Raw genomic sequence first — 53,080 nt, 5'->3', positions numbered from 1 at the left:
ATCAATAGCCTCCTGTATATTTGAAGACCAGTCCGCCACAGCCGATCTTCGACGCCTTGCTGCTTTTGCAGCATTATAGTGTCCCTTTTGGGACGGTTATTTTATTGACGGCCGAACCTGGTCTGCCGCGCACCCCCGCTTGTGAGCGGGGTTTCTAACTTTGAATCCAAGGCAATCCCGCAGCCTTCCATCCGGCCTGCGTTCCGCGGTGCCCCGCCTGATCGAGGGGGCCTTCAAAACCGTCGGAAATATTGAAGCACTGCGTGTGTCCGGCCTGCGTCAGGGCTGTTGCTGCCGCCTGACTCCGTGCGCCGGAGCGGCACAAGAAATAGATTGGCGCGCTGAGGTCAAGTTCTTTTTTGACCAAGAGGTCGGAAACCGTTTTTGGAAAATCGGGATTGGGTCCCGTCGGCGGAAAACTCTGCCATTCCGCCAGCACGGGTTCCTTGCCGATGGGGCGCAGATCCGGAAGGCCGACAAAGGACCATTCCGCCTGCGTCCTCACGTCGACGAGAACAGCGTCAGGCTGTTCCGAGAGCCGGCTGTAGGCCTCCTGCGCGGTCACATTTCCCGCATATTCAACTTTTGATTGCAAAAACGCCCCCTTCAACAGCGAAGCGCCATTGACTAATAGAAACTAACAAGATGTACGGAAAGAAGTTTTGGTCAGGAGCGCGGCTAAGCGCCCCAAGCATTGAATACATTGACGTATTCAATCCACACTATAGAGAATGAGTGCTCAGCAGTATTTTTATGGGACTTATGCATTGTTGATCCAAGCACCGTTTTAGATTGTCTGCTGGTCTTTTCCGCCAGCCGTGTTGTTAATATACAGACAGCGACCCGAGGAGCAACCGCGTGTTTTCGCCAACGGCGGAAAGTGCCGGTTTTCGCGTCCTGATCCGGGCGAGGCGGGCGCCTTGGGGCCACGGAACAAATGCTTTTTGCCGCAATGACTTTTCGCTTTCAGGGGCCCTGTAACAATTCAAAAACAACAATTTCAAAAAAAATATTGCCACACATGCCTTGACTCTCAACGAATCCGGTTTGGCGGGGTTTGCCCATTGTTACATGTATGTAACCAATTGAAATCATTAATATTTCTCTGGCATCGCCAAACTCGGTAGAAATCGCGATATTGGCCCTGCCTGAGGGTGTTCCGCGTCATCCACAAAATTGCACGGCTAAAAAAAACCCGGCACGATGGCCGGGTCTTTTTAACGGTGATGTGACGGAAGCGTTACGCGCCGAGTGCCTTGATACGGGCATTGAGACGGGAAACCTTCCGAGAAGCCGTGTTCGTGTGCATCACGCCCTTGGACGCTGCGCGCATGATTTCGGGCTGCGCTGCCTTGAAGGCTTCGTTGGCGACCGTCTGGTCGCCAGAAGCGATCGCTTCTTCAACCTTGCGCAGATAGGTGCGCACGCGGCTGCGGCGATCTTTGTTCGTGGCCGTCCGGCGGGCAATCTTACGGGCCGCCTTCTTGGCCGATGGTGTGTTGGCCATGGGCTCAATCCTGATCGGTAAATGGGACAAATGTCCGGTGGCGATCGGGACCAAGGCGCGATGGCAGCAAGACCCGATCAAAAAGCAACGGCGGCAGAAGACCGCCACCGATTGGGCGCCGCTTATAATCTTGCTGGCGCCAACCGTCAACGCTTTATCGGTGTTTGGCCGAGATTATTTGTTGCGGAAATCCGGTGAGCGTTTCTCCGTGAACGCGCTCATTCCTTCCTTCTGGTCTTCCAGGGCGAACATTGCCTGGAACACCCGCCGCTCGAACCGGACCCCTTCGGCAAGGGTGGTCTCGTAGGACCGGTCGACGCTTTCCTTGGCCATCATGACCACGGGCAGCGAGAATTCCGCGATTTTCTCTGCGGCCTTGAGCGCTTCCTCAAGAAGGTCGTCCGCCGGCACGATGCGGCTGACAAGACCGCTGCGCTCGGCTTCGTCCGCATCCATCATCCGGCCGGTCAGCACCATTTCCATGGCCTTGGACTTGCCCACGAACCGGGTCAGCCGCTGGGTGCCGCCCGCGCCGGGAATGACCCCGAGCGTGATTTCCGGCTGGCCGAACTTGGCCGTGTCGGCGGCAATGATGAAGTCGCACAGCATGGCGAGTTCGCAGCCGCCGCCAAGCGCGTAGCCGGCGACCGCCGCGATGATCGGCTTCCGGTTGCGCGAAACCCGGTCGAAAGGCGTGATCAGGTCGCCCTGATAGGCGGACGAGAAATTGTGCGGCTGCATTTCCTTGATGTCTGCGCCCGCGGCAAAGGCCTTTTCAGATCCGGTGATGACGATGCAGCCGATCCGTTCGTCCGCGTCATAGCCGTCCAGGGCGGTGCCAAGTTCGGCGATCAGCGCCGAATTCAGCGCATTCAAGGCTTTCGGCCGGTCGAGGGTGATCAGTCCGACTTTGCCGCGTTTTTCAACGCGGATGTTTTCATATCCCATAACGCCGCTCCCTAAGGCGGGCCTTGCCGCAATCCCGGACCCGCCGCGGTGTCGAAGCGGACCGGATCCCCGCAGAGCCCGGAACATCCAAAATCAACGCGCAATGCCTAACCGACCCGGGGCGGGTCTGCAAGCTTGACTGAAGGGACAGGTCACTTCTGGCAGACAGGGCAATGAAAGGTCGACCGGTTCGACTGGACCAGCCGCGCGACGGTGCCCGCGCAGCCGGGCGTGCGGCAGGTTTGACCCTCCCGGTCGTAGACCGCGAAACTGTGCTGGAAATAACCCAGAGACCCGTCCGCCTGGGTGTGATCGCGCAAGGACGATCCGCCGGCCCGGATGGCGTCTTCCAGGGTTGCCCGGATATGGCCTGCGAGCGCCACGGCCTTTGCGCGCGGGCGCCCGGTCCGGGTGACCAGAGATCCGGCGGACCGCTCCGGGCTGAGGCCGGTGCGCCAGAGCGCCTCGCAGACATAGATGTTGCCCAGACCCGCGATCAGTTTCTGATTGAGCAGGGCGGCCTTGAGGCTGGTCTTGCGCCCCGCGAACAGGCGCGCAAGCGTTTCGCCGCTCAGATCGTTGCCGAGAGGTTCGAGGCCGAGATCGCGGAAGTAGGGATGCTCGGACAGGGCAGGTCTGGCGACAAGATCCATGAAGCCGAAGCGCCGCGGGTCGTTGTAGACGATACGCGCCGGCGACCCGTCCGCGGCCTCCAGGTGAAAGACCACGTGATCGTGTTTCGGGTTCTTGCCGCGTGCATGGGCGAAGCTTCCCGGTTCCAGCCCCGTGCCGTCGCTCTCGATACGGAACGATCCGGACATGCCCAGATGCATGATCAGCACGTCGCCGCTGTCGATATCGCCGAGCAGGTATTTCGACCGCCGCGACAGGGCCGTCAGCCGCCGGCCCGTCAGCCGTTCGGCAAAGCCGTCCGGAAACGGAAAGCGCAGATCGGCCCGGTTCTGGTCGACACGCCGGATCAGCGCGCCCTCGAATGTCGGGGCCAGGCCGCGCCTGACGGTTTCAACTTCCGGCAGTTCGGGCATCGCGGGTCTGGTCTCCGTTTGAAATGCGCGCTATAGGCCTGCGGCATATGATGTGCCGTGGCCGGCAGAGATAGCGAATGACAGTCACTTGTACTATGGTCCGGCGCGATTTGAAGAGCATTCGTGACGACCATCCTGAAGCGGCGATCCCGCACGGGATGCCCACACACGTTAGCAACGATCAGTTGATCTGCTCCGGAACGGGCAGGCTGATCCTGGAGGCATATTCATGAGCCAGCAGGCACAGGGGAAAGCCGGTAGCGACGGCCGGCAACCGGAAGACATGCCGACGAGCTTCGGTTTCACCAGGGTCGCCGAGGGCCGCAAGCAGGCATTGGTGGACGATGTCTTTCACAAGGTCGCCGAGCGCTATGACCTGATGAACGACATGATGTCCGGCGGATTCCACAGGGTCTGGAAAGATGCGATGGTCTCTTTCCTGTCGCCGCCCCGTGCACCGGCTTCCGGCTGGCGCCTTCTGGATGTCGCCGGCGGGACCGGGGACATCGCGACCCGCGTGGTGAGACGATCCGGGGACACCGCCACGGCGGTGGTCTGCGACATCAACGAGTCCATGCTTCAGGTCGGCCGCGACCGCGCCGGCAAGGCGGGTCTGAGCGATCACATCACCTTTTCCCAGGGCAACGCCGAAGAGCTTCCCTTCCCGGACAAGAGCTTCGATGCCTATACGATCGCCTTCGGCATTCGCAACGTGCCGGACATTCCCAAGGCCCTGCGCGAGGCGCACCGGGTTCTCAAGCGCGGCGGGCGCTTCCTGTGCCTGGAGTTTTCCGAAGTCGATGTGCCGGTCCTGGACAAGGTCTACGACACGTTCTCGTTCAACGCGATCCCGGTCATCGGCCGCTGGGTGACCGGCGACGGCGATCCCTACCAGTACCTGGTGGAATCGATCCGGAAGTTTCCGAACCAGGAGCGCTTCGCCGACATGATCCGCGAGGCCGGTTTCGAACGGGTCGGCTACAGAAATTATTCCGGTGGCATCGCCGCGCTTCACTACGGCTGGAAATTCTGATCAATGGCGCTTGCGGTAATGCCTTTCCTCCGCCTCGTGCGGGCCGGTTTCGTGATGGCGCGCGAGGGCGTCTTCGGGCTTGTCAATCTGCCGGACCTGCCGGCCGGACCCCGGTTTGCCCTGGCGATGGCGCGCCTGCTGGAACGGCGCGCGGTCCGTGCCAAAAGCGCCGATCTGCGTCTCTCGGACGCGCTCAACAAGCTGGGTCCGTCCTATGTGAAGCTGGGCCAGTTTCTGGCGACGCGCGCGGATGTGGTCGGCAAGGACGCCGCGCGCGAACTGTCCGCGTTGCAGGACCGCCTGCCGCCCTTCGATGACGACGCCGCCAGAGCCGCGGTCGCCGAACAGCTGGGCCGACCGGTGGAGGAGGTCTTCGTGGACTTCGGCCCCGCGGTTGCCGCGGCCTCGATCGCCCAGGTGCATCGCGCCCTGGTCCGCGACAAGGACGGCAGTGAGCGCGACGTGGCCGTCAAGATTTTGCGGCCCGGGGTCGCGCGCCGGTTCCAGCGCGATCTGGAAAGCTACTATCTGGTCGCCCGTCTTGCCGAGCGGTTTCATCCGCCGTCCAGGCGCCTGCGGCCGGTCGCCGTCGTCGACACGCTGGCTCAATCTGTTGCCATGGAAATGGATTTCAGGCTCGAGGCGGCGGCCCTGTCGGAAATGGCGGAAAACATCGCCGAAGACCCCGGCTTCCGGGTGCCGCAGGTCGACTGGCTGCGCACCGCCAAGGGCGTCTTGACCATGGAATGGGTCGACGGCCGCAAGATGTCCGATGTCGACGGGTTAGCTGAAGACGGCCACGATCTGGAAGCGCTCGGCGCAGCCGTCATTCAAAGTTTCCTGCGGCACACCCTCCGTGACGGCTTCTTCCACGCCGACATGCATCAGGGCAACCTGTTCGTGGAGGCCGACGGCACCCTGGTGGCCGTCGATTTCGGTATCACCGGCCGCCTCAACACACGCGAGCGCCGGTTCCTGGCCGAAATCCTGTTCGGCTTCATCACCCGCAACTACCGCCGCGTCGCCGAGGTGCATTTCGAGGCCGGTTATGTGCCGGCCCATCAGGATGTCGACATGTTCGCCCAGGCGATCCGGGCGATCGGCGAGCCGATCCACGGCCACGATGCCAGCGAGATCTCCATGGCGCGGCTGCTGACACAGCTTTTCGAGGTCACGGAACTCTTCGAGATGCGCACGCAGACCCAGTTGATCATGCTGCAGAAAACCATGGTCGTGGTCGAGGGCGTGGCCCGCTCGCTCAATCCGAACCTCGACATGTGGAAAACGTCGGAGCCGGTGGTGGCGAGCTGGATCAAGGACAATCTGGGGCCTGTCGGCAAGCTGCGCGATGCCGGCGATGCGTTGAGTGCCCTGGCCCGGATCGCCAACGACCTGCCGTTCTTCGCCGACCGGATCGGTCGCATGTCGGAAGAGCTGGAGAAGATGACGATGACCGGCCTGAGGTTCGACGATGCCACCGCCGAAGCGATAGGCAAGGCGGAGGCCCGTCACGGCCGCTCTGGCAGGATCGCGCTCTGGGCGATCGCCCTTTCGGCCGGCGCGATTGCGGTGCATCTCATTTTCTGACCGGTCTTGCGTCCGGCCTTTCATCCGATCTGGCGGCGGAGGGGATCAGGAGATCATGCAGCCGCGCGGGCATCGGCAAAGGCATGAATGCGCCGCATCGCCTCGCGCAGCGTTTCGTCCGGGACGGTCAGCGCCACCCGGATCAGGGAATGCGCGTTCTGGCCGAACGAGGGCCCGGGCATGACCGCGACGCCTTTCGTCTCAAGAAGGCTCCAGGCGAATTGTTCCCCGTCCAGGCCGGTTCCGGAAACGTCGATCATGATGAACATGCCGCCGGACACCTTGCCGGTCTTGAGAGACGCGCAGCCTGCAAGCTCGCGGGATATCAGGTCGGCCCGCGCGGCATAGCTCTTGCGCATGCGCGCCGCCGTATCGAAGTCGCCGCGCAGGGCGGCTTCCGTCATGTCCGCGATGAAGGGCTGATTGCCGAACAGAATGGTCTCGGAAATCGGCAGGAGCTTTGTGCAGAATTCTTCCGGTCCGACCGCCCAGCCGCTGCGAAAGCCCGTCGCCGCGAATGTCTTGGAGATGGAAGAGGTGACGATTGTCCTCTCCCGGAGCGCCTCGATCTCGAGCGGCGAGGCGAATTCGCCCTCGAATATGAGATTCTCGTAAACCTCGTCGCAGACGATCCACAGGTCGTGCTTGCAGGCAAGACGCCCAAGCTCGACCAGCGTGTCGCGATCGAGCAGGGACCCGGTCGGATTGTGCGGCGTGTTCAGCAACAGCACACGGCTCGCCGGCGTGATGGCGCGTTCAAGGTCCGCCGGGCGCATGATGAACCCATCCTCGATGTTCAGCGGGACGGGCTGCAGGATCGCGCCGGGTGCGCGAACGACCCCTTCATAGGTCGCGTAATAGGGATCGCCGACCAGGACGCCGTCACCGGCGCCCGCCAGTGCCGTGATGACGGCATAGAGCGCGGTCTGGGTTCCCGGAAAGCACAGGATGTTGGCGCTGGTGATCCCGGGAAACCGCGGCGCATATTTCTCGACCAGCGCGTCCAGCAGGCCTTCCTCGCCGCGGCCGTTGGAATAATGGGTCCGGCCCCGGCGCATGGAGGCCGTGCAGACATCGACAAGGTGCGGGTCGACGGCAATGTCCGGTTCGCCGATGGTCAGTTCGATCACGTCCTCACCGGCGGCCGTCTTTTCCCGGGCGGCGTTGTGAACGGCCCATTTTTCTCCACCGAGGTCGGCGAGGCGATCTGTGATACCTGCGTAGCGCATCTGGGCGTTCCTGTTTTACGTGTGTTGCTGGCCGCCCGAGAGGCTGCCTTGCGGCAACCCGAGCAGGCGTTCGCAGGCCTCGGTGACAAGATCCGGCAATAGGGTGCGGCTGTAGAGGCCCGCGTTGAGGGAACCTTCCATCCACAGGCCGTCGATCAGCCCGTTCACCGCAATGGCATGACGCCGGCAGTCGGCGGACCCGTGCGGCAGGCCCTGCGCGGCAAGGACGGGCTCGATCAGGCTCTCAAGCAGTGCCAGATAGTCCCGGTAACCTTCCCGGTGGATGTCGGCGAAATCGGTCTCGTAGCGGACGCGGCCGACGAAGGTCGCCCACAGGGACACTTTTTCTTCCGACAGATTGGGCGTGGTCATGTTGGCAATCAGGAAATCGCGCAACTGGTCGTTCGCGTCGCCCACGGACCGACGCGCCCTTGTTTCCGCGTCGGCGGTCAACTGGCCGATCAGATAGGCATAGGCGCTGGTGACAAGATCGTTCTTGCTGCCGAAATAATGGCGCAGGAGGCCTGCGGTGACGCCGGCTTCTTCCGCGATCCTGCGCACCGTCGCTCCCTTCAGCCCATGTTGCGCGACACAGCTCAGCGTCGCCTCCAGAAGGCTGCGCTTGCGCTCGTCAAGGGTCAGTCGGCGGAATGCTTTTCGGCTCATCGCGGCGTGGCTGGTCTGGAGGTCTGTTTCGCTTGTTATACATTTGTATAAAATTATGGAAAGCGCAACTGGCAATCGTGTTGCCGGCTCAGTATCCCTGACGCCGGTCGATTGCCAGTTGCGGCCGCTGGCCCTGAAGAAGCTCGACGGCTGAGGCATGGATCTGCTGGGCCACCACACTCGGTGTGGAGTCGCTTGCGATATGGGGCGTGATCCTCAACCGGTCGTCGCGCCAGAACGCATGATCTGCCGGCAGGGGTTCTTCGCGGAAGACATCGAGGCTGGCCCCGGCCAGCCGGCCATCGTCCAGGGCGGCGGCGAAATCGGCCTCGTGCAGGTGCTCGCCCCGGCCGATCTGGATCAGCCAGGCCCCGGTTTCGAGCTGGTCGAAGAGCCGGCTGTTCAGGATGTTTTCCGTTTCGTCTGTCAGCGGCAGGACGTTGATCGCGATCCGGCTGCCCTTGCAGGCCATGGCCAGGGCGCCGGCGCCTGAATGGTAGCTGACCCCGGCCAGTGGATCCTCTGGATCGGAACGGCAGGCAACGGCCACGGAAAAGCCCATGGCGGCCAGGGCCCGGGCAACGGCAGCGCCCATCGTGCCGTTGCCGAGCACCGCGATCCGGGTCTCGACCGGCGGAGACATGGGCAGCGGGTTCCAGATGCGCGCGCTCTGCTGGTCTTTCATCCGGGCAAACGAGCGCAGAAAATGGAGCACTTCGTGACACGCGTAACCGGCCATCAGATCCGCCTGATGGGGATCGCGTACCCGGCAGACCAGCGTTTCCTCGTCAAGACCTCGATTGGCGAGCAGGGCGTCGACACCCGCTCCGACGGACATGGCCATCTGAAGGTTCGGATAACGGGCAAAGGAGTCGCTGTCCGGCTGCCAGCAGACCGCGAACCGGATGGACGCGGGGTCGGAGACTTCTTCCGGATTGAACAGCCGCACCTGCCTGCTGCTGTCCGTGAAGTCGAGGCCGTAGAAGCTTTTCAGATCCATCGTGCTGCTCAAGAGCACGCCGTCGATCGTCTCTGCCTGTTCCAAGTGATGTCTCCTGCGTGGCTTGAGCGAGTTTTTCCTTGCTCCCGGCGTATAGTTATACAAATGTATATTTACGAGTAAAGCGTTTGGAAGCTTCGCATGCGCAAGTGTCTTGCGGGGCAGTCACCTGAAGGGGAAAGCAGATGTTGCAGACCAGCCGGTCCGCCGATGTGAGCAAGGCCGAGTATGAAACCCGCGTCGAACTCGCAGCCTGTTACCGGCTCGCGGCGCATTTCAGGATGTCCGACCTGATCTATACCCACATTACCGCGAAGGTGCCCGGAGAGCCGGGACGCTTCCTGATCAATCCCTATGGCTACATGTGGGAGGAGATCACGGCATCGTCGCTGGTGAAGATCGACGTGGACGGCAACAAGGTCTGCGACAGCCCGAACCGGGTCAATCCTGCGGGATTCACGATACACAGCGCGGTTCACATGGCCCGCAGCGACGCAGCCTGGGTGATGCACACGCATACACGGGCAGGGGTCGCTGTTGCGTCCCTGAAGGACGGACTGCTGCCCTTGAACCAGATCGCCCTGCAGTTCCACGGCCGTATCGGCTACCATGACTACGAAGGCATTGCGCTCGACCTGGAAGAGCGCGACCGGATTGTCGAAAGCCTGGGATCCTATCCCGCCCTGATCCTGCGCAACCACGGTCTGCTGACCGTCGGACAAAGCGCCGGGCAGATGTTCTCCAACATGTTCTACCTCGACCGGGCCTGCGAGATTCAGCAATCCACCCTTTCGATGGGCTTGCCGCTGGCAGGGATCGGGGACTCGCTGGCAGAACACGTCACCCGGCAATACGACAAGATGGCCTTCGACGACGGCGACCTGCTGCTTGAATGGGATGCAATGATGCGCCTCGCGGATCGCCTCGATAAGGGTTTTCGCGAATAGACTAATTTAGTAGATTTTTCAGTCCTTTGTAATGTTGGTGTCGTATTTTCATGAAACTGTTCAGCAACATGTAAATTGTTGCTTCATTTTTGCACTTGCTCACAAAATAGTCAGGTCGGTCCTTGACTTGATGGATCTGCGTGTTAGCCTCTGCAGCATCCTGATTTGCCGGACATTCGGCATTCACGGGCAATGAAATGTTTGATCTGGTCTGTGTCGCCCGGGAATGGGCGATTGCAAAGACTGCCGAACGTTCGTCCGTGAAACACGGCAGAGGTTTGAAACGTCGCCGGCTTCCCGGTGATGTTGGGCCAAGAAACGATGAGAGCCCGAACCGCCTGGTTGCGTCTTCTGTAGCTGACCAGTCTGCCAGACAAGCACACTATCTCCGGTGCGCTTTCCAGATATCTGGAAAGCTGTTCACCGGGCCACAGGGCAACTGGCCGACGAGAGTCCGGCTTCGGGAAACCGTGACCTTGCAGAAAGGCCGGAGCCCGTCGACGGCCTCGGGTCGCGGTGAATGCTGCCGGGTCTGTGGCAAACAGTCAGCAAGCGGTTAAAGCAAGCCAAGGAACTGGATTGATGAACGTTACGAACGCTATAGATTGCAACGGGTTGTCCGCGGCACCGACCCTTTTGCGGATCAAGCAGGCGCTGGTGGGACTGGTCGACAACGCCCTGCCGCTCGAGATCCTGGTGGACGCCGGTTGCGACCGTGACCGATTGCGCCGTTCGCTCGGGCGCCAGGTCGATGCCGTCCGGCTGGTGTCCCGGCCGCAATAACGGTCTTTCCGGGTCCGGACCCGGGCTTTTCAAGCGTGATCTGACGGATCTGTCCCCCGGGCCGCGATGCGTCGACAGCTTTGTCCGGTGCGTCTTTCGCACCGGGAGATTTCTCCAGATGCATCGATATCCGGACCGGCAGGATATGTGCCGGCCGGGGCACGGCTGCCGGTTTGGTGCGGCCGGCGAACAAGGCCGGTGAAGAAGGCCGGCGAACAAGGAATGTTTTTTTGCCTGATCTGAATGTTGACGACAAGTCGTCCGGAACGTCCGCTCCGGTTTCCGCCGATGGGGTCAGTCCGGAAGTGCCGGATTTCGCTTTCGATCCGACAGACCCCTGGACGGAGACCTTCCAGAAAGGTCTGGAGCGGGCCGGGCTGTCCGGCAAGCGGATTTACGAAGTGGGCATCGGTACCGGGACCAATGTGGCCTTTCTCCTGCGCATGTGCGGTGCATCGCACGTGTCGGGCAGCGATCTCGACCCGCGGCTGGTCAATCTTGCCGAACGCAACGTCAGAAGCCTGGCTCCGCAGGAAGCGGACCTGTTTCATCCGGTCAGGGGGGCGGTGAGCCTGATCGATACCGACGAAGCCCGGGCCATGATCGCGGGGACCGATGTCATCATCGCCTGTCTGCCGCAGGTCGGCGATCCCGGCGACAGGCGGCTGACGGCCTTCCGGGAGGCCCAGGCGGTCGCATTGCCGGAGAGCGCGGAAGGGCAGGCAGACGATCATATTGCGCATTATTATCCGTGGGCGGCTTTCGACGAATATCCGTTCAATTCAGTCGGTCTGGGTTTGAACGAGGCACTGCTGCGCCGCATCCGGGACCACGCGCCGGCCGCGCAGGTGATCATGAATTTCGGTTGCCGGATCGGAACCGGCATCATTTTCGAAATGTTCGAGGCCAATGGGTTCCGGCCGGAAAAGCTGTATTCCCAGATCGTCCGCCAGGATGCGGGGACCGATATCTCGTTTTTTGTCATGCTTGAAAAGGCGTTGAAGGGGACCGGGCTGGAAAAGGACCTGGTCTGCGCGTTCTTCGCGGATGAAAAGGCCGACAGGCCCCTGTCCGCCAGCCAGGCGCAGGACCTGCTGGACCGGGACCCCGACGCAGCGCTCTTTCATGAAGTCTGTGTGATCCGCGCTGTCCCGCGCGCGGCGTGAGAACGGCCCTGAATTCAAAGCGGCTGCGTCACCCGCCTGAGCGTGAGATTGATCTGGCCGCCGTTTTCAAGCAGCGTCGAGGTCCCGGCCAGGGCCCTGTTGATGCCGTGGAACGCGAGTCTCGCCTCGCCGACGACACGGAAGGGGGCCGTGTCGCCGAAGGAAGCCGGTATGACCGGGGCCTCAATAGTCTCCTCATAAAGCCCCGAATGGACAACCTGTTGAAAGCTCACATCTAGACCGTGCCGCCCAGGCTGCCTTCGAGCGCGACCAGTTCCTGACCACCCGCCATCAGATCCTGCAACTCTTCAGGTTCGATCTGGCCTCGTTGGGCGGTGCCCAGGGTCTTGCCCCGGTTCAGGACGGTGAAACGATCACCGACAGCCATTGCGTGGCGCACATTATGGGTGATGAACACCACGGCGATGCCTTGTTTGCGCACCTTGTCGATGGTCGCCAGAACATTCGCGGTCTGCCGCACCCCGAGAGCCGACGTTGGTTCATCGAGGATCAGCACCTTTGCCCCGAAGTGCACCGCGCGAGCGATGGCGACGGTCTGACGTTCGCCGCCGGACAACGTGCCGACCGCCTGGTCCGGGCCGCGCAGGTTGATGCCCATCTGGCTCATTTCCTCCATCGTCACCCGATCGGCATGCTTGCGGTTGAAGAACGATATGCCGGCAATCTTTTTGGTCGGTTCGTTCCCCATGAAGAAATTCCGCGCCACCGACATCAGCGGGATCATGGCCAGATCCTGATAGACGGTTGCGATACCGGCGGTGATTGCGTCGCGCGGATCCTCGAAGTGCATTTCATGACCTTCGAAGAGGATTTCGCCCTTCGTCGGTTTGTGGACGCCGCTCATGGTCTTGATGAAGGTGGATTTGCCTGCGCCGTTGTCGCCCAGAAGACAGTGGCATTCACCGGGGAAGATATCGACGGACACGCCGGCCAGGGCGATGACGGAACCGAAATGCTTTTCGATCCCTTTCATCTGGATGATGGGTGCATGGGTGGTTCGGGAATTCATGTTACCGCTCCCCTGTGATGATGCGCCGAATATAGGTGTTCAGGATCACGGCGAGCAAAAGGATCACGCCGAGGAACACCCGGAACAGGGAGCTTTCGACTCCGGCGAAGAACAGTCCCTGCTGAACGACACCGAAGATCAGCGCGCCCAGAGCAGCCCCCAGAACGGATCCATAGCCACCGGTCAGCAGGGCGCCGCCGATAACGACCGCAATGATGGCCTCGAATTCCTTCAGCAGACCCCGGTCCGCTCCTGCAGAACCGAACTCCATGACCTGGCAGGTGGCGAAAACCGTTGCGCAGAATGCAGTGAAGGTGAACATGAGGATCTTTACCCTGTTCACCGGCACGCCGACGTAGCGCGCGGCCTGTGCGTCGCCGCCAGAGGCGAAGATCCAGTTGCCGAACTTGGTTTTGGTCAGCAGCACATGGCCGAAGATGATCAGCAGGATCGCCCAGACGATCAGCATCGGGATCCCGTCGACGACCGGTTCGCCCTGCCTTGAGCCACGCTCGAACGTGGCGATGAGGTCATGTTCGCCGAGAAACCGGAAAAAGCCGGTCAGGACCTTGCCGCCGAAAAGCGGAGCCAGCCAATCGCCCTCGGCTTGTTCCCGGATACCGCCGATGATGGTCTTGTTCTCGAGAAGTTGAGGGAAATAGATGGTGAAACCGCGCAGGATGAAAAGTGTCGCCAGCGTCACGATGAAGCTGGGCAGCCCGGTCCGCACCACGATCACGCCGTTGAGCGCCCCGATGGCGAGGCAAAGGACGAAAGCCACCAGGATGGCCAGCCAGACAGGCCATCCGAGGGTCACAGAAAAAATTGCGATCATCATTCCGGCAAAGCCGATCATAGAGCCGACCGACAGATCGAATTCGCCCGCGATCATCAGGAGGCAGGCACCCACGGCGATGATCATGAACTGCGCCGATACAGTCGACCAGTTCAGCACACCCTGGCTGTTGAACATGCCGCTATCGTGGGCAAACAGCAGAAAAAAGGTGAATACGGCGATCGTACCGCAAATCCCACCAAGTTCCGGCCGGATCAGGGCTCGCCGAAGCGACGACATTTCCTTGACTCGTTCATCGGCAACAGGCTTTGGCTGCGTTGTCTCTGACATCGCTCGCGCTCCGTTTCTCGATTGGAAGAATAAAAAAAACGGAGGCTCCCGCAATCGGGCGCCTCCTTAGAATTCAGCGGTATTCGCCGGCGAACTCTTCAACTTTGGTCAGCCCGTCAGCAGTGACGAAGCCGGGGCCAGAATTGATGTTGTTGCCCGGCAAAACGCCGTAGCGGTGGTAGTTGGTCAGGATGACAACCGGCATATAGGCCTGCAGGAAGGGCTGCTGATCGATGCCCCACTGGATGACACCGGACTTGATGCCTTTGACGATTTCATCGCCCAGGTCGAAAGTGCCGAAATAGATGTCGCCGGCCATGCCGTTTTCGTTCAGCGCCTGCATGGTCGGGCCTGCGGAGACCGGACCCAGCGTCAGGATGCCGTCGGTTTCAGGGTGAGCCGACAGATAGGCCAGGACCTTGTTCTTGATTTCTGCCGGGTCGGTGCCGCTGTCCAGCATGGAGTCGCCCAGCTCGACGCCGAGACCATCGGCAAAGCCGCGGCAGCGTTCGCCGACCGTGGGCTGCTGAATGGCGTGGTTGACACACAGGAACGCGGTCACGCCGTCGCCCTTGGCGCGCGTACCGGCTGCAAGGCCGGCGTCATACTCGGGCTGACCGACATACATCAGGGCGCCGACGTTACGGGCCTGTTGGGGCGTGCCGGTGTTCATGATGATCACGTCGATGCCGGATGCGACGGCATCCTTGATCGGCCCCTGAAGCACGTCGTAGTCGGCAAGAGTGGTGATGAGACCGTTCGGTCCCGATGCGACAACCTGTTCGATGATCCGGGCCATGTCAGCCACGTCACCGGTCGGCGGGTTGCGGTATTCGACCTCGACATCCATCTGATCGCCGGCAAGCGCGATGCCGTTCTTGATGGTGTTCCACCAGCTGTCACTGTCGGGCGCGTGGCTCACCAGGACATATTTCTCCCCCTCGGCGGAGGCCGCGGTCGCCGCCATCAGCGGCACCGCCGCGACAGCTATCGCAAGTGCGGCTTTCTTAATCATTGAAGTCATGTAGTCCTCCCAGTTTTGACCAGAACTCTGGTCCGAAAACGGCGTTTGTCCGCCCTTCGTATTCCAGACAATCACATTCGGAAAATAATTGCAACCGGTTGCAAAAGACTTCGATGAGTGCCACCATGCGTTTTGATGAGCCAGATGATAAAAGGAGCCAGTCACGGGCGGGGAATTGTGAGCATGCCGAAGACTTTAAAGGATGTTGCTATTCGGGCGGGCGTTTCACGGTCCGCAGTTTCGCGCACCTTCACCGATGGAGCTTCAGTTTCCGACAAGATGCGTCGCCGCGTCCTGAAGGCCGCCGCCGAACTTGGATACAGCCCGAACGCGCTTGCCTCGAGCCTGACAACAGGGCGGACAAAGCTGATCGGTCTTGTCTCCAACAACTTTCACAACCCGATCTTTCTGGAGGTTTTCGACCGGTTCACCCGTGCGCTGCAGGAAAAGGACCTGCGGCCGCTGCTGGTCAATCTGACCGACGAAACCGATCCGGCAAGTTCCGTGCGCATGCTGCGGCAATATTCGGTCGACGGTGTCATCGTGGCCTCGTCGACATTGCCGCCGGGGTTTTCCAAGGCGTTTCGCGACGCAGGCATGCCGGTCGTGCACGCCTTTGGCCGCCCGACCAGCTCACCCGAGGTCCATGTCGTCGGCATCGACAATATCGAAAGCGGACGGATGGCCGCGCGCACGCTGATCGCGCGCGGATACAGTGACATCGGATTTCTTGGCGGTCCGGAGACGGCAACCTCCACGCAGGACAGGTTGCATGGATTTCTGGCGGAATTGGCGAATTGCCCGGACATTCGCGTCAGACATTCCTTTGCCGAGGCCTATTCGTTCGAGGCTGGCCGGCGCGAGATGTTGCGGTTGTTGGCGGACGATCCCGCGCAGGCTTATTTCGGCGGTGACGACGTGCTGTCCATCGGTGCGCTGTCCGCGATCGGCGAACGCAATCTGACAGTGCCGGGCGACATCGGCATCATCGGTTTGAACGACATGGAAATGGCAGCCTGGCAGAACATCAATCTGACCACCATCCGTCAGCCGATCCGTCACATCGTCGCCTCGTCCATCGAGTTGATGGCCGAAATGCTGAAGGAGCCGGACCGACTGCCCGAGTCCCGGATCTTTGCCTGCGAGATTGTCGAACGCGGCACCTTGCGTCCCCTGAAGGTCTAGAACTTTCCCCGGTCAGAGCTCCCGAAAGCCGGGCAAACCCGGCTTTCGGCTGTTTTCAGCGGAACATCGGCGGCCGGGCGTCCATCCACGCACCCTGGTTTTTCGCCGAAGCCACGGCCGTGTGCACTGCCGCCATCGACCGCACGCCAGCGGCAGCGTCCGGCAAGCCCTCGCGGACCTCGCCCCGGACCGCATCGGCCAGATCGCAATAGATGTTGGCCACCGCCAGCGGGAACCCTTCGGGATGCGCGATGGAAACGCGCGACAAACGTTGCGCGTCTGCGTGCAAGCCGCTCTCGCCCTTCTCGATGATCTGGGTGCGGCCGCCAACCGGTGTGTAGATCAGCTGGTTGGGCTGCTCGGACTGCCAACGCAGGCCGCCGGTTTCGCCAAACACCTGGATATCGAAGCCATGCTGGCGGCCAATCGCGACCGATGACGTCCACAGTCGCCCGACCGTTCCGCCCGACAGGCGGAAATTGACCATCGCGTCATCCTCCAGCACGCGGCTGGGGATCGTCGATGCGAAATCGGCGGACAGCGTGGCGACTTCGTCGTTGCAGATGAAGCTGGCCATGTGAAGCGCATGAATGCCGCAATCAGCGAACTGACCGGAAACACCGGCCATGGCCGGGTCATAGCGCCAGCGGACTCTGGGATTGTCCGCATCTGCCGCATCGCCGTGATGGCCGTGGCTGAAATTGGTGACCACAAGGCGCACCTTGCCGATTTCACCCGCCTGCACCATTGCCCGCGCCTGACGCACCATCGGATAGGCCGAGTAGCAGTAGTTCACCGCGCAGATCTTTCCCGTGGCCTTGGCCACCTTGACGATCTCCTCGCCCTCGTCGACCTGCATGGTCATCGGCTTTTCGCACAAAACGTTGAACCCGGCCTCAAGGAAGGCTTTGGTGATTTCGAAATGCGTGGAGTTCGGTGTAGCCACCGTAACCAGATCCACCTTGTCGGGGCGATCCCGTTCCCCGGCCAGCATTTCCTGCCAGTCGCCATAGGCACGGTCCGCCGCCACACCAAGCCTGCGGGCATAGTCTCGGCCAATGTCCGCACGGTGATCCAGCGCGCCGGCGGCAAATTCGAAAAGCCCGTCGGCCTGCGCTCCCAGCCGATGCGCCGGTCCGATCTGGCTGCCCTCACCGCCACCAATCATGCCCCATTTCAATTTTGCCATGTCTTGCCTTTCCTGGCATTTCTATGTTCGACACTCGCCAACCGGATCACGGCCGACAGTCAGAATCCGATGGATTGAAGGTATTCGCGGTTGGCCCGTGCGTCTTCAAGCGGGGTGCCCGGCATGGAGGGATCGCAGTCCTGTTCGACCGTGCACCAGCCTTCGAAACCGGCATCCAGAAGACGTTGGCGGACGGCTGGAAAATCCACGTCACCCTGACCGAGGTTGCAGAAGATGCCTTGGCCGCAGGCCTTGTAGAAATCGGTGCGCCTGGCGACCACGTCGGCTTTGACTGCAGGATTTATGTCCTTGAAGTGCATGTAGGAAATGCGATCCATGTGACGATCCATGAAAGCCACCGGGTCAAACCCGGCATAGCTGTGATGGCCGGTGTCGAAACAGATCTTCAGGATGGTTTCGTCGACCTCGTCCAGCAGACGCTCAAGCTCCGGCTCGAAGTCCATGAAGCCGGCGGCATGGGCGTGAATGCCGACGGTCAGGCCGAACTCCTCGGTGCCCATCCTGGCAATCGTCTCGATACGCTCGCGGAACGCGGTCCAATCCGCCGCGCCCATCTGTTCGGCCTCATCCGCACGGCCGGCCGTCGGGGCGCGGCGGGGCGAGATGCTGTCGATCAGCACCAGATGTTTTGCCCCATGCGCCACCAGCGCCTTGCAGGTCCGCCGACTTGCGTCGAGGACTTCGTCCCATTTCGCGGGATCATGGAAGGGGCGGAACACGACGCCGCCGATGATTTCCAGATCGCGTTCCGCCAGCGCGGGCGCAAGAATGGCGGGATCCTCGGGCATGTAGCCGATGGGGCCGAGTTCGATCCCCTTGTATCCCGCGCCTGCGCACTGGTCGAGGACCGACTGCCATGCGGGGTAGGAAGGATCGCTTGGGAATTCGATGCCCCATGAACACGGGGCATTGCCAATGCGAATAGTCATTTTGCGTAGCCTTTCAGATACTCAGAACGCCGCCACGTCCTGCCAGGTTTTCGATTCGGAAGATGCGAGGGCGGTGGCAACGATGCGGTTGACCTCCATCCCGTCGCGAAAGGTCGGCCAGACCGGCTTGCCGGTGTCGATGGCCGTCAGGAAATCCTTGGCCTCGATGATGATCTGGTCCTGGTAGCCGGTGCCGTGGCCCGGCCCCTGACAGAAGGGTTCGTAATCCGGATGCGCGGGGCCGGTCAGGATCTTGGTGAACCCGCGCGTCGAAGCGGGGCCTTCCATACGATACAGCCACAGGGCGTTCTGATCTTCCTGGTCGAAGCGGATCGCTCCCTTTGTGCCGGAGATCTCGTAGGCATAGCCCATCTTGCGTCCGCTCGAGATCCGGCTGAAATACATCTGCCCCATGGCGCCGTTTTCGAAGCGGCACATCATCTGGGCGTGATCGTCGTTGGTGACGCTGCCGCCGGGCCGTTCAGCATGCACGGTTTCGACCTCGGCGATCAGGCGGGTGATCGGGCCGATCAGGGCCAGCGCACCATTGATCATGTGCGGCGCCAGGTCCCCCATGGTACCGTTTGACATGCCCGTCGTGCGCCAGGTCGCGGGGGTCTGCGGGTCGGCCAGAAAATCTTCGGTGTGCTCGCCGCGAAACCATGTGACGTCGCCGATTTCGCCGTCTGCCACAAGTTGGCGCGCGAAGTGACTGGCGGGGGTGCGGATATAATTGAAACCCACCATGTTGATGGCGCCGCCTGCCGTCGCCGCAGCCACCATCGCGCGGCTGTCGTCCAGCGAGGCGCCAAGCGGCTTTTCACAGAACACCGGCTTGCCGAGGGCGAATGCGGCTTCGGCGGCAGCGCGATGCGTGTCTTGCGGTGACGCGATGATCACGGCTTCGACACCCGGATCCCGGACGAGGTCGAGCCAGGAATCCGTGCACCGGGCGAAGCCGTAGGCACGCCTGTATCGCTCGGCGCTTTCCATGCTGGTGGCGCAGATCATTTCCAGCCGGGGGCGGAGCGCGGTGTTGAACACGGCAGCAACGCTGGCCATGGCAACGGCGTGAGCCTTGCCCATATAGCCACCGCCGATGATTCCGATGCCGATGTCTTTCATTCCCTTAGCCTCCCGCGGAAATATAGTTTGCAACCGGTTGCAAACTTTGTATCTTGAGATTAGAAACCACGCAAGTTGCAATCGATCCGTGACCGGAAATTCCCAGGAGGACCTGCCAAGATGAGCAAGGTAAGTGAAAAACTCCGCCTGACGACCTCGCAGGCCATCATTCGCTGGCTGTCCAATCAGTTCATCGAAGTCGACGGAGAGGAACTGCGCATCTGCGGCGGCGGCTTCGGCATTTTCGGTCATGGCAACGTGACCTGTCTGGGGGAGGCGCTGAATTCGGTTCGCGAGGAACTGCCTCTCTATCGCGGTCAAAACGAGCAGAGCATGGGATTTGCCGCTGCGGGCTATGCGAAGCAATGGCTGCGCCAGCGGTTCATGTTCTGCACCGCGAGTGCAGGTCCGGGCACGTCGAACCTTTTGACCAGCGCGGCGCTGGCCCATGCAAACCGGCTGCCGATGCTGCTGTTGTGCGGCGATACCTATGCCACCCGGCTGCCTGACCCGGTGCTGCAACAGATGGAGAACTTCGGAGACCCGACCTTCGGGGTGAACGACGCCTTCAAGCCGGTGGTGCGCTATTGGGACCGGATCAGTCATCCGGCGCAGATCCTGTCCTCGCTTCCGAACGCGCTTGCAACCCTGCTGGACCCGGCGGATTGCGGACCTGCCTTCATCGGACTGCCGCAGGACGTTCAGGGCTGGGCATATGACTATCCTGCCATCTGGTTCGAGAAAAAGGTGCATCGCATTCGTCGCCAGGCCCCCGACATGGCGGAAATTGCCGATGCGGTGGCGTTGCTGAAAACCGCGCGCAGGCCGATGATCATCGCCGGCGGCGGCGTGCAGTATTCCCGTGCTGTGGAAGAGCTGACCAGCTTTGCCGAGGCTCACCGGATACCTGTTGTCGAAACCATCGCGGGCCGCGCGAACATGTTGGCAACCCATCCGCTCAACATCGGCCCCATAGGGGTAACCGGATCGAATTCGTCCAATGCCATAGCAGAGCAAGCCGATGTGATCCTCGCCGTGGGCACGCGCTTGCAGGACTTCACCACCGGGTCGTGGACCGCCTTTTCCCGGGAGGCGCGCTTTATCTCGATCAACGCGGCGCGCCATGACGCGGTCAAGCACATGTCCCTGCCGGTTGTCGGCGATGCCAAACTGTCGCTTGAGGCTCTTGCGGCGCGTGCCGGGGGATATTCGGCGCCGGAAGCATGGACCGCTGAAGCCAGGGGCCATCGTGCTGACTGGGATGCCTATGTGGCGAAAAACGTTGCGCCGGGAAACAGGCCCAATTCCTACGCGATGGCAATCGGCGTGGTGAACGATCTGTGCGATCCGCGCGATCGTGTGGTCGCCGCCGCCGGCGGGCTGCCGGCAGAGGTCACCGCCAACTGGCGCACGCTTGCACCGGGCACGGTGGATGTGGAATTCGGGTTCTCCTGCATGGGATACGAGATTGCCGGCGCCTGGGGCGCCCGGATCGCCCAGGCCCAGCGCGAGCCCGGTCAGGACACCATCGTTTTCATCGGTGACGGCTCATACATGATGCTGAATTCGGACGTTTATTCCTCCGTGCTCAGCCAGAAGAAACTCATCATTCTGGTGCTCGACAACGGCGGTTTTGCGGTGATCAACAAGCTGCAGAACAACTCCGGCAATGAAAGTTTCAACAATCTGATTGCCGATTGCCCGACGATCCCCGAGCCGTTCGGCGTGGATTTCGAAGCCCATGCGCGCGCGCAAGGGGCAATTGCCGAAACCGTGGCAAATCCGGCAGAACTGGGCGAGGCCTTCAAGCGCGCCAAGGCGGCGGAGAAAACCACTGTCATCTGCATGAAAGTGGACGCCTACGAAGGCTGGACCAAGGAAGGGCATACCTGGTGGGAATGCGGTACCCAGCAGGTCTCTGACGATCCGAAAGTCCGGGCAGCCCATGAAGACTGGGAATCCGCCCGTCCCAGGCAAAGGCAGGGCGTCTGATGGCCGATCTGGAGCGCATCAAGGGCAACAGCTTTGTCATTCTCGGGCGCGCCGGGATGGACCTGTACGCCGATCCGCCCGGCACCAGAACCGAGGACGCAACACACTTCTTTACCTGCCTCGGAGGATCGTCTGCCAACATCGCTGCGGCCATCACCCGGCATGGCGGTCAGGCTGCGTTGGTCACCACGGTGTCGGACGACGCGATCGGGCGTTTTGCGCTCAAGCAGCTCGATCGCTACGGCATTGAGCGAACCCATGTGAGATCCGTCGGCGGCGAGGCGCGGAACTCCCTTGCCGTGGTGGAAAGCCGGGTCGAGGACCACCAGTCGGTGATTTATCGCAACGGAGCCGCCGATTTCGAAATGACCGTCGACGATGTGGCGGCGGTAGACTACGACAGCTATTCGGCGCTGATCACCACCGGCACGGTGTTTGCCGCCGAACCGTCGCGCAGCGCCACCTTCCACGCCTTCGAGGCAGCCCGCGCGGCCGGCCTTCCGCTGATCTTCGATGTGGATTACCGGCCCTACTCCTGGCCTTCCGCAGAGGTTGCCGCGGACGTCTATTCCCGCGCCGCCGCAATGTGCGACATCATTGTCGGCAACGATGTCGAGTTCGGGTTCATGGCGGGGGACTATGACAAAGGCCTGGACAAGGCCCGCGAACTGGTCGCCGCCACCGCCCGGATCGTTGTCTACAAGATGGGTGAGGAGGGCGCGATCACGCTGACCCCCGAAGGGGAATTCCGCACCGGCATTTACCCCGTGACGGCCCTGAAACCCACCGGCGCAGGTGACAGTTTCATGGGTGGGTTCATCGCAGGCCTCGCCGACGGACGTGACTTGCGTGATGCGGTTCTGCGTGGCTCTGCCTGCGCCTCGATCGTCGTCAGCCGCGTCGGCTGCGCACCAGCCATGCCCACACCCGCCGAGCTTGAGGATTTCCTGTCCTCGCACCCCGGCCCCACAACACCCTAAAAGGGAAGAAGACATGCATATCGCGCCCCATGACAACCACAACAAGCCGATTGTCAACGTCGACAACCCCCTGGTCCCTCTGAACTATTTCAACATCGTCAAGCTGAGGAAGGGGGATGCGTTCGAATATTGCGTCCCCGGCTATGAGACCTGCATCGTGCCGGCGACGGGCACCGTGGATGTCGAGATCGAAGGCGTTCGCTTCAAGTCTCTCGGCAACCGCACGGTGGATGTCTGGGACGGTGAGCCCGAGGGCGTCTATGTGCCGGTCGGCGCCAGGGTGACAATCGTCTGCACCTCCGATGAAACCGAAACGTTCATTGCGGGCGCGAAATACGACAAGGTTCTGGAGCCGTTCGATGTGCGCGGCGACGGCATCGACCGTGTGCAATATGGTTCCGATGACACCAAGACCCACCGCAAGATCAAGCACATCCTCGGCGCCAACCATCACGACAAGGTCGGGCGGCTGCTGGTCAGCGAATTGTTCACCGTCGGTCAGGGTGGATGGTCCGGGTTCCCCAGCCACAAACACGACACCGATCGCCTCCCGGTCGAGACCCGTCATGACGAAACCTACAACTTCAGGTTCAGGCCCAACTACGGCTCCGGCGTGCAGATGCTCCAGCGCGAGGACAACAAGCCCGGCGACGCCTATCACATCATGGACGGCTCGACGATCTGCCTCGACAAGGGCTATCATCCCTGCGCGGTTCTGCCTGGATACGAGATGTATTATTTCACCATCCTCGGCGGCCTGAGCCAGCGCTCCCTTGTGCAGTATTTCCAGCCGACTCATGCCGCGCAGCTGGAAACCATCCCGGGTATCAAGGACATGATCGCAAAGTTCAAATGACCCTTGTCACCCTGTCGGATGTGCTTCAGCCCGCCCTGAAAGGCCACTTTGCCGTGGCCGGACTTGTCACGTTGGGCTGGGAGGACATGCGCGCCTATGTGGCCGCGGCCGAGGCCGAGAACGTACCGGTCATTCTGCAGGCCGGACCGGGGTGCCGTGAACACACGCCATTGCCTGTGCTGGGCAAGATGTTCCGGCATCTGGCCGGGAACGCTTCCGTTCCGGTCGTGGCCCATCTGGACCACGGGTACACATTGGACGAATGCAGGCAAGCGCTGGACGCCGGGTTCACGTCGCTCATGTTCGACGGCTCACGTCATCCCCTGCAACAGAATATCGACGAAACCGCCGCCATCGCCGAAATGGCGCATGCCGCCGGCATTTCCTGCGAAGGTGAGATCGGCTTTGTCGGCTATTCCGGCGGCAAAGCGTCTGCCGGAACCGATCCCGAGGAGGCCGCAAAGTTTGCCCGGGAAACCGCGGTCGACGCGATGGCGATCTCGGTCGGCAACGTGCACCTGCAGCAGGACAAGCAAGGCGGGCTCGACGAGCCCCGCATCCGCGCGATCGAAGCCGTAACCACCGTACCGCTGGTCATTCACGGAGGCTCGGGCGTGCCGGTGGAACAACGCACGGCGCTGGCCCGGGGGTCGGCCATCTGCAAATTCAATATCGGCACCGAATTGCGCATGGCGTTCGGTCATGCACTGCGCGAGGCGGTCAACAGCGACCCGTCCCGCTTCGACCGTAATTCAATCCTGAAGGACACGCACGACCCGATGGTCGCCGCCACGCGGCGGGTTCTGGGCGCATTCAAGGCCAATTGATACCAGCCGGCGACTGACAGGTAGAGGCCTTGTCGATCGAGCGGCTGAACAATGCTCGCGGCCGCGCGGCCCGCCACCTTGAAATCGTCGCTGAAACCGTCGGTGCCCAAGATGACTTCCCCGCCTCAAATTCAGGCGGGAAGGTGTCTGCAAGTCCAGGGGCCGGTCGCCGGAAGGGCACGCCGTGATTTGTATTGGCGGGACCAGGGACGCTTAAGCTGCCGTGACCCGTCTGAGGGTCAGATTGATGCGGCCGCCGTTTTTCAGCAGTGTCGAGGTGCCGGAGAGCACCCTGTCGATGCCGTGAAAGGCAAGCCGCGCCGCGCCGCCCAGCACGACCACGTCGCCCGATTGCAGGCGAAAGGATGTTGTCGGATCCTTGCGGGTCAGGCCGCCGATGCGAAATGTCGCAGTGTCGCCCAGGGACACGGAGATCACCGGTGCTTCGAACATCTGTTCGTCGCTGTCCTGGTGCAGGCCCATGCGCGCGCGCGCCTCATAAAAATTGACGAGGCAGGCTTCCGGCGCCGGCACGCCGGGAGCAAGCCCCGCCCACAGATCCGTCAGAATCGCGGGCATGGGTGGCCAGGGGCGGTCGGTGCGCGGGTGAAAGGGCTGATACCGGTAGCCATCGATGTCGGCGACCCAGCCGAGCGGGCCGCAATTGCTCATCTTCACGGAGAACGGCTTGCCCGTGCGCGGCATCGCGGGCTGGAACAGAGGCGCCTCGGCAACGATGGACCGGACGGTCTCCACAAGTTCTTCCTGCGCCGCCCGGTCGAAATGGCCGGGCAGATAGGACAGGCCGCCTGGGCCGGTTATCGGGTGATCCTGCATGACTGTCTTTTAGCAAATCGGGCACGGAGTGGAAATTGCCGGTGAACAGATGTCTTGCAGGCAAAGTTTCATCCACCTATATAGCGTTCAAGCTTCGCGTCTAATTTCGGGTTCTGAACCCACGGCGCGATGTCCGGGTCCATCCCGGAACCCAAGTGAAGAGGAGCCGGACAGACGCCTTCATGGGTCTTTCCGGTTTGCTAGAAAGAGAGGCAGATATGGCAAAGGTCATTGGTATCGACCTCGGCACGACGAACTCGTGCGTCGCCGTCATGGACGGCAAGGAACCCAAGGTTATTGAAAACGCCGAAGGTGCCCGTACCACCCCGTCGATGGTGGCATTCTCCGATGACGGCGAGCGCCTCGTCGGTCAGCCGGCGAAACGCCAGGCGGTCACCAACCCCACGAACACGCTTTTCGCGGTCAAGCGCCTGATCGGCCGCCGCTATGAAGACCCGACCGTCGCGAAGGACAAGAAGCTTGTTCCTTACGAGATCGTCAAGGCTGACAATGGCGATGCGTGGGTGCAGGCCAACGACGACAAGTATTCTCCGTCGCAGGTGTCCGCGTTCATCCTTCAGAAGATGAAGGAAACCGCGGAGAGCTTCCTGGGCGAGAGCGTTACCCAGGCGGTGATCACCGTTCCCGCCTACTTCAACGACGCGCAGCGCCAGGCAACCAAGGATGCCGGCAAGATCGCGGGTCTTGAAGTCCTGCGCATCATCAACGAGCCGACGGCTGCGGCGCTGGCCTACGGCCTCGACAAGAACGACGGCAAGACGATCGCGGTCTACGACCTTGGCGGCGGCACCTTCGACGTGTCCGTGCTGGAAATCGGCGACGGCGTCTTCGAAGTGAAGTCGACCAACGGCGACACCTTCCTCGGCGGTGAAGACTTCGACATGGTGCTGGTCGATTATCTGGCGGCTGAGTTCAAGAAGGATCAGGGCATTGACCTGACCAAGGACAAGCTGGCTCTGCAGCGTCTGAAGGAAGCTGCCGAGAAGGCCAAGATCGAACTGTCGTCCTCCTCGCAGACCGAAATCAACCTGCCGTTCATCACGGCGGATGCGTCCGGTCCCAAGCACATGACCCTGAAGCTGACACGCGCGAAATTCGAATCGCTCGTCGACGATCTGGTCAAGCGCACGATCGCGCCGATGAAGGCCGCCTTGAAGGATGCCGGTCTTTCTCCTGGTGAAATCGACGAAGTGGTTCTGGTCGGCGGCATGACCCGCATGCCGAAGATCCAGGAAACCGTGAACACCTTCTTCGGCAAGGAATCGCACAAGGGTGTCAATCCGGACGAAGTCGTTGCCATGGGCGCGGCGATCCAGGCCGGTGTTCTGCAGGGCGACGTCAAGGACGTTCTCCTGCTCGACGTGACCCCGTTGTCGCTCGGCATCGAAACCCTCGGCGGGGTCTTCACCCGCCTGATCGACCGCAACACGACGATCCCGACCAAGAAGGGGCAGGTGTTCTCGACCGCTGAAGACAATCAGACGGCCGTGACCATCCGTGTCTTCCAGGGCGAGCGTGAAATGGCGGCGGACAACAAGGTCCTCGGCCAGTTCGACCTGGTCGGCCTTCCGCCCGCGCCGCGCGGTGTTCCGCAGATCGAGGTCACCTTCGACATCGACGCCAACGGCATCGTCAACGTGTCCGCCAAGGACAAGGGCACGGGCAAGGAACAGCAGATCCGGATCCAGGCCTCCGGCGGTTTGAGCGACACCGACATCGATCAGATGATCAAGGATGCGGAATCTCACGCCGACGAGGACAAGAAGCGAAAGGAACTGGTGGAATCCAGGAACCAGGGCGAATCCCTGGTGCATTCCACCGAGAAGTCCCTGAGCGACTACGGCGACAAGGTATCGGAAGAAGACAAGTCCGCGATCGAAACCGCTCTGGCCGATCTCAAGACCTCTCTTGAGGGCGAGGACCTTGAGGGCATCAAGGCCAAGACCCAGACGTTGGCGGAAGCGTCCATGAAGCTTGGCGAGGCCATGTATCAGGCCGCCCAGGCCGATGCGGAAGCCGAAGGTGGAGAAGACGAATCCGAAGCCGAGGCGAAGACGGACGACAGTGTCGTCGATGCCGACTTCGAGGAAGTCAAGGACGAAGACGACAAGAAGTCCGCCTAACTGAAAGTCGACAGCCAGCCGGTCCTCGGCTGGCTGTTTCATTACCGGCGCCGGATGCGTGACTGCCTGATGAAAAGGGCGCTTGTGCCCGGCGCCTTCGCCGTAATTGGCGCCTGAGTTTGCTGGCGGCCAGCGGTGCAACAACAAGACCGAGAGATCTTGATGTCGAAACGTGATTTCTACGAGATTCTGGGTGTTTCGCGCGAAGCGGACGAAAAGGTTCTGAAAAGCGCCTACCGCAAGATGGCCATGCAATATCACCCGGACCGCAATCCCGGTGATGCGGATGCCGAATCCGTCTTCAAGGAAGTCAATGAAGCCTACGACACGCTGAAGGACGGCCAGAAGCGCGCGGCTTACGACCGCTTCGGCCACGCCGCTTTTGAAAATGGCGGCTTCGGCGGCGGCGGTGGCGGCGCGGGCGGCCAGGACTTCTCCTCCACCATGTCCGACATATTCGAGGAATTTTTCGGCATGGGCGGCGGACGCCGGTCAGGCGGCCGCGAACGCGGCGCCGACCTGCGCTACAATCTTGACATAACGCTGGAGGACGCTTTCTCCGGCAAGGCCGTGGAAATCGAGGTTCCGACCAGCATCGTCTGCGAGGAATGCACCGGAACGGGCGCGAAGCCGGGAACCAGCCCGAGCACGTGCCGGACGTGCGGCGGCGCGGGGCGCGTCCGCGCGGCGCAGGGCTTCTTCACCCTCGAGCGCACCTGTCCGAGCTGTCAGGGGCGGGGTCAGGTCATCACCGACCCTTGCGAAAGCTGCGGCGGTGCCGGGCGCATGACACAGGAACGCACCCTGTCGGTCAACATCCCGGCAGGCATCGAGGATGGCACCCGCATTCGTCTCGCCGGTGAAGGCGAAGCCGGTGTCAGGGGCGGGCCGGCCGGCGATCTTTATATCTTCCTGTCGATCAGGCCGCATGAGCTGTTCCAGCGGGACGGCGCGGATCTTTACTGCCGCGTGCCGATATCCATGACCACGGCCACGCTCGGCGGACAATTCGACGTGCCGACGGTGGAAGGGTCCACAAGCCGGGTCAAGGTGCCCGAAGGCACCCAGACCGGCAAGCAGTTCCGCCTGCGCGGCAAGGGCATGCCGATCATGCGGTCCAGTCAGCACGGCGACATGTATATCCAGGTGACCGTCGAGACACCGACCAACCTGACCCGCCGCCAGCGGGAGCTTCTTGCCGAATTCGAGTCGGAATCTTCCGGCGAGAATCATCCCGAATCGGCGGGGTTCTTCTCCAAGGTCAAGGATTTCATCGACAATCTCGGCGCTTAGCCCGAAGTCGGTCTGGTGCATGTTGACGGGGTAAAAGCGCGCAATCCGTGCGCTTCCCCATGGCATCTCCTTGCAATCATTCCTATATTCCCACCGTTGGGGTGAGTGAGGGAAAATGCTGAAACGCAATTCGAACCGGCGGGAGTTGCTGCGGGGAAAGCTTGAGAAAGCAAATTTGGTCAGGGCGAAAGTGCTTGATGAAGTCAAATTCATCCGGTCCTGGGCACAGAATCCGCTTCGAACCGGTGCGGTAACGCCCTCCGGTCCGGATCTTGCGGCGAAGATGGCGTCCTTCCTGACACCACGCCCGCACGCACGTGTGGTTGAACTCGGGCCTGGTACCGGTGTTGTGACCAAGGCGATCCTGGATCGCGGGTTTTCCCATCCTCAACTCTCCCTGATCGAATACTGCCCGGAATTCTGCGCGCTTCTGGCATCGAGATTTCCCGGGCTGACCGTGATGCAGGGCGACGCCTATGCGCTTCGCGAGACGTTGGGTCCCGCCGGCGGGCTGGTCGAGGCCGGTCCGGAAGGGCCGGATGCGCTGGACGGCATCGTGTCTTCGCTGCCGCTCCTGACCCGCCCGGAACCGGTCCGAAGGGCGCTGCTCGCCGAGGCCCTTGAGCTTCTGAGGCCGGGCGCACCGTTCATTCAGTTTTCCTACGGCCTTGTCGCGCCGGTCCGGCCGGACAGCCGGGCGGTCTCCGTTCATGGGTCCGAATGGGTCTGGAAGAACCTGCCTCCGGCCAGGGTATGGGTCTACCGGAAGGGACACTAGGGTCCACCGGAAGGGGCACTGGCGTCTGCGGTCGATCGGGGATGGGAACGCGGCGCGAGTCGGCTTTCGGTCGCCATGCCTCGGCAACCCGATCCCGGACCCTGGCAAGCTTTCTGAAAAAGTTGATCGCGTGCATTGAAATCCTGAGGCGGGTCGGTGATCTTCGGCACTTGGGCAGGCGCGTTGCCGGGGATGGCCTCGTACAGGGCAATCGGAAAAGCGAGGGGTCAAAGTGATACGCAGTCCGAAAATTCTAGTCTGTTCCGGCTCGGTCCGGTCGGGATCTTTCAATCGCAGTCTCGCGGCGCTTGCCGCCAAGAAGCTGGCGATCCTGGATGCCGAGGTAACGGTTCTGTCCCTCAAGGACTATCCGTTGCCTGTCTATGACGGTGACCTTGAGGAAAGCCAGGGTGTGCCGGAAAACGCGAAAAAGCTGCATCGGCTGTTCCAGGGCCAGGATGGCGCATTCCTGTCCTGCCCGGAATACAATGCCGGGGTCACACCGCTCCTGAAGAACACGCTCGACTGGATCAGCCGTGTCAAGGAGCCGGGGGACGCCTTCCGGAACAAGATATTCGCGCTGGGTGCCGCTTCCCCCGGAGGCTTCGGCGGCATGCGCGGGCTCATCGGCATGCGCACCATTTTGGAAGTCGGGCTGGGCGTGATGGTCCTGCCTCAGATGATCTCGGTGTCGAGGGCCTCCGGCGCCTTTGACGACAAGGGCGACCTGGTGGATGAGCGGGTTGCCGGTCAGTTGGACGGGCTTGTTGATGCCCTGCTCGGGGCAACCCGGACCGGGATGCCCCGCTGATCGCTGCCGGCACACCGGCGCGGGCGACACCGGGGGTGGGGGAAACGCGGTCCAATGACCGCTTGGAAATGCCTTGATTGGCGCCTACATAGGGCGGCAGACAGGATAGACCAAAGAGGTTTGAATGAGCCAAACGCGCGAACCGGCCCAGTGGCACGGTACGACGATCATGATGGTGCGCAAGGGCGGCAAGGTCGTGATTGCAGGTGATGGCCAGGTGTCCCTCGGCCAGACTGTGATCAAGCACTCCGCCCGCAAGGTCCGGCTTCTGGCCAAGGGCGAGGTGATCGCCGGCTTTGCCGGGGCCACCGCCGACGCCTTCACGCTGTTCGAACGCCTGGAAGCCAAGCTGGAGCAGTATCCCGGTCAATTGATGCGTGCCTGCGTCGAACTGGCCAAGGACTGGCGGACGGACCGCTACCTGCGCCGCCTGGAAGCGATGATGCTGGTGGCGGACAAGAATGTGTCCCTTGTGCTGACCGGAACCGGAGATGTTCTGGAGCCGGAAGGCGGTGTCATGGGGATCGGCTCGGGCGGCAATTATGCCCTGGCGGCCGGCCGCGCCCTGGTCGACACGGACTATGACGCGGAGACGATTGCCCGCAAGGCGATGGCGGTCGCCGCGGAAATCTGCGTCTACACCAATGAAAGCGTCACCGTCGAATCGCTGGATACGGCCGAGTAGACGGTCATGGTGACCTTTCGCCCCGTCCTTTCCGAGGACCTGCCGTTTCTGGCGGTCTGGATGGCGCGCCCGCATTGGCGCGAATGGTGGGGCGAACCGGAACAGGAACTTGAGAAGCTTCGTGAAAAGATGGAGGGGCGTGATACGACGAAGCCCTTCATCTTTCAGATCGACGGCCGCGACGCGGGATACATACAGGTCTGGTATGTGAAGGATCAGCAAGGTCTTGGCACCGTGGCCGCCTATCCCTGGCTGGCTCTGCTGCCGATGGATGCGGTCGGTGTCGATCTGGCGATTGCCGACGCTGCGGAGCTGTCCAGAGGGTACGGAACAAAGGTGTTGCAGGCATTTGTCGGCAAATTGCGCCGCGATGGGCACGAACGGATCGTCATTGATCCGGACATCGCCAACCAGCGCGCCGTGAAGGCCTATCGCAAGGCCGGCTTTCGCGAGATAGCCGGGCTGACGGGCCGCACGGGCGACAACCTGCTTATGGAACTCGTAAACACGAAAGGCGTGTCTTAAAAAATGTCCGATTTTTCTCCGCGTGAGATCGTTTCTGAACTCGACCGCTACATCGTTGGCCAGAAGGATGCCAAGCGCGCGGTCGCGATCGCCCTGCGCAACCGCTGGCGGCGCCAGCAGCTTGAAGGCCCGATGCGCGAGGAAGTTCTGCCGAAGAACATCCTGATGATCGGCCCGACCGGCGTCGGCAAGACCGAAATTTCCCGCCGTCTGGCCAAGCTCGCCAATGCCCCGTTCACCAAGGTCGAAGCGACGAAATTCACCGAGGTGGGCTATGTCGGCCGCGATGTCGAGCAGATCGTCCGGGATCTGGTGGAAACAGGCATCACGCTGATACGCGACAAGAAGCGTGAATCCGTCAAGGCCAAGGCCCATGTGCTGGCCGAGGAACGGGTGCTGGACGCGCTGGTCGGCAAGAACGCCAGCCCGGCGACCCGGGAAAGTTTCCGGGAAAAGCTGCGCAACGGCGAAATGGACGACAAGGAAATCGAGGTCGAGGTGCGCGCCCAGGCCCAGATGCCCAGTTTCGACATGCCGGGCATGCCTGGCGCCAGCGTCGGCGTGATGAATGTTTCCGACCTGCTCGGCAAGGCCTTCGGTGGCCAGACCAAGACCAAGCGGACTTCGGTGAGCGACAGCTACGCGCTCCTGATCAACGAAGAATCGGACAAGCTGCTCGACGAGGACAAGGTCGTCGAGGAAGCCATCGCGCTGGTCGAGAACTCGGGCATCGTCTTCCTGGACGAAATCGACAAGATCTGCGCCCGGGAAGGCCGGGCCGGCGCGGATGTCTCCCGTGAAGGCGTGCAGCGCGATCTGTTGCCGCTGATCGAGGGCACCGTCGTCTCCACCAAACACGGCCCGGTCAAGACCGACCACATCCTGTTCATCGCCTCGGGGGCGTTCCACGTCGCCAAGCCTTCCGACCTGTTGCCCGAGCTTCAGGGCCGGCTTCCGATCCGTGTCGAGCTGAGGGCCCTCACCAAGGAGGATTTCCGCGCGATCCTGACCGAACCGGAAGCAAGCCTGATCAAGCAGTATGTCGCCCTGCTGGAAACGGAGAAGCTCACGCTCAGGTTCACCGAGGACGCCATTGAGGAGATTGCCTCGGTCGCGGTCGACCTGAACGCCTCCGTGGAAAATATCGGCGCCCGCCGGCTGCAGACCGTGATGGAGCGTATTCTGGACGAGATTTCGTTTACCGCGCCGGATCGGCCGGGCGAGGAAGTCGAGATCAGCGGCGAGTTCGTTCGCGAGAATATCGGCGACCTTGCGAAGAACGTCGACCTGTCGAAGTTCATTCTGTGACCGGACCTGACAAAGGGCCTCCCGGCGGAACTCATCGTGCGCGGCGATTTCGCAACTTGCGGTGCGCGCCCGCCGGTGGCAGCATGCGCGCATGGTAGCCATTCGCAAGAGCAACGAGGAAGGCCACCGCCGGAAATTTCTGGTTGTGGTCGATGAAACGCCGGAGTGCGACCGGGCGATCGTCTATGCCGCCAAACGCGCAGCGCGCACGGGCGGCGTGGTCACGCTTGTCTTCGTTATCGCGCCGGGTGATTTTCAACACTGGCTGGGTGTCGAGGACATCATGCGCGCCGAAGCCCAGGAACAGGCCGAGGCCGCGCTTGCCCGGGCGGCTGAACGCGTCCGGGCCGTGGCCCGAACCGAACCGGAATCGGTTGTCCGGGAAGGGTCCAAATCGGAGGAGATACTCGATCTGATCGAGTCCGATGCCGATATTGCCATTCTGATCCTGGCAGCCAGCAGCGGAGCGGAGGGGCCGGGGCCTCTGGTCACGTCGATTGCCGGGAAGTCGGCGGGAACCTTTCCGATCCCCGTCACCATCGTACCCGGCAACCTGGATGACGATTCCATCGACGCATTGGCATAGGTCGCGGGCCGGGAGAGCCCGAAGGTGCTTGAACGAAGCATCTTCGCACCTATCTAGTTTTTAATGGTTCCAAACTGTTGCCGGATGCGGTAGATTCATTCATCGGTGTTTTGCGATGAGGGAGCGCGCAGGACACGGCCATACTTGGGCGCGAAATCAAGCGCAAGGACAACACGAAATGTTCATTCAAACGGAAGCAACGCCGAACCCGGCCACGCTGAAATTTCTTCCCGGACGGGTGGTCCTGCCGGAAGGCACCTACGATTTCCGGTCCAGGACGGATGCCGGCGTGTCGCCGCTCGCCGAGAAACTGTTCGAGATCCCGGGCGTCGCCGCCGTCTTCTTCGGCCACGACTTCGTCACCGTGACCAAGGACGACACCGACTGGCAGCATATGAAGCCGGCCATACTCGGCGTCATCATGGAGCAGTTCATGTCCGGCCTGCCGGTCATGTCGGCCGGCCAGTCGGAAGACATCGAGGAAGGCGAATTCTTCGAGACGGACGACCAGGAAACCGTCGACACCATCAAGGAGCTTCTGGAGACCCGGGTCCGCCCTGCCGTGGCCCAGGATGGCGGTGACATCACCTTCAAGGGCTTCAAGGAAGGCGTGGTCTATCTGTCCATGCGCGGGGCCTGCGCAGGGTGCCCGTCCTCGACGGCGACGCTGCAGCACGGCATCCAGAACCTGCTGCGCCATTTCGTGCCGGAAGTCGAGGAAGTCCGTCCGATCTGACCGGTCGTTCCTCAGGTATTTCAAGGGTCCGGCCGGCAGCCGGGCCTTTTTTTTATTTTGGACATCCATTCCTTGTGGAAGGCAAGCCCGCCAATGGACGTAGGTCCAAAGCTTGGCTCGACTCCTGAAGGCCGCCGGGGTACTGGCAGATGGGTCATAATCAACGTTCCTTGGTATCTGGGACATGTGAGCAGAGCCAAATGCGCCTCCTAGCCATCGACACAGCCCTTGCCAATTGTGCGGCCGCCGTTCTCGACAACGGCGCCGGGAGCGCGTGTTTCGAAGCCTGCGCCGAGGAGATCGGGCGCGGCCACGCGGAACGTCTGATGGACATGATCGGCGAGGTCATGGCCGAAACGTCGACCCCATTTTCCAGTCTCGACCGGGTTGCCGTCACCATAGGGCCGGGCAGTTTCACTGGCATGCGGGTCGGCCTTGCGGTCGCGCGCGGTTTCGGCCTTGTGCTCGGCAAGCCCGTGGTCGGCATCACCACGCTGGCCGCCATCGCGCGTTCCGCCGCCCCCGGGGATGCGGGAGCGCCGCTGCTTGTTGCCCTGACCGGCAAGGGCGATGAAGTCTACTGCCAGCAGTTCGACGCATCCGGCGCCCCTGCCGGACAGGCCGGTGTGCTCACCTTCGCCGATCTTGCGGCGAACCTGCCCGAGGGCATAAGATTGGCAGGTTCGGCAGCGGAAAAAGTGGCAGGGGAATGCGGGATTTCCGCCGACCGGATCTTGTCGCGCCGCGGGTTCCCTTGTATCCGGGATGTCGCGGAACTCGGGATTACCGCCGATCCGGCCCGGTCTTCCCCGTCGCCGCTGTATTTGCGGCCGCCCGACGCCACACCGCAGACCAAGGGAAGGATTGAAAGGCAATGAGCTTTTGGTGGTTCTGGACCCAGCCGCCGGTGATTGAAGAGGCGCTGGCCGAAGATCTGCCGAAAATTGCCGAGATCCACACCGCATCGTTCAAGAACAACTGGAACATCGAAGAATTCGCGCGAATGAAGGCGCAGGAGGCCACCGTCGTTCTGGTGGCGCGCCGGGCCAGTCCCTACGGCACCCGCACACCGCTTGGATTTCTGGTGCTCAGGTCTGCGGCGGACGAAGCGGAGGTCATCACGATCGCCGTTCATCCGCGCCAGCGGGGCCGCGGCATCGGCAAGAAACTGATGGAGGCGGGCCTGTTCCGCCTGTACGCGGACCGGTGCCGGCACCTGTTCCTGGAAGTCGATGCGGCCAATGAATCCGCGCTTTTGCTGTATCGCGGCCTCGGTTTCAGGGAAGTCGGCAAGCGCAAGGGGTATTACGGCAGCAGTGCCGGCGACGGCACGGCGCTTGTCATGCGGATCGATCTTCGTTAGAGCGTAGGGCGATAAATCTGGTTCGATTGACGCAGATTTTTCGCTTGATGCGCCCGGCGCATTCGCAACGATTTTGAACAAGCACGGACGGCACCCCTATGGTGGATGAGCGGCACACATCGCTGGCGGATTTGTGTATTGCAAAAGGCATGCGCATGACCGAGCAGCGCCGTGTCATAGCCTCGGTCATCGAGGACGCGTCCGACGACCACCCGGATGTCGAGGAACTCTATCGCAGAGCGGTCGCGATCGATCCGGGCATATCGATCTCGACCGTCTACCGCACCGTGAAGCTGTTCGAGGACGCCGGCATGATCGAGCGGCACGATTTCCGCGACGGTCGCTCCCGCTACGAGACCGTGCCCGACGAGCATCACGATCACCTGATCGACCTGCGCTCCGGCGAGGTCATCGAATTCCGCAATGAAGACATCGAGGCATTGCAGGAGTTCATCGCCAGAAAACTCGGCTACCGGCTGGTCGACCACCGGCTGGAGTTGTACGGCGTTCCCCTGGAGCAGCCGAAGGACGATACGGACGATGGCTGAAATCAAGGCGGGGATCATCATTCTGCTCCTCACTCTTGTCTCGCTGGTTCTGATCCCGCTGCAATGGGCCGCGATCAGGCTGCGGTTGCCTGCCCGGCAGATCCTGCCCCGGATCTGGCACCGGACAGCGACCCGTCTGGTCGGTATCCGGATCCGCCAGATCGGTGAACCGGCCGCGGACCGGCCGCTCCTGATTGCCGCCAACCACACGTCCTGGCTCGACATCTCCGTGATCGGGTCACTGATGCCGCTGTCGTTCATCGCCAAGTCCGAAGTGTCGGGGTGGCCGGTTTTCGGCCTGCTGGCGAAACTGCAGCGCACGGTTTTCGTCAACCGGAACCGCCGCGCGCATACAGCGCAGGTTGCCGACGCGATCGCCGAACGCCTGGCAGCGGGCGACACCATGGTTCTCTTTGCCGAAGGCACCTCGAACGACGGCAACGGCGTGCTGCCGTTCCGCTCCGCGCTGCTGGGCGCGGCCACGAGGCCGGCCGGCAGCGAACAGTCCTCCAGGGTCTGGGTTCAGCCCCTGTCCATTGCCTATCAGGGATACTACGGCGTGCCGATGGGCCGGGCCCACCGCCCGTATGTCGCCTGGTATGGCGACATGGAGCTGGCCGGGCATCTGTGGGGTGTCTTTTGCCGCGGTGCCCTCGATGTCGTGGTGCGCTGGGGCGAGCCGGTTCTGGTCGATACGGACACCGACCGCAAGGCCCTGACCCGGCGGCTGGAGGCCGATGTCAGGGCCATGACAATCGCCTCTTTGTTGCAAAAGCCCGTAGAAAGCGACGAAACCGGCGATATCGATCCGTTCGACTTCTTCTCAAACGCGGAAAAAACCGCTAAAGCTGGCGCCTGAAATTCTGGTGCCACCCGCTTGACGCGCGATTGCGGCACCGGCGACTTGCGGACAGGGACAGCCCTCCGCCATAAAACCCAGGACATGCCGGCCGATCGAGAACGGCCATGAGGAGCGAATGACACGCCGCCCGGAACAAGACCAGGAAAAGACCCCATCCGCCGTGCCCGCCGGCCCGAGCTCTTCAGGCAAGCCATCTGGTGACCCCCTTTCTTCCGGTGCCAAGGGCAACTTGCGCAAGGTGTTCGTGCGCACCTATGGTTGCCAGATGAATGTCTATGACAGCGAGCGCATGAACGACGTGCTGGCGCCGGAAGGCTATCAGGCGACAGACGTCATGGAAGATGCCGATCTGGTCATTCTGAACACCTGCCATATTCGAGAAAAGGCCGCGGAGAAGGTCTATTCGGAGCTGGGCAGGATCCGCAAGGTCAAGGAAGAGCGTGCCAGATCCGGCAAGGACATGATGGTCGGTGTTGCCGGCTGTGTGGCGCAGGCGGAGGGCGCGGAGATATCCCGCCGCGCACCCATTGTCGATCTGGTCGTCGGTCCGCAGAGCTACCACCAGCTTCCCGCCCTGCTCGACAAGGCGCGCCAGGGCAGCAAGGTCGTCGAAACCGAATTCGACATCGATGCGAAATTCGATCACCTGTCCGCCCAGGCCGTCAAGCCGGTGCTCAGGCGCGCCCCGTCCGTGTTTCTGACCGTGCAGGAAGGCTGCGACAAGTTCTGCACCTTCTGCGTGGTGCCTTACACACGCGGCGCGGAAGTGTCCCGCCCGGCAAGCCAGATCCTGGAGGAAGCCCGGCGTATGGCCGAAGCGGGCGTGCGCGAGATCACACTGCTCGGCCAGAATGTCAACGCCTATCACGGCGATGGTCCGGACGGGGAGACCTGGGGCCTGGGTCTGCTGTTGCGGCGCTTGTCCGAAATCGACGGTCTCGACCGGCTGCGCTACACCACAAGCCACCCGCGCGACATGGACGACGACCTGATCGCGGCCCACCGGGACCTGAAAAGCCTGATGCCCTACCTGCATCTGCCGGTGCAGTCGGGTTCGGACCGGATCCTGAAGGCCATGAACCGCCGGCATACGCGGGACGACTATTTCCGCCTGCTCGACCGGATCCGCGAAGCGGCCCCGGATGTCGCCCTGTCGGGAGACTTCATTGTCGGTTTCCCGGGCGAGACGGACCAGGATTTCCGGGACACGATGGACCTCATCCACCGCGTCGGATACGGCTCGGCGTTTTCCTTCAAGTACAGCCAGCGGCCGGGCACGCCCGGAGCGGGCATGGACGATCAGGTGCCCGAAGACGTGAAATCCGCCCGTCTCGCCGAGCTGCAGGCGCTCGTCAGCGACCAGCAACGGGCCTTCAATGCGTCCCGGCTGGGCATGACGTGCGACGTATTGTTTGAAAAGAAGGGCCGCAATCCGGGGCAGATCGTTGGCAAGTCGCCCTGGCTGCAACCGGTTCAACTGGACGCTTCTGAAAATCTGATCGGCAGCATACAAGCGGTGGAAATCGTGGAGATCGGATCTAATTCGCTGTTCGGGCGCCTGATTGACGGGCAAGATAAAACGGACATTTCCGGGGCCATCCCGGCTCCGGCGGCCCAGGCCGGTTGATGACAGGAGACGTCATTTGACGCGTGACAGCCAATCTTCCTCCCGCAAGCCTTCGGATCAGTCTCCTGCCGCCGCGTCGGCCACCGATATGACCCACATTGTTCTTGCGTTCGAAGACAATCGGCTGATCGGGGACCTGTTCGGCCAGTTCGACCAGAACCTGGCGCTGCTGGAGCAGCGGCTGGGGGTCGATGCCATTGCCCGCGGCAACCAGGTCACGCTCAAGGGCACACAGGCGGGCTGCGCCCAGGCCCGGACCGCGCTGGAGTCCATGTACCAGCGGCTCCTGCAGGGGCATGAGATTCATCCCGGCGATGTCGACGGGGCCCTGCGCATGGCAGCCGCCGCCGAGGCACAGCTGCCGCTGCCGACGCTCGAACCGAAATCCCGGCTGGCATTCGCGCAGATCGCCACGAGGCGCAAGACCATCGTCGCGCGCACGCCGACCCAGGACGCCTATATCCGCTCCATGGACCGGGCCGACCTGATTTTCGGCACCGGCCCGGCCGGCACGGGCAAGACCTTTCTCGCGGTCGCCTATGCGGCGGCGCTTCTGGAGCGCGGCGACGTTGCGCGCCTGATCCTGTCGCGGCCTGCCGTGGAGGCGGGCGAGCGGCTCGGCTTTCTTCCCGGCGAGATGAAGGACAAGGTCGACCCGTACCTGCGGCCGATCTACGATGCCCTTTACGAGATGATGCCTGCGGAAAAAGTCGATCGCGGACTGCAGTCCGGCATGATCGAAGTGGCGCCGCTGGCGTTCATGCGCGGCCGGACACTGTCCAACGCCGTGGTCCTGCTCGATGAGGCGCAAAACACCACGTCGATGCAGATGAAGATGTTCCTGACCCGTCTGGGCGACGGCTCGAAAATGATCGTTACCGGAGATCCGAGCCAGATCGACCTGCCGCCTGGCCAGAAATCGGGTTTGCGGGAGGCCCTCGGTCTGCTGACGGACATTCGGGAAGTGGCGCATGTGCGCTTCACGGAGACCGACGTTGTCCGGCATGAGCTGGTCGGCCGGATAGTGACGGCCTATGACAACGCCTCGCGCGAGGAGGCGGAGGTCCGCGAGCGGCGGTTCACGGAACGTCAGCGTGATGCGGATGCGGGCGGGAAGCCGCGCACCCGCGAGCGGGTGGTCTCTTGAGCTCCGCAGTCCGCCATGCCTGAAACCCTTCCGGACGGTTTTCTGCTTGACCTGTCGATAGAGGCAGGGGCCTGGGGCGAGGAAGACCGTCTGGCCTGTCTGGCCGAACGTGCGATTGCGGCGGCCCTTGCGGTCGCGGACCTGAAGGTGGCGGACAACAGCGAGCTGTCGCTGCTGTTCACCGACGACGCGGCGATCCGCAAGCTGAATGCCCGCTGGCGCGACAAGAACAGCGCGACGAACGTTCTGTCATTTCCCGGAAGCGATCCGCAAGGCGATGTCTACGGTCCGCTTCTGGGGGACATCGTCCTCGCCCATGAAACGGTTTCCCGCGAAGCGGATGAATTTGGAATTGAATTTACCGACCACCTTTCCCATTTGATTGTTCATGGTTTGCTACATCTTTTCGACTATGATCATCAGGAAAATGATGAAGCAGAACTCATGGAAAGCCTTGAGAAAGCCGTATTGGCTGCTATAGGCATCGACGATCCGTATGCCGACCGGCCCCTTGTGGCGGACGGCATCCAGGCGGGATCATGAGGCACGATGTTCTTGATTGATGGATAATGAGCGCAGTTGAACCGCAAAGTCCGGCAGGTGGTGAAAATACCGCTTCTCCCGGGCAATCTCAGGACGGGCAGTCCCCGGACGGGGAAGACCCGCAACAGATGAAGCCGCAGCGGACTGCGGCCTTTCTTGACAAGTTCAAACGCCTGTTGCGCTTGGGACGTCAGTCCTCGAGCCTGCGTGAGAATCTCGAGGACGAACTCGCCCGCGAAGGCGGCGATGCCGCGTTCTCGCCCGAGGAGCGCATGCTGCTCGGCAACATCCTGAGGCTCAGGGAACTGCGGGTGGATGATGTCATGATTCCGCGCGCCGATATCGACTCGGTCGATCAGGACACCAGCCTCAGCCGGGTCATGGAATTGTTCCAGAACAGCGGGCATTCGCGCATGCCCGTTTACGAGGACACGCTCGATGATCCGCGCGGAATGGTCCACATAAAGGACCTGATGGCCTTCATTGCGGAGCAGGCTGCAGCGCGCCGGACCACAACCGCTGTGGACAACAACGCCCCCACGACCGCCGGCTTGTCGTCTTCGGGCAGCGGATCGGCCCGCAACGGTCACAACCAGCCGGCTCTGGATCTGTCCTGCGTCGACCTGTCGGTTACGCTCAAGGAGACGGATCTGGTCAGAAACCTCCTGTTCGTTCCTCCGTCGATGCCAGCGACCGACCTGATGGCGAAAATGCAGGCCGACCGGATCCAGATGGCCCTGGTCATCGACGAATACGGCGGCACCGACGGGCTGGTCTCGCTCGAGGACCTGGTCGAGGAAGTCGTCGGCGATATCGAGGACGAGCACGACGAGGACGAGGAAGCCATGCTGGTAGCGGACGGGGAGGGCATCTGGATCGCCGATCCGCGTCTTCCGCTCGAGGATCTGGACGAGGTGCTGGGAACCCGGCTGACCGACGGCGAGATCTCCGAGGACGTCGATACGCTTGGCGGCCTGCTCTACGTGTCGGTGGGCAGGGTGCCGGTTCGCGGTGAACTGCTGTTCGTGCCCGACGAGATGCCCGGATTTGAATTCGAGGTGATGGACGCCGATCCCAGACGCATCAAGCGCCTGAAAATCCGCCGCCGGCGGACAGAGGCCCGGCCGCAGGACCTGCGGCGGCGGTCCAAGCGACCTGACCCTTCCCAGAGCGAAGCCATGCAGGACACCGATGCGTCCCCGGCCAAGGCGGCCGCGTCCGGTGGCGGCGGCTGACGCCCGGCGTTCTGAAACACAGCGAAAAAACTTAGGCCTTGACCCGACTGGCTGGAGCCGACAAATCTTCCGGCCTGGAGTATTTACGGTCAAGCGATTCAATTCGTTCGTGACCTGACTCCGGAAGCGGGAAATCATTTATATGCACTGGCTGTCGCAACGACTGTCGATTCTGCCGAACTTTTTTCTTCTGGCATGGGGCTGGCAGCGCAGGATACTGTGTCTCCTGTGCGGCGCCCTGAGCGCGTTCGCGTTGCCGCCCTACGACTTTTCCCCGGTTTTGCTGTTGAGCTTTCCCTGTCTGGTCTGGCTGCTGGACGGTGCGCTTGAGCCTGGCGCGGACAAGCTGTTCGACAGGCTGCGTACGGGATTTGCCCTCGGATGGCTGTTCGGCTTCGGCTATTTCCTGTCCGGACTCTGGTGGATCGGTGCGGCCTTTCTGGTCGAGGCGGAGCGTTTTGCCTGGCTGATGCCCTTCGCGGTTCTCGCCATGCCGGCAGGGCTTGCGCTTTTCACCGGTCTGGGCGTTGCGCTCGCGGCGCTGTTGTGGACCGGCGAGTTCCGCCGCATCCTGCTGCTTGCGGCCTGCCTGACCCTGGCGGACTGGCTGCGCGGTCACGTCTTGACCGGGTTTCCCTGGAATTCCTTCGGCATGGGCATTTCCGGGTCCCAGGTCCTGTCGCAGACCGCGAGCCTTGTCGGACTGTACGGACTGACCTTCCTGACCGTCGCTCTTGCGTCGGCGCCGGCGTTGCTGGCGGACGTCAGGCCGTATGCAGTTCGCTTGAGAGCCGTTCTGGCCGCGGCCGGCGTTGTGTGCGCCATTGCCGCCTACGGCGCGATCCGCCTCTGGCAGCCTGCGCCACCGGCGGCGGATCTGGACATCCGCATCGTTCAGCCTTCGATCGGCCAGAAGGACAAGTGGCGTCCCGACATGCGGGACGAGATCTTTCGCACGTTTCTCGACATGACCGAGGCGCCCTTGTCCGGACAGGCGCGTGTCGGACAGCCCCGACTGGTGGTCTGGCCGGAATCGGCCGTGCCCTTTCTGCTGACGCGGGAGCCGGGTGCCCTGCTCCGGATCGGCAAGGCGCTCGGCAGCTCCGCCGAACTGGTGACCGGCGCCGTTCGGGCCGAAGCCGGCGCCGGAGATCCGGGGCCGGATTACTACAACAGTGTCTATGTCATCGACGGAGGCGGTGCGGTCCGCGGCATCTACGACAAGGTGCGCCTTGTGCCCTTCGGCGAATATGTGCCGTTCAAGCCCCTGCTCGAGACACTTGGAATTACCAATCTGGCGGGACCTCTCGATGGTTTCGAGGCAGGTTACCAGCCGCGTGTGCTGAGCACCTCCGGCGGGGTCGGTTTTCTACCCTTGATCTGTTACGAGGCGATCTTCCCGGACAGGCTGTCCGGTCCCGGCGAGGCCCCGGCATTTCTCCTGAACGTGACCAACGATGCCTGGTTCGGGCGCACGCCCGGTCCTTACCAGCACTTCGCCCAGGCCCGGCTGCGGGCGATTGAAACCGGCCTGCCCATGGTTCGGGCGGCGAATACGGGCATTTCCGCGATCATTGATCCCAGAGGGGTGGTGATCGAAGAGCTTGGCGTATTCGAGAAGGGCCTCATCGACGGAAGGCTTCCGCAGAGGTTAGGCACCACCCTTTATCGGGTATTGGGCGATGTGCCCGTGATTATTGTTTCGATTATCCTTGTTGTATTTACCAGTGCCCGACGATACAACCGCGTTTCGCGCTTAGATTGATTATTTTGTTTGAGTTGAGTGAAGAACTTGTGATACAACCGTGAAATAGCCGATTGAAGGCTCTGCCATGTAACAGTGGTGGGTTGCAGACAAGTTCGGTCTCTTGAGGCCTGTGGGGGATTTCAGGGGAGCTTGTGAAAACGAAAACGAGCGGACTTCCACCGCCGTAGAAGAAAGAGCGACGCGAATGCCCAGTAAGAAATCTCCTAATCCAATTGACATCCACGTCGGCAGCCGGGTGCGGCTCAGACGCATGATGCTTGGCATGAGCCAGGAAAAACTCGGTGAGGCCCTGGGCATCACCTTCCAGCAGATTCAGAAATACGAAAAAGGCACCAACCGGATCGGCGCCAGCCGGCTGCAGCACATTGCCACCGTCCTCAAGGTGCCGGTTTCCTTCTTCTTCGAAGACGCACCGGGAACGCCTGATGAGGCCGAAGGCTTCGGAGAAACCCAGCCGACGTCCTATGTGGTCGACTTTCTTTCCTCTTCGGAAGGGTTGTCCCTCAACAAGGCATTCGTGCGTATCGAGAACCCGAAGGTCCGCCGGCGTATTGTCGATCTCGTCCGCTCCCTGGCCGGCGACGAATGACAAAATTGCCTCTCGCGCTTGACGTGGCGAGGAACTTCTAAGATTGATGCATCAGAAGCGGCGAGCTCATTCGCCGCTTCTGTTATATTCATTCCCAGAAGGACGATCGCCAATGGCACGTCAGAATTACCTGTTTACATCCGAATCCGTGTCCGAAGGACACCCGGACAAAGTCTGCGACCGCATTTCCGATGCCGTGGTGGATGCTTTCCTCAAGGAAATGCCGGAAGCACGCGTGGCCTGCGAAACGCTGGCGACGACAAACCGCATCGTGATTGCCGGCGAAACCCGTGGTCCGTCAACCATTACCAACGATTATCTTGCCCATCTTGCGCGCATGGCCATCAAGGACATCGGCTACGAGCAGGACGGCTTCCATTGGGAAAACTGCGACATCGCCGTTCACCTGCATGCCCAGTCCGCCCACATCGCCCAGGGCGTGGACGCCGGTGGCAACAAGGATGAAGGTGCCGGCGACCAGGGCATCATGTTCGGCTACGCCTGCCGCGAAACCGATGAGCTGATGCCCGCGCCGATCCTTTATGCACACAGGATCCTCCGCCTTCTGGCCGAGGCACGCAAGTCCGGCAAGGAGCCGGCGCTCGGCCCGGACGCGAAGAGCCAGGTGACCGTCCGCTACGAAAACGGCAAGCCTGTTGCTGCGACGTCCATCGTGCTGTCCACCCAGCATCTGGATCCGGCGCTGACGTCCGGCGACGTCAGGAAGATCGTCGAGCCCTACATTCGCACGGCGTTGCCAGAAGGCTGGATCACCGGGGAAACCGACTGGCACGTGAACCCGACCGGGGCCTTCGTCATCGGCGGCCCGGACGGCGATGCCGGATTGACCGGCCGCAAGATCATCGTCGACACCTATGGCGGCGCTGCGCCCCATGGCGGCGGTGCCTTCTCCGGCAAGGATCCGACCAAGGTGGACCGGTCAGCGGCCTATGCGGCGCGTTATCTCGCCAAGAATGTCGTCGCCGCGGATCTGGCGGACCGCTGCACCATTCAGTTGTCCTACGCCATTGGTGTCTCCGAGCCGCTGTCGGTCTATGTCGACCTGCACGGCACGGGCCGGTGTGACGAGGCCAGGCTGGAAACGGTCCTGCGCGATGTCATGGGCCTGAGCCCGCGCGGCATCCGCCAGCACCTCAATCTCAACAAGCCGATCTACGAGCGTACCGCTGCCTACGGCCACTTCGGCCGCGAGCCGGATGCGGAAGGCGGCTTCTCCTGGGAAAAGACCGATCTGGTTGATTCCCTGCGTCCGCTCGCGGGCTGAGGCGCCCTCGCGATCTGAACACTGACTTGATACGATCGCCGGCCCCGGGGCCGGCGATCTGGTTCCGGAACGATGACTGACCGCTACGAAGGTTCCTTTTACGGCCGCCGCAAGGGCAAGCCGCTGAGCCCGCACCGCGAGGCGCTGATGGACAGGGAGTTGCCCCGCCTGGGGCTGGATCTGACCCGTCCCGCTCCGGCGCGCCTGGCCGATCTTTTCAATGCTCCGGTGGACGAGGTCTGTCTCGAAGTCGGTTTCGGTGGCGGCGAGCACCTGCTGCACCGGGCCCGGACAAATCCGCGGGTCGGCTTCATCGGGGTCGAGCCTTTCGTCGGCAGCATGGCCAAGGCCGTGACCGCGGTTGTCGAGGAGGGACTGGAAAACGTCCGGCTCTATGACGATGACGCCATCAACGTGCTCGACTGGTTGCCGGCGGCAAGCCTCGACCTGGCCTATCAGCTCTATCCGGATCCCTGGCCGAAGAAGCGCCACTGGAAACGCCGTTTCATCAACGCGCAGAACCTGACGCGCTACGCCCGGGTGATCAGGCCCGGTTGCCAGTTCCGTTTCGCCAGCGACATCGATACCTATATCGACTGGACGCTTCGCCTGTGTCGCGATAATCCCGCTTTCTGCTGGACCGCGCGGACGGCTGCCGACTGGAAAACGCCCTGGGAGGGCTGGCCGGGAACCCGCTACGAGGCCAAGGCGATCCGTGAGGGCCGTGTCGGGCGTTATCTGACATTCCAGCGGCTGTAACGGCGCGGTATTCCGGCTGAATGGATTTCTTTTTCACGGAAATAAACGTGGGCTCTTGCCTTTTTGGCCGCTTTGGCGTTATACAGCCCGTGTTTCACCTCATACGGCTTATCTGAGCAGTTGAGAGTGGGCCCGCCGGGGACCCGCTCTTTTTGGTTTAAGCATAGGCCGGAGACTGACAAGCTTGAGCAGGACTGCCCAATGTAAATCTTCGACCAGGCACATCTGACGCTCAAGATCAGCCCGCATCCATGTCGCATGACAGGACTGCGGGGCAGGTGATCGAGTTTGAAATACTGGTGCATCTTGCCCGCGCTCGAACGAGCCCGGACAAGATGCTCCAGAGCCGGAAACGGTTTTGAACAGGAGCCAAGTGTGAGCGCGCACGAACCAAGAATTGTGACGGAACAGGGGCTTGATGCCCGTGTGGCCGCCATTGTGGAGCCGGTCATCGAAGACCTCGGCTACCGCCTTGTGCGCACGAAGATCAGCGCGGCCAACGGCTGCACGCTGCAGATCATGGCTGAACGCCCCGACGGCACCATGACGGTCGAGGACTGCGAAACCATCTCCCGTGCCGTTTCCCCTGCGCTTGACGTTGACGATCCGATCAACCGGGCGTACCATCTGGAAGTTTCCTCTCCGGGGATCGACAGGCCGCTGGTGCGCGCCGGTGACTTCAATCGCTGGTCCGGTCACGAGCTGAAGGTCGAGATGGCTGTTCTTCAGGACGGCCGCAAGCGCTTCCGGGGCACTCTTCTGGGAGAAGAGGACGGCATCGCGAAGATCCGCCTGGACGATGTCAAGGACGGCGACGACGACACCGTGAAGCTTCCGCTGGAAGATATCGGTGAAGCCAAGCTGGTGCTCACGGACAATTTGGTTACGGCGGCTCTTCAGGCTGAAAAGGCGGCACTGGCCGCCCGCAGCGGTACGGACGAGCTGTCGCAGGACAACAAACCCAACTGAGCAGACAGCTCGGCGGGAACAGGACGAAACGCGCCAGAAACAATCGGCATGACGGTTGGCGCAAGAGGAGTGGAATATGGCAATCAGCGCGAACCGGCTGGAACTGCTGCAAATCGCTGACGCGGTCGCACGGGAAAAATCGATCGACCGGATGATCGTCATCACCGCGATGGAAGACGCGATCCAGAAGGCGGCCCGCTCCCGCTATGGCACGGAGACGGAAGTCCGCGCCGAAATCAACCCGAAGACCGGTGAAATTCGTCTTCAGCGCCTTTTGCAGGTTGTCGAGGACGTTGAGAACATCTCCACCGAGATTGCGCTGTCCGAGGCGTTGTCCCGGAATCCCGAAGCCAGCCTCGGCGACTTCATTGCCGAGCCGCTGCCGCCGCTGGATTTCGGCCGCATCGCCGCGCAGTCCGCGAAACAGGTCATCGTGCAGAAAGTGCGCGAGGCCGAGCGCGACCGCCAGTTCGAGGAATTCAAGGATCGGGTCGGAGAAGTCATCAACGGCGTGGTCAAGCGCGCGGAATACGGCAACGTCATCGTGGATCTTGGCCGTGGTGAAGGCATCGTCCGCCGTGACGAGCTGATCCCGCGCGAGATTTTCCGCACCGGCGACCGCATCCGGGCCTTTATCTACGACGTCCGCCGCGAGCAGCGCGGCCCGCAGATTTTTCTGTCGCGGACCCATCCGCAGTTCATGGCCAAGCTGTTTGCCCAGGAAGTTCCGGAAATCTACGATGGCGTGATTGAAATCAAGTCCGTGGCCCGTGATCCGGGCTCGCGCGCCAAGATCGCCGTGATCTCCAAGGACAGCTCCATCGATCCCGTCGGCGCCTGTGTCGGCATGCGCGGCAGCCGCGTTCAGGCGGTGGTCGGCGAGCTTCAGGGTGAGAAGATCGACATCATTCCGTGGAACGACGAGGCGGCGACTTTCATCGTCAACGCGCTGCAGCCGGCCGAAGTCGCCAAGGTTGTTCTCGACGAGGACGCGGAACGTATTGAAGTTGTGGTCCCCGATGACCAATTGTCTCTGGCGATCGGCCGCCGCGGTCAGAACGTGCGTCTGGCCTCGCAGCTGACGGGCTGGGCCATCGACATCATGACCGAGCAGGAAGAATCCGACCGCCGCCAGAAGGAATTCCTGGAACGCTCGCAATTGTTCATGGAAGCGCTCAACGTCGACGAGATGGTCGGCCAGCTTCTGGCGACCGAAGGCTTCACCTCCGTCGAGGAAGTGGCCTATGTCGAACTCGACGAGATTTCCATGATCGAGGGTTTCGACAATGATACCGCCCTGGAGATCCAGGCGCGTGCCCGCGACTATCTCGGCGAGCTTGAAGCCAAGTTCGACGAAGAGCGTGTCGCGCTGGGTGTTTCCGACGAGCTGCGGTCGATTGACGGACTGACAACGGCTATGCTGGTCGCCCTCGGCAAGGACGATGTCAAGACCATGGAAGATCTGGCGGGCTGTGCCGCCGACGACCTGGTCGGCTGGACCGAGCGCAAGGACGGCGAGACCAAGCGGTTTGAGGGCGCGTTGTCCGGTTTCGATATTTCCCGGGCCGAAGCCGAGAACATCGTGATGTCGGCCCGTTTGGCGGCCGGCTGGGTGACCGAGGAAGAGTTGCAGGCCCAGGCGGCGGAAGGCGAGGTCGAGGTTGACGACGAAGATGTCGTTGATCTTGTCGAGGTCGCCGGGGAAGAGGCACCGGCAAACGGAGCGATCCTGAACGGATAACGGGGCAGGCAAACGCCGTCGCGAACCGCTTGCGGTCGTAAAGCGGGGCACTTGCTCCGGAACGTCAGACTGACCAGCCTTGAGGTGGCCGTGCATTCGGTGCGGCGACAGGTTGGTCCAAAGGAGTGGCAGCGTGCCCAGGAAGAACGAACCGACCGAACGGCTGTGCGCCGTCACCCGGGAGGTTCAGCCCGTCAGTTCGCTGATCCGGTTTGTGCTTGACCCCAATGGTCAGGTGGTGCCGGATCTGAAGCGGGTGCTTCCCGGACGCGGTGTTTGGGTGACGGCCACGAAAGACAGTGTGGCCGTTGCGGAAAAAGACCGGAAGAAGGTGTTCGTCAGAGGGTTTCAGAGCGAAGCCCGGGTCGAGCCCGGACTGGCCGAGCGGGTTGATGCGCTCATGGAACGATCGGCGCTTCAGGCGCTCGCCATGACACGCAAGGCCGGAGGGCTGGTCACCGGTTTTTCAAAGGTTGAAGCAGCCTTGCGGCGGGACCCCGTTGCCGGGCTGATCCACGCCTCGGATGCTGCTGAGGACGGGGTGCGGAAGCTGGCGGCGGTGGTCGCCGGCAACGAGGAACTGGCAAATGGCTGGCAAATCGTCCGTTTGTTCGAATCGGACCAATTGGATTTGGCATTGGGCCGGTCAAATGTGATACATGCTGCACTGCTTGTTGGGCAGGCGAGCGAAAACTTTCTGGCACGGGTGCGTGACCTTGAACGTTTTCGCGGCTTTTCCCAGGCACACGGCGACAAAGGCAGCGTCTGAAAAGACGGTTGCGCAGGACTGAAGGCAATATGAGCGATACGAAAAATCCAGGCGACAAGACAATCAGCGTTGAGCGTGGCAAGACGCTTGGCCTCAAGCGCGGCGGTGGCGATCAGGGAACTGTTCGGCAATCGTTTTCGCATGGCCGGACGAAAGCCGTCGTCGTGGAAAAGAAGAAGCGCCGTGTCGTAACGCCGGGGCAGGACCCGAAGCCCGAGGCTCCCGCGCCGACGACACAGCGTCTTGACCGGCCGACCGAAGCTCCGCGCAGGCCGCAGGCCGCGGATCCGCAGGCTGCCAAGCAGGCGCGCCAGAACGCGTCCGGCCAGCGCCAGAAGGGCAACGGCAACGTCTTGCGGACCCTGACCAAGGAAGAGGCCGCCGCACGCGCTGTCGCCCTCAAGATGGCCAAGGAACGTGAGGTCGAGGATCGCAAGCGCCGCGAGGAAGACGAAAAGCGCCGCGCCGTCGAAGCCGCAAAACGGCAGGCTGAAGATGAGGTCCGCGCCAAGGCCGAGGCCGAGGAACGCGCCAAGCGTGAAATCGAGGAAGCTCGTGAGGCTGCCGAACAGGCCAAGGCTGCGCCTGCCGCAGTCCCGGACGCTGCAGCACCTGCACCCGCGGCAAAAACCAGAACAGTGGCCGGGCGCCAGCCGGCGCGTGCCAATGACGGCAGGCCGCCGAGCCTCGACGACATGGGCAAGCGCAATGAGCCTGCCGCCGTGCGTCCCAAGACGGAGCGCGAGGGTGGCGAGGAAGAAGATCGCGGCAACAAGGGTCTGCGCGCCGTCAAACGGCCGAAACAGGCTCCGGCTCCGGCTGCGCGGCCGCGCACCGGTGACGACCGCCGCCGCTCCAAACTGACGATTTCCGCCGCCACCGGCGGCAATGACGGTCAGCGCGCCCGTTCGCTGGCATCCATGCGCCGCCGTCAGGAGAAGGCCAAACGCGGTCAGCAGCCGGTTGTGCGCGAGAAGGTCATCCGCGAAGTCACGCTGCCGGAAGCGATCACCATTCAGGATCTCGCGAACCGCATGGCCGAACGCGCCGTCGATGTCATCAAGCTTCTGATGAAACAGGGGCAGATGCTGAAGATCAACGACGTGATCGATGCCGATACCGCGGAACTGATCGCCGAGGAAATGGGCCACACCGTGAAGCGTGTGTCCGAAGCCGATGTGGAAGAAGGCCTGTTCACGCAGGAGGACGATCCGTCCACCCTCAAGCCGCGCCCGCCGGTCGTGACCATCATGGGTCACGTCGACCACGGCAAGACCTCGCTGCTCGACGCGATCCGCAAGTCCAAGGTGGTCACCGGCGAAGCCGGCGGGATCACCCAGCATATCGGCGCCTACCAGATCGATCAGGGCGGCAACAAGGTGTCCTTCATCGATACCCCGGGCCACGCTGCGTTTTCGCAGATGCGTGCCCGCGGCGCCAAGTCGACCGATATCGTGATCCTGGTCGTCGCCGCCGATGACGGCGTGATGCCGCAGACCAAGGAAGCGGTTGCCCATGCCAAGGCGGCCGACGTGCCGATCATCGTGGCCATCAACAAGATGGACAAGCCCGAAGCCGATCCGAGCCGGGTCCGCACGGAGCTCCTCAGTGAGGATCTCGTGGTGGAATCCATGGGCGGTGATGTCATCGACGTGGAAGTGTCCGCCAAGACCGGTGAAGGTCTCGACAAGCTTCTCGAAATGATCCTGCTGCAGGCAGAGGTTCTGGAACTCAAGGCCAATCCCGACCGCACGGCGGAAGGCATTGTCATCGAGGCCCAACTGGACCGCGGCCGCGGCCCCGTCGCCACCGTTCTGGTGCAGAAGGGCACGCTCAAGCCAGGCGACATCGTGGTTGCGGGGTCCGAATGGGGCCGCGTCCGCGCCATGCTGGACGAGAACGGCAATCAGGTGAAGGAAGCCGGCCCGGCCAAACCGGTCGAGGTTCTGGGTTTCCAGGGCACGCCGGAAGCCGGTGACATGGTCGCGGTCGTCGAGAACGATGCCCGTGCCCGTGAGATCGCCGACTATCGTCTGCGCCAGATCCGCGAGAAGGCGTCGGTGGTTGCCTCCGGTTCGCGCGGCTCGCTCGAGCAGATGATGAACCGGCTGCAGGAAACCGGCAAGAAAGAGTTCCCGCTGGTTCTCAAGGCCGACGTTCAGGGCTCCGCCGAGGCGATTGTCCATGCGCTCCATGAGCTGGGCACCGACGAAGTCGGCGCACGCATCCTGCTCTCGGGCGTTGGCGGCATCACGGAAAGCGACATCACCCTTGCGGCGGCGTCGAAGGCTCCGATCATCGGCTTCAACGTGCGCGCCAACAAGCAGGCACGCGAAGCAGCGTCCCGCGACGGGATCGAGATCCGCTACTACAACGTGATCTACGACCTGGTGGACGACATCAAGGCGGCCATGTCCGGCCTGCTGTCGCCGGAACGGCGCGAAACCTTCCTCGGCAATGCGGAGATCAAGGAGATCTTCCACATCTCCAAGGTTGGCAAGGTCGCGGGTTGTCTGGTCACCGAAGGGGTCGTGGAGCGTGGCGCCAATGTTCGCCTCATTCGCGACAACGTGGTCATCCACGAAGGCGAACTGGGCACGCTCAAGCGCTTCAAGGACGAAGTCAAATCGGTCGAGTCCGGTCAGGAATGCGGCATGAACTTCGTCAAGTACCAGGACATGCGTGCGGGCGACATCATCGAGTGTTTCCGCGTCGAGCAGATTGCACGTACGCTCTGATCGAGACGGCGGTTCACGTCCTTCCGGTCATGAACGGCAACCGCCGCACATGACCGGAAGCCAGATAGGAGGGCGCGCGAAAGCGCGCTCTTTTTCTAATTGGACGCGCGTTTCGCGCGGCATATACGCTGACTTCCGGATCCGCGCGCAGGCTGCGCTGCACCTGTCCGGACTGTCAGTGGTTTGAGGATAGCAAAAATGGCAAGACAACACGGACAGGACAGCCGTGGCCCGTCCCAGCGCCAGCTGCGTGTTGGCGAGACGGTGCGCAAGGAATTGTCCGATATTCTGACGCGGGGTGAATTTTCCGACCCGGATCTGGAGGGTGTCATCGTCACCATTCCGGAAGTGCGCATGACGCCGGATCTGCGGCTGGCCACATGCCTGGTCATGCCCTTGGGCGGCGTCAATGCGGAACTGGTCGAAAAGGCCCTGAACCGCAGCGCCAAATACCTGCGTGGCCAGGTCGCCCGCCGGCTGACCATGAAATACATGCCCGACCTGCGCTTCGTGCTCGACACGCGTTTTGACGACGACGACCGGATCGGATCCCTGCTGCATTCCCCGGATGTGGCGCGCGATCTGAATGATGGCGACGAAGACAAAGACAAAGAAGACTAGGCCTCCGGGGACGCAAGAGCCCGAGACGGCAAACGGTGTCATTCCCGCGCAAGCGGGGACCCGGGACAATTCACACGCCGCGAGAGGGCAGCAAACTGCGCGTCTCTGCCTTCCGGCCCGGCGATGACGGAAACTGCGCCCGCGGCAACAAGCGTTGAACGACAAGCGAACTCATGGCACGTCAGAAACAGATCAAGCGTAAAAAGAACGTCATCAACGGCTGGCTGGTGCTCGACAAGCCTTACGGCCTCACTTCGAACGAGGCCCTCGGCAGGATCAAGCGGATCCTGTCGCCGCAAAAGGTCGGTCATGCCGGAACGCTCGATCCGCGCGCGTCCGGTCTGCTGCCGGTCGCGCTGGGTGAGGCCACCAAGACGGTGCCTTTTGTCATGGACGGCCGCAAGGTCTACCGGTTCGAGGTGACCTGGGGCGCTGAAACGAACACCGACGACACCGAGGGCGAGGTGACCGCAACATCGGACACGCGTCCGGCCCAGGACGCCATTTCAGCTGTCCTCGGCGAGTTTGTCGGAACCATCCAGCAGGTGCCGCCCAAATTCTCCGCCATCAAGATTGCGGGCGAACGGGCCTACGATCTTGCCCGCGAAGGTGAGGAA

At 62.1% G+C, this 53,080-nt stretch carries 52 protein-coding genes (1 of these 52 running past the window's edge); 37 read left to right on the top strand and 15 right to left on the bottom strand.

What is annotated here, in order from left to right:
- Nucleotides 1–154: 154 nt before the first annotated feature.
- From AC0VX3_RS26495 to mutM, 4 genes are all read right to left on the bottom strand, one after another.
- Nucleotides 155–610 carry a rhodanese-like domain-containing protein gene (locus tag AC0VX3_RS26495; RefSeq protein ID WP_475523006.1) on the bottom strand — a complete coding sequence of 152 codons (456 nt, stop codon included), beginning with the start codon at nucleotides 608–610 and terminating at the stop codon, nucleotides 155–157.
- Nucleotides 611–1,240: 630 nt separating this feature from the next.
- A complete protein-coding gene (gene rpsT, locus AC0VX3_RS26490; RefSeq protein WP_342891701.1) occupies nucleotides 1,241–1,507 on the bottom strand; it encodes a 30S ribosomal protein S20 in 267 nt (88 codons plus the stop codon).
- 174 nt (nucleotides 1,508–1,681) lie between these two features.
- On the bottom strand, nucleotides 1,682–2,455 hold the full coding sequence (locus AC0VX3_RS26485) for an enoyl-CoA hydratase (protein ID WP_342891700.1): 774 nt from the start codon (nucleotides 2,453–2,455) through the stop codon (nucleotides 1,682–1,684).
- Nucleotides 2,456–2,607: 152 nt separating this feature from the next.
- Nucleotides 2,608–3,501 carry a bifunctional DNA-formamidopyrimidine glycosylase/DNA-(apurinic or apyrimidinic site) lyase gene (gene mutM / locus AC0VX3_RS26480; protein ID WP_475523005.1) on the bottom strand — a complete coding sequence of 298 codons (894 nt, stop codon included), beginning with the start codon at nucleotides 3,499–3,501 and terminating at the stop codon, nucleotides 2,608–2,610.
- Between the two features lie 229 nt (nucleotides 3,502–3,730).
- Here mutM and ubiE point away from each other — a divergent pair, with 229 nt between their 5' ends.
- Together ubiE and ubiB are read left to right on the top strand one after the other, a co-directional pair.
- Nucleotides 3,731–4,534 carry a bifunctional demethylmenaquinone methyltransferase/2-methoxy-6-polyprenyl-1,4-benzoquinol methylase UbiE gene (ubiE, locus tag AC0VX3_RS26475; protein ID WP_475523004.1) on the top strand — a complete coding sequence of 268 codons (804 nt, stop codon included), beginning with the start codon at nucleotides 3,731–3,733 and terminating at the stop codon, nucleotides 4,532–4,534.
- 3 nt (nucleotides 4,535–4,537) lie between these two features.
- Entirely contained in the window at nucleotides 4,538–6,121 is a 1,584-nt protein-coding gene (ubiB, locus tag AC0VX3_RS26470) for a 2-polyprenylphenol 6-hydroxylase (protein ID WP_475523003.1), read from the top strand.
- 53 nt (nucleotides 6,122–6,174) lie between these two features.
- Here ubiB and AC0VX3_RS26465 read toward each other — a convergent pair whose 3' ends face one another.
- The 3 genes from AC0VX3_RS26465 to AC0VX3_RS26455 all read right to left on the bottom strand — a co-directional run bounded on the left by AC0VX3_RS26465 (nucleotide 6,175) and on the right by AC0VX3_RS26455 (nucleotide 9,061).
- Nucleotides 6,175–7,350 carry a pyridoxal phosphate-dependent aminotransferase gene (locus AC0VX3_RS26465; protein ID WP_475523002.1) on the bottom strand — a complete coding sequence of 392 codons (1,176 nt, stop codon included), beginning with the start codon at nucleotides 7,348–7,350 and terminating at the stop codon, nucleotides 6,175–6,177.
- 15 nt (nucleotides 7,351–7,365) lie between these two features.
- Nucleotides 7,366–8,016 carry a TetR family transcriptional regulator C-terminal domain-containing protein gene (locus AC0VX3_RS26460; protein WP_475523001.1) on the bottom strand — a complete coding sequence of 217 codons (651 nt, stop codon included), beginning with the start codon at nucleotides 8,014–8,016 and terminating at the stop codon, nucleotides 7,366–7,368.
- 88 nt (nucleotides 8,017–8,104) lie between these two features.
- On the bottom strand, nucleotides 8,105–9,061 hold the full coding sequence (locus AC0VX3_RS26455; protein ID WP_475523000.1) for an NAD(P)-dependent oxidoreductase: 957 nt from the start codon (nucleotides 9,059–9,061) through the stop codon (nucleotides 8,105–8,107).
- A 140-nt stretch (nucleotides 9,062–9,201) separates the two neighbouring features.
- On the opposite strand from AC0VX3_RS26455, the gene AC0VX3_RS26450 reads away from it, so the two are divergent.
- From AC0VX3_RS26450 to AC0VX3_RS26440, 3 genes are all read left to right on the top strand, one after another.
- The gene (locus AC0VX3_RS26450; RefSeq protein ID WP_475522999.1) at nucleotides 9,202–9,963 is read left to right on the top strand and encodes a class II aldolase/adducin family protein; all 762 of its coding nucleotides are present in this window, start codon (nucleotides 9,202–9,204) and stop codon (nucleotides 9,961–9,963) included.
- Nucleotides 9,964–10,545: 582 nt separating this feature from the next.
- Nucleotides 10,546–10,746, top strand: a complete 201-nt coding sequence (locus AC0VX3_RS26445) for a hypothetical protein (RefSeq protein ID WP_342891693.1) — start codon at nucleotides 10,546–10,548, stop codon at nucleotides 10,744–10,746.
- Between the two features lie 230 nt (nucleotides 10,747–10,976).
- On the top strand, nucleotides 10,977–11,912 hold the full coding sequence (locus tag AC0VX3_RS26440) for a hypothetical protein (protein ID WP_475522998.1): 936 nt from the start codon (nucleotides 10,977–10,979) through the stop codon (nucleotides 11,910–11,912).
- Between the two features lie 14 nt (nucleotides 11,913–11,926).
- Here AC0VX3_RS26440 and AC0VX3_RS26435 read toward each other — a convergent pair whose 3' ends face one another.
- The 4 genes from AC0VX3_RS26435 to AC0VX3_RS26420 all read right to left on the bottom strand — a co-directional run bounded on the left by AC0VX3_RS26435 (nucleotide 11,927) and on the right by AC0VX3_RS26420 (nucleotide 15,083).
- Nucleotides 11,927–12,145 (bottom strand): hypothetical protein, encoded by a 219-nt coding sequence (locus AC0VX3_RS26435; protein WP_475522997.1) that lies wholly within the window; start codon nucleotides 12,143–12,145, stop codon nucleotides 11,927–11,929.
- Between the two features lie 2 nt (nucleotides 12,146–12,147).
- Nucleotides 12,148–12,942, bottom strand: a complete 795-nt coding sequence (locus AC0VX3_RS26430; RefSeq protein ID WP_475522996.1) for an ATP-binding cassette domain-containing protein — start codon at nucleotides 12,940–12,942, stop codon at nucleotides 12,148–12,150.
- Nucleotide 12,943: 1 nt separating this feature from the next.
- Nucleotides 12,944–14,068, bottom strand: a complete 1,125-nt coding sequence (locus tag AC0VX3_RS26425) for an ABC transporter permease (RefSeq protein ID WP_342891690.1) — start codon at nucleotides 14,066–14,068, stop codon at nucleotides 12,944–12,946.
- Nucleotides 14,069–14,141: 73 nt separating this feature from the next.
- Nucleotides 14,142–15,083 (bottom strand): sugar ABC transporter substrate-binding protein, encoded by a 942-nt coding sequence (locus AC0VX3_RS26420; RefSeq protein ID WP_475525255.1) that lies wholly within the window; start codon nucleotides 15,081–15,083, stop codon nucleotides 14,142–14,144.
- Nucleotides 15,084–15,275: 192 nt separating this feature from the next.
- On the opposite strand from AC0VX3_RS26420, the gene AC0VX3_RS26415 reads away from it, so the two are divergent.
- Nucleotides 15,276–16,277 (top strand): LacI family DNA-binding transcriptional regulator, encoded by a 1,002-nt coding sequence (locus tag AC0VX3_RS26415; RefSeq protein WP_475522995.1) that lies wholly within the window; start codon nucleotides 15,276–15,278, stop codon nucleotides 16,275–16,277.
- Nucleotides 16,278–16,332: 55 nt separating this feature from the next.
- Here the strand turns inward: AC0VX3_RS26415 and AC0VX3_RS26410 are convergent, their stop codons facing one another.
- From AC0VX3_RS26410 to AC0VX3_RS26400, 3 genes are read right to left on the bottom strand one after another with little or no spacing between them, the layout of a single operon-like run.
- Nucleotides 16,333–17,466 carry a Gfo/Idh/MocA family protein gene (locus AC0VX3_RS26410; RefSeq protein WP_342891688.1) on the bottom strand — a complete coding sequence of 378 codons (1,134 nt, stop codon included), beginning with the start codon at nucleotides 17,464–17,466 and terminating at the stop codon, nucleotides 16,333–16,335.
- 59 nt (nucleotides 17,467–17,525) lie between these two features.
- On the bottom strand, nucleotides 17,526–18,416 hold the full coding sequence (locus tag AC0VX3_RS26405) for a sugar phosphate isomerase/epimerase family protein (protein WP_475522994.1): 891 nt from the start codon (nucleotides 18,414–18,416) through the stop codon (nucleotides 17,526–17,528).
- Between the two features lie 21 nt (nucleotides 18,417–18,437).
- On the bottom strand, nucleotides 18,438–19,541 hold the full coding sequence (locus AC0VX3_RS26400) for a Gfo/Idh/MocA family protein (RefSeq protein ID WP_475522993.1): 1,104 nt from the start codon (nucleotides 19,539–19,541) through the stop codon (nucleotides 18,438–18,440).
- A gap of 120 nt (nucleotides 19,542–19,661) precedes the next feature.
- Between AC0VX3_RS26400 and iolD the strand changes: the two genes are divergently transcribed.
- The 4 genes from iolD to AC0VX3_RS26380 are packed head-to-tail and all read left to right on the top strand — an operon-like array spanning nucleotide 19,662 to nucleotide 24,196.
- Entirely contained in the window at nucleotides 19,662–21,533 is a 1,872-nt protein-coding gene (gene iolD, locus AC0VX3_RS26395; protein ID WP_475522992.1) for a 3D-(3,5/4)-trihydroxycyclohexane-1,2-dione acylhydrolase (decyclizing), read from the top strand.
- Nucleotides 21,533–22,513 (top strand): 5-dehydro-2-deoxygluconokinase, encoded by a 981-nt coding sequence (gene iolC, locus AC0VX3_RS26390; RefSeq protein WP_475522991.1) that lies wholly within the window; start codon nucleotides 21,533–21,535, stop codon nucleotides 22,511–22,513. The genes iolD and iolC overlap by 1 nt, the downstream gene beginning before the upstream one ends.
- 13 nt (nucleotides 22,514–22,526) lie before the next feature.
- Entirely contained in the window at nucleotides 22,527–23,369 is an 843-nt protein-coding gene (locus AC0VX3_RS26385; RefSeq protein ID WP_475522990.1) for a 5-deoxy-glucuronate isomerase, read from the top strand.
- Nucleotides 23,366–24,196, top strand: coding sequence for a class II fructose-bisphosphate aldolase (locus tag AC0VX3_RS26380; RefSeq protein ID WP_475522989.1), 831 nt, complete (start codon nucleotides 23,366–23,368; stop codon nucleotides 24,194–24,196). Before AC0VX3_RS26385 ends, AC0VX3_RS26380 begins: the two co-directional genes overlap by 4 nt.
- Before the next feature lie 213 nt (nucleotides 24,197–24,409).
- Here the strand turns inward: AC0VX3_RS26380 and AC0VX3_RS26375 are convergent, their stop codons facing one another.
- Nucleotides 24,410–25,033, bottom strand: a complete 624-nt coding sequence (locus AC0VX3_RS26375) for an alpha-ketoglutarate-dependent dioxygenase AlkB family protein (RefSeq protein WP_475522988.1) — start codon at nucleotides 25,031–25,033, stop codon at nucleotides 24,410–24,412.
- A gap of 218 nt (nucleotides 25,034–25,251) precedes the next feature.
- Between AC0VX3_RS26375 and dnaK the strand changes: the two genes are divergently transcribed.
- The 27 genes from dnaK to truB form a co-directional block, all read left to right on the top strand.
- Nucleotides 25,252–27,177 carry a molecular chaperone DnaK gene (dnaK, locus tag AC0VX3_RS26370; RefSeq protein ID WP_342891680.1) on the top strand — a complete coding sequence of 642 codons (1,926 nt, stop codon included), beginning with the start codon at nucleotides 25,252–25,254 and terminating at the stop codon, nucleotides 27,175–27,177.
- Nucleotides 27,178–27,339: 162 nt separating this feature from the next.
- A complete protein-coding gene (dnaJ, locus tag AC0VX3_RS26365; protein ID WP_342891679.1) occupies nucleotides 27,340–28,470 on the top strand; it encodes a molecular chaperone DnaJ in 1,131 nt (376 codons plus the stop codon).
- Nucleotides 28,471–28,585: 115 nt separating this feature from the next.
- The gene (locus tag AC0VX3_RS26360) at nucleotides 28,586–29,248 is read left to right on the top strand and encodes a class I SAM-dependent methyltransferase (protein ID WP_475522987.1); all 663 of its coding nucleotides are present in this window, start codon (nucleotides 28,586–28,588) and stop codon (nucleotides 29,246–29,248) included.
- A gap of 235 nt (nucleotides 29,249–29,483) precedes the next feature.
- Complete coding sequence (locus AC0VX3_RS26355) at nucleotides 29,484–30,059, top strand: NADPH-dependent FMN reductase (RefSeq protein ID WP_475525254.1); 576 nt, start codon at nucleotides 29,484–29,486, stop codon at nucleotides 30,057–30,059.
- Between the two features lie 124 nt (nucleotides 30,060–30,183).
- Nucleotides 30,184–30,744, top strand: a complete 561-nt coding sequence (hslV, locus tag AC0VX3_RS26350; protein WP_342891676.1) for an ATP-dependent protease subunit HslV — start codon at nucleotides 30,184–30,186, stop codon at nucleotides 30,742–30,744.
- Between the two features lie 6 nt (nucleotides 30,745–30,750).
- Nucleotides 30,751–31,269 (top strand): GNAT family N-acetyltransferase, encoded by a 519-nt coding sequence (locus tag AC0VX3_RS26345; RefSeq protein WP_475522986.1) that lies wholly within the window; start codon nucleotides 30,751–30,753, stop codon nucleotides 31,267–31,269.
- Between the two features lie 3 nt (nucleotides 31,270–31,272).
- Nucleotides 31,273–32,577 carry an ATP-dependent protease ATPase subunit HslU gene (hslU, locus tag AC0VX3_RS26340; protein ID WP_342891674.1) on the top strand — a complete coding sequence of 435 codons (1,305 nt, stop codon included), beginning with the start codon at nucleotides 31,273–31,275 and terminating at the stop codon, nucleotides 32,575–32,577.
- A 91-nt stretch (nucleotides 32,578–32,668) separates the two neighbouring features.
- Nucleotides 32,669–33,163, top strand: a complete 495-nt coding sequence (locus AC0VX3_RS26335; RefSeq protein ID WP_342891673.1) for a universal stress protein — start codon at nucleotides 32,669–32,671, stop codon at nucleotides 33,161–33,163.
- Nucleotides 33,164–33,341: 178 nt separating this feature from the next.
- Nucleotides 33,342–33,899: a NifU family protein gene (locus AC0VX3_RS26330; RefSeq protein ID WP_342891672.1), complete on the top strand. Its 558-nt coding sequence runs from the start codon at nucleotides 33,342–33,344 to the stop codon at nucleotides 33,897–33,899.
- Nucleotides 33,900–34,099: 200 nt separating this feature from the next.
- Nucleotides 34,100–34,777 carry a tRNA (adenosine(37)-N6)-threonylcarbamoyltransferase complex dimerization subunit type 1 TsaB gene (tsaB, locus tag AC0VX3_RS26325; RefSeq protein WP_475522985.1) on the top strand — a complete coding sequence of 226 codons (678 nt, stop codon included), beginning with the start codon at nucleotides 34,100–34,102 and terminating at the stop codon, nucleotides 34,775–34,777.
- The gene (gene rimI, locus AC0VX3_RS26320) at nucleotides 34,774–35,262 is read left to right on the top strand and encodes a ribosomal protein S18-alanine N-acetyltransferase (protein WP_342891670.1); all 489 of its coding nucleotides are present in this window, start codon (nucleotides 34,774–34,776) and stop codon (nucleotides 35,260–35,262) included. Before tsaB ends, rimI begins: the two co-directional genes overlap by 4 nt.
- A 98-nt stretch (nucleotides 35,263–35,360) precedes the next feature.
- Nucleotides 35,361–35,810, top strand: coding sequence for a Fur family transcriptional regulator (locus tag AC0VX3_RS26315; RefSeq protein ID WP_475522984.1), 450 nt, complete (start codon nucleotides 35,361–35,363; stop codon nucleotides 35,808–35,810).
- Entirely contained in the window at nucleotides 35,803–36,669 is an 867-nt protein-coding gene (gene olsA / locus AC0VX3_RS26310) for a lyso-ornithine lipid O-acyltransferase (RefSeq protein ID WP_475522983.1), read from the top strand. The genes AC0VX3_RS26315 and olsA overlap by 8 nt, the downstream gene beginning before the upstream one ends.
- A 118-nt stretch (nucleotides 36,670–36,787) precedes the next feature.
- Nucleotides 36,788–38,299: a tRNA (N6-isopentenyl adenosine(37)-C2)-methylthiotransferase MiaB gene (gene miaB, locus AC0VX3_RS26305; protein ID WP_475522982.1), complete on the top strand. Its 1,512-nt coding sequence runs from the start codon at nucleotides 36,788–36,790 to the stop codon at nucleotides 38,297–38,299.
- A gap of 88 nt (nucleotides 38,300–38,387) precedes the next feature.
- Nucleotides 38,388–39,446 (top strand): PhoH family protein, encoded by a 1,059-nt coding sequence (locus AC0VX3_RS26300; protein ID WP_348142482.1) that lies wholly within the window; start codon nucleotides 38,388–38,390, stop codon nucleotides 39,444–39,446.
- A gap of 15 nt (nucleotides 39,447–39,461) precedes the next feature.
- Nucleotides 39,462–39,989, top strand: coding sequence for an rRNA maturation RNase YbeY (gene ybeY, locus AC0VX3_RS26295; RefSeq protein ID WP_475522981.1), 528 nt, complete (start codon nucleotides 39,462–39,464; stop codon nucleotides 39,987–39,989).
- A 26-nt stretch (nucleotides 39,990–40,015) separates the two neighbouring features.
- The gene (locus tag AC0VX3_RS26290) at nucleotides 40,016–41,224 is read left to right on the top strand and encodes a CBS domain-containing protein (protein ID WP_475522980.1); all 1,209 of its coding nucleotides are present in this window, start codon (nucleotides 40,016–40,018) and stop codon (nucleotides 41,222–41,224) included.
- A 142-nt stretch (nucleotides 41,225–41,366) separates the two neighbouring features.
- Nucleotides 41,367–42,989 carry an apolipoprotein N-acyltransferase gene (gene lnt, locus AC0VX3_RS26285; protein WP_475522979.1) on the top strand — a complete coding sequence of 541 codons (1,623 nt, stop codon included), beginning with the start codon at nucleotides 41,367–41,369 and terminating at the stop codon, nucleotides 42,987–42,989.
- A gap of 187 nt (nucleotides 42,990–43,176) precedes the next feature.
- Nucleotides 43,177–43,581 (top strand): helix-turn-helix domain-containing protein, encoded by a 405-nt coding sequence (locus tag AC0VX3_RS26280; RefSeq protein ID WP_342891662.1) that lies wholly within the window; start codon nucleotides 43,177–43,179, stop codon nucleotides 43,579–43,581.
- Nucleotides 43,582–43,693: 112 nt separating this feature from the next.
- Entirely contained in the window at nucleotides 43,694–44,866 is a 1,173-nt protein-coding gene (metK, locus tag AC0VX3_RS26275) for a methionine adenosyltransferase (RefSeq protein WP_475522978.1), read from the top strand.
- A gap of 72 nt (nucleotides 44,867–44,938) precedes the next feature.
- Nucleotides 44,939–45,625, top strand: coding sequence for a tRNA (guanine(46)-N(7))-methyltransferase TrmB (gene trmB, locus AC0VX3_RS26270; RefSeq protein ID WP_475522977.1), 687 nt, complete (start codon nucleotides 44,939–44,941; stop codon nucleotides 45,623–45,625).
- Nucleotides 45,626–46,000: 375 nt separating this feature from the next.
- Nucleotides 46,001–46,594, top strand: coding sequence for a ribosome maturation factor RimP (gene rimP / locus AC0VX3_RS26265; RefSeq protein WP_348142464.1), 594 nt, complete (start codon nucleotides 46,001–46,003; stop codon nucleotides 46,592–46,594).
- 76 nt (nucleotides 46,595–46,670) lie between these two features.
- Nucleotides 46,671–48,335: a transcription termination factor NusA gene (gene nusA / locus AC0VX3_RS26260; RefSeq protein WP_342891658.1), complete on the top strand. Its 1,665-nt coding sequence runs from the start codon at nucleotides 46,671–46,673 to the stop codon at nucleotides 48,333–48,335.
- Between the two features lie 133 nt (nucleotides 48,336–48,468).
- Nucleotides 48,469–49,104 (top strand): RNA-binding protein, encoded by a 636-nt coding sequence (locus tag AC0VX3_RS26255; RefSeq protein ID WP_475522976.1) that lies wholly within the window; start codon nucleotides 48,469–48,471, stop codon nucleotides 49,102–49,104.
- Between the two features lie 29 nt (nucleotides 49,105–49,133).
- The gene (infB, locus tag AC0VX3_RS26250) at nucleotides 49,134–51,842 is read left to right on the top strand and encodes a translation initiation factor IF-2 (protein WP_475522975.1); all 2,709 of its coding nucleotides are present in this window, start codon (nucleotides 49,134–49,136) and stop codon (nucleotides 51,840–51,842) included.
- 198 nt (nucleotides 51,843–52,040) lie between these two features.
- The gene (gene rbfA / locus AC0VX3_RS26245; RefSeq protein WP_342891655.1) at nucleotides 52,041–52,463 is read left to right on the top strand and encodes a 30S ribosome-binding factor RbfA; all 423 of its coding nucleotides are present in this window, start codon (nucleotides 52,041–52,043) and stop codon (nucleotides 52,461–52,463) included.
- 173 nt (nucleotides 52,464–52,636) lie between these two features.
- Nucleotides 52,637–53,080, top strand: partial view of a tRNA pseudouridine(55) synthase TruB gene (gene truB, locus AC0VX3_RS26240; protein ID WP_475522974.1) — the beginning only. The gene runs 501 nt beyond the window's last position; the window shows 444 of its 945 coding nt (coding positions 1–444); its start codon is at nucleotides 52,637–52,639; the stop codon falls past the right edge of the window.

This window comes from Roseibium sp. QJM3NY_11, from assembly GCF_056173175.1.
This window is presented reverse-complemented; position numbering and strand designations above follow the sequence as displayed.

Excerpts from the sequence above, each read along its gene's own strand:
- AC0VX3_RS26290 (WP_475522980.1), top strand. The coding sequence starts at position 40,016 with ATGAGCGCAGTTGAACCGCAAAGTCCGGCAGGTGGTGAAAATACCGCT.
- AC0VX3_RS26450 (WP_475522999.1), top strand. The coding sequence starts at position 9,202 with ATGTTGCAGACCAGCCGGTCCGCCGATGTGAGCAAGGCCGAGTATGAA.
- olsA (WP_475522983.1), top strand. The coding sequence starts at position 35,803 with ATGGCTGAAATCAAGGCGGGGATCATCATTCTGCTCCTCACTCTTGTC.
- AC0VX3_RS26300 (WP_348142482.1), top strand. The coding sequence starts at position 38,388 with ATGACCCACATTGTTCTTGCGTTCGAAGACAATCGGCTGATCGGGGAC.
- AC0VX3_RS26410 (WP_342891688.1), bottom strand. The coding sequence starts at position 17,466 with ATGGCAAAATTGAAATGGGGCATGATTGGTGGCGGTGAGGGCAGCCAG.
- dnaJ (WP_342891679.1), top strand. The coding sequence starts at position 27,340 with ATGTCGAAACGTGATTTCTACGAGATTCTGGGTGTTTCGCGCGAAGCG.
- miaB (WP_475522982.1), top strand. The coding sequence starts at position 36,788 with ATGACACGCCGCCCGGAACAAGACCAGGAAAAGACCCCATCCGCCGTG.
- AC0VX3_RS26375 (WP_475522988.1), bottom strand. The coding sequence starts at position 25,033 with ATGCAGGATCACCCGATAACCGGCCCAGGCGGCCTGTCCTATCTGCCC.
- AC0VX3_RS26460 (WP_475523001.1), bottom strand. The coding sequence starts at position 8,016 with ATGAGCCGAAAAGCATTCCGCCGACTGACCCTTGACGAGCGCAAGCGC.
- AC0VX3_RS26445 (WP_342891693.1), top strand. The coding sequence starts at position 10,546 with ATGAACGTTACGAACGCTATAGATTGCAACGGGTTGTCCGCGGCACCG.
- lnt (WP_475522979.1), top strand. The coding sequence starts at position 41,367 with ATGCACTGGCTGTCGCAACGACTGTCGATTCTGCCGAACTTTTTTCTT.
- AC0VX3_RS26335 (WP_342891673.1), top strand. The coding sequence starts at position 32,669 with ATGGTAGCCATTCGCAAGAGCAACGAGGAAGGCCACCGCCGGAAATTT.
- nusA (WP_342891658.1), top strand. The coding sequence starts at position 46,671 with ATGGCAATCAGCGCGAACCGGCTGGAACTGCTGCAAATCGCTGACGCG.
- metK (WP_475522978.1), top strand. The coding sequence starts at position 43,694 with ATGGCACGTCAGAATTACCTGTTTACATCCGAATCCGTGTCCGAAGGA.
- tsaB (WP_475522985.1), top strand. The coding sequence starts at position 34,100 with ATGCGCCTCCTAGCCATCGACACAGCCCTTGCCAATTGTGCGGCCGCC.
- AC0VX3_RS26425 (WP_342891690.1), bottom strand. The coding sequence starts at position 14,068 with ATGTCAGAGACAACGCAGCCAAAGCCTGTTGCCGATGAACGAGTCAAG.
- AC0VX3_RS26360 (WP_475522987.1), top strand. The coding sequence starts at position 28,586 with ATGCTGAAACGCAATTCGAACCGGCGGGAGTTGCTGCGGGGAAAGCTT.
- ubiE (WP_475523004.1), top strand. The coding sequence starts at position 3,731 with ATGAGCCAGCAGGCACAGGGGAAAGCCGGTAGCGACGGCCGGCAACCG.
- rimI (WP_342891670.1), top strand. The coding sequence starts at position 34,774 with ATGAGCTTTTGGTGGTTCTGGACCCAGCCGCCGGTGATTGAAGAGGCG.
- infB (WP_475522975.1), top strand. The coding sequence starts at position 49,134 with ATGAGCGATACGAAAAATCCAGGCGACAAGACAATCAGCGTTGAGCGT.
- hslV (WP_342891676.1), top strand. The coding sequence starts at position 30,184 with ATGAGCCAAACGCGCGAACCGGCCCAGTGGCACGGTACGACGATCATG.
- AC0VX3_RS26415 (WP_475522995.1), top strand. The coding sequence starts at position 15,276 with ATGCCGAAGACTTTAAAGGATGTTGCTATTCGGGCGGGCGTTTCACGG.
- AC0VX3_RS26420 (WP_475525255.1), bottom strand. The coding sequence starts at position 15,083 with ATGATTAAGAAAGCCGCACTTGCGATAGCTGTCGCGGCGGTGCCGCTG.
- AC0VX3_RS26405 (WP_475522994.1), bottom strand. The coding sequence starts at position 18,416 with ATGACTATTCGCATTGGCAATGCCCCGTGTTCATGGGGCATCGAATTC.
- dnaK (WP_342891680.1), top strand. The coding sequence starts at position 25,252 with ATGGCAAAGGTCATTGGTATCGACCTCGGCACGACGAACTCGTGCGTC.
- rpsT (WP_342891701.1), bottom strand. The coding sequence starts at position 1,507 with ATGGCCAACACACCATCGGCCAAGAAGGCGGCCCGTAAGATTGCCCGC.
- rbfA (WP_342891655.1), top strand. The coding sequence starts at position 52,041 with ATGGCAAGACAACACGGACAGGACAGCCGTGGCCCGTCCCAGCGCCAG.
- iolD (WP_475522992.1), top strand. The coding sequence starts at position 19,662 with ATGAGCAAGGTAAGTGAAAAACTCCGCCTGACGACCTCGCAGGCCATC.
- hslU (WP_342891674.1), top strand. The coding sequence starts at position 31,273 with ATGTCCGATTTTTCTCCGCGTGAGATCGTTTCTGAACTCGACCGCTAC.
- AC0VX3_RS26330 (WP_342891672.1), top strand. The coding sequence starts at position 33,342 with ATGTTCATTCAAACGGAAGCAACGCCGAACCCGGCCACGCTGAAATTT.
- mutM (WP_475523005.1), bottom strand. The coding sequence starts at position 3,501 with ATGCCCGAACTGCCGGAAGTTGAAACCGTCAGGCGCGGCCTGGCCCCG.
- ybeY (WP_475522981.1), top strand. The coding sequence starts at position 39,462 with ATGCCTGAAACCCTTCCGGACGGTTTTCTGCTTGACCTGTCGATAGAG.
- AC0VX3_RS26280 (WP_342891662.1), top strand. The coding sequence starts at position 43,177 with ATGCCCAGTAAGAAATCTCCTAATCCAATTGACATCCACGTCGGCAGC.
- AC0VX3_RS26400 (WP_475522993.1), bottom strand. The coding sequence starts at position 19,541 with ATGAAAGACATCGGCATCGGAATCATCGGCGGTGGCTATATGGGCAAG.
- AC0VX3_RS26380 (WP_475522989.1), top strand. The coding sequence starts at position 23,366 with ATGACCCTTGTCACCCTGTCGGATGTGCTTCAGCCCGCCCTGAAAGGC.
- AC0VX3_RS26465 (WP_475523002.1), bottom strand. The coding sequence starts at position 7,350 with ATGCGCTACGCAGGTATCACAGATCGCCTCGCCGACCTCGGTGGAGAA.
- AC0VX3_RS26385 (WP_475522990.1), top strand. The coding sequence starts at position 22,527 with ATGCATATCGCGCCCCATGACAACCACAACAAGCCGATTGTCAACGTC.
- trmB (WP_475522977.1), top strand. The coding sequence starts at position 44,939 with ATGACTGACCGCTACGAAGGTTCCTTTTACGGCCGCCGCAAGGGCAAG.
- AC0VX3_RS26485 (WP_342891700.1), bottom strand. The coding sequence starts at position 2,455 with ATGGGATATGAAAACATCCGCGTTGAAAAACGCGGCAAAGTCGGACTG.
- iolC (WP_475522991.1), top strand. The coding sequence starts at position 21,533 with ATGGCCGATCTGGAGCGCATCAAGGGCAACAGCTTTGTCATTCTCGGG.
- ubiB (WP_475523003.1), top strand. The coding sequence starts at position 4,538 with ATGGCGCTTGCGGTAATGCCTTTCCTCCGCCTCGTGCGGGCCGGTTTC.
- AC0VX3_RS26315 (WP_475522984.1), top strand. The coding sequence starts at position 35,361 with ATGGTGGATGAGCGGCACACATCGCTGGCGGATTTGTGTATTGCAAAA.
- AC0VX3_RS26345 (WP_475522986.1), top strand. The coding sequence starts at position 30,751 with ATGGTGACCTTTCGCCCCGTCCTTTCCGAGGACCTGCCGTTTCTGGCG.
- AC0VX3_RS26430 (WP_475522996.1), bottom strand. The coding sequence starts at position 12,942 with ATGAATTCCCGAACCACCCATGCACCCATCATCCAGATGAAAGGGATC.